This window comes from Marinifilum sp. D737 (genome assembly GCF_026672275.1).
GTDB lineage: Bacteria > Bacteroidota > Bacteroidia > Bacteroidales > Marinifilaceae > Marinifilum.
Map to the genome: position 1 here is coordinate 57,672 of NZ_JANQCD010000009.1, position 57,671 is coordinate 115,342.

The 57,671-nt window shown below is 35.2% G+C and carries 44 protein-coding genes (2 of these 44 cut by a window edge); 27 read left to right on the plus strand and 17 right to left on the minus strand.

What is annotated here, in order from left to right; translation table 11 throughout:
- The 11 genes from recG to proC form a co-directional block, all read left to right on the plus strand.
- Window positions 1-893 carry the 3' portion of an ATP-dependent DNA helicase RecG gene (recG, locus tag NQ163_RS07620; protein ID WP_268189709.1) on the plus strand. Its footprint begins 1,213 nt before the window's first position, so the window shows 893 of its 2,106 coding nt (coding positions 1,214-2,106); its start codon lies off the left edge, out of view; it ends in the stop codon at window positions 891-893.
- 135 nt (window positions 894-1,028) lie between these two features.
- Window positions 1,029-2,414, plus strand: coding sequence for a hypothetical protein (locus NQ163_RS07625; RefSeq protein ID WP_268189711.1), 1,386 nt, complete (start codon window positions 1,029-1,031; stop codon window positions 2,412-2,414).
- A gap of 655 nt (window positions 2,415-3,069) precedes the next feature.
- Window positions 3,070-3,498 (plus strand): SoxR reducing system RseC family protein, encoded by a 429-nt coding sequence (locus NQ163_RS07630; protein WP_120238821.1) that lies wholly within the window; start codon window positions 3,070-3,072, stop codon window positions 3,496-3,498.
- A 4-nt stretch (window positions 3,499-3,502) separates the two neighbouring features.
- Complete coding sequence (locus tag NQ163_RS07635) at window positions 3,503-4,453, plus strand: Fe-S cluster domain-containing protein (RefSeq protein WP_110361560.1); 951 nt, start codon at window positions 3,503-3,505, stop codon at window positions 4,451-4,453.
- A gap of 15 nt (window positions 4,454-4,468) precedes the next feature.
- A complete protein-coding gene (gene rsxC / locus NQ163_RS07640) occupies window positions 4,469-5,797 on the plus strand; it encodes an electron transport complex subunit RsxC (protein WP_268189713.1) in 1,329 nt (442 codons plus the stop codon).
- Window positions 5,798-5,885: 88 nt separating this feature from the next.
- Window positions 5,886-6,881, plus strand: a complete 996-nt coding sequence (locus NQ163_RS07645) for an RnfABCDGE type electron transport complex subunit D (RefSeq protein ID WP_268189714.1) — start codon at window positions 5,886-5,888, stop codon at window positions 6,879-6,881.
- 2 nt (window positions 6,882-6,883) lie between these two features.
- Window positions 6,884-7,492 carry an RnfABCDGE type electron transport complex subunit G gene (locus NQ163_RS07650; protein ID WP_268189715.1) on the plus strand — a complete coding sequence of 203 codons (609 nt, stop codon included), beginning with the start codon at window positions 6,884-6,886 and terminating at the stop codon, window positions 7,490-7,492.
- Window positions 7,492-8,076 (plus strand): RnfABCDGE type electron transport complex subunit E, encoded by a 585-nt coding sequence (locus NQ163_RS07655; RefSeq protein ID WP_268189716.1) that lies wholly within the window; start codon window positions 7,492-7,494, stop codon window positions 8,074-8,076. The genes NQ163_RS07650 and NQ163_RS07655 overlap by 1 nt, the downstream gene beginning before the upstream one ends.
- Before the next feature lie 11 nt (window positions 8,077-8,087).
- Window positions 8,088-8,660 (plus strand): electron transport complex subunit RsxA, encoded by a 573-nt coding sequence (gene rsxA, locus NQ163_RS07660; protein WP_268189717.1) that lies wholly within the window; start codon window positions 8,088-8,090, stop codon window positions 8,658-8,660.
- Between the two features lie 205 nt (window positions 8,661-8,865).
- Window positions 8,866-11,700: an ATP-binding protein gene (locus NQ163_RS07665; RefSeq protein WP_268189718.1), complete on the plus strand. Its 2,835-nt coding sequence runs from the start codon at window positions 8,866-8,868 to the stop codon at window positions 11,698-11,700.
- Between the two features lie 370 nt (window positions 11,701-12,070).
- Window positions 12,071-12,877: a pyrroline-5-carboxylate reductase gene (proC, locus tag NQ163_RS07670; RefSeq protein WP_268189719.1), complete on the plus strand. Its 807-nt coding sequence runs from the start codon at window positions 12,071-12,073 to the stop codon at window positions 12,875-12,877.
- Between the two features lie 25 nt (window positions 12,878-12,902).
- Here the strand turns inward: proC and NQ163_RS07675 are convergent, their stop codons facing one another.
- The 7 genes from NQ163_RS07675 to NQ163_RS07705 form a co-directional block, all read right to left on the minus strand.
- Entirely contained in the window at window positions 12,903-14,003 is a 1,101-nt protein-coding gene (locus NQ163_RS07675) for an adenylate/guanylate cyclase domain-containing protein (protein WP_268189720.1), read from the minus strand.
- 346 nt (window positions 14,004-14,349) lie between these two features.
- Window positions 14,350-15,726, minus strand: coding sequence for a TolC family protein (locus NQ163_RS07680; protein ID WP_268189721.1), 1,377 nt, complete (start codon window positions 15,724-15,726; stop codon window positions 14,350-14,352).
- A 10-nt stretch (window positions 15,727-15,736) separates the two neighbouring features.
- The gene (locus NQ163_RS07685) at window positions 15,737-18,799 is read right to left on the minus strand and encodes an efflux RND transporter permease subunit (RefSeq protein ID WP_268189722.1); all 3,063 of its coding nucleotides are present in this window, start codon (window positions 18,797-18,799) and stop codon (window positions 15,737-15,739) included.
- Entirely contained in the window at window positions 18,796-19,875 is a 1,080-nt protein-coding gene (locus tag NQ163_RS07690; RefSeq protein ID WP_268189724.1) for an efflux RND transporter periplasmic adaptor subunit, read from the minus strand. Before NQ163_RS07690 ends, NQ163_RS07685 begins: the two co-directional genes overlap by 4 nt.
- A gap of 183 nt (window positions 19,876-20,058) precedes the next feature.
- Window positions 20,059-20,634 carry a TetR/AcrR family transcriptional regulator gene (locus tag NQ163_RS07695; protein WP_268189725.1) on the minus strand — a complete coding sequence of 192 codons (576 nt, stop codon included), beginning with the start codon at window positions 20,632-20,634 and terminating at the stop codon, window positions 20,059-20,061.
- Window positions 20,635-20,716: 82 nt separating this feature from the next.
- The gene (locus NQ163_RS07700; protein WP_268189726.1) at window positions 20,717-22,060 is read right to left on the minus strand and encodes a sensor histidine kinase; all 1,344 of its coding nucleotides are present in this window, start codon (window positions 22,058-22,060) and stop codon (window positions 20,717-20,719) included.
- A 4-nt stretch (window positions 22,061-22,064) separates the two neighbouring features.
- Window positions 22,065-23,441, minus strand: coding sequence for a sigma-54-dependent transcriptional regulator (locus NQ163_RS07705; RefSeq protein ID WP_268189728.1), 1,377 nt, complete (start codon window positions 23,439-23,441; stop codon window positions 22,065-22,067).
- Between the two features lie 228 nt (window positions 23,442-23,669).
- Here NQ163_RS07705 and NQ163_RS07710 point away from each other — a divergent pair, with 228 nt between their 5' ends.
- Window positions 23,670-24,380 carry an ABC transporter ATP-binding protein gene (locus tag NQ163_RS07710; protein WP_268189729.1) on the plus strand — a complete coding sequence of 237 codons (711 nt, stop codon included), beginning with the start codon at window positions 23,670-23,672 and terminating at the stop codon, window positions 24,378-24,380.
- Window positions 24,381-24,391: 11 nt separating this feature from the next.
- Complete coding sequence (locus tag NQ163_RS07715) at window positions 24,392-26,740, plus strand: ABC transporter permease (protein ID WP_268189730.1); 2,349 nt, start codon at window positions 24,392-24,394, stop codon at window positions 26,738-26,740.
- Between the two features lie 299 nt (window positions 26,741-27,039).
- Here the strand turns inward: NQ163_RS07715 and NQ163_RS07720 are convergent, their stop codons facing one another.
- The 3 genes from NQ163_RS07720 to NQ163_RS07730 all read right to left on the minus strand — a co-directional run bounded on the left by NQ163_RS07720 (window position 27,040) and on the right by NQ163_RS07730 (window position 29,305).
- Window positions 27,040-28,086, minus strand: a complete 1,047-nt coding sequence (locus NQ163_RS07720; RefSeq protein ID WP_268189731.1) for a hypothetical protein — start codon at window positions 28,084-28,086, stop codon at window positions 27,040-27,042.
- A 165-nt stretch (window positions 28,087-28,251) separates the two neighbouring features.
- Entirely contained in the window at window positions 28,252-28,755 is a 504-nt protein-coding gene (locus NQ163_RS07725) for a PepSY-associated TM helix domain-containing protein (protein WP_268189732.1), read from the minus strand.
- A gap of 25 nt (window positions 28,756-28,780) precedes the next feature.
- Window positions 28,781-29,305 (minus strand): hypothetical protein, encoded by a 525-nt coding sequence (locus tag NQ163_RS07730; protein WP_268189734.1) that lies wholly within the window; start codon window positions 29,303-29,305, stop codon window positions 28,781-28,783.
- A 304-nt stretch (window positions 29,306-29,609) separates the two neighbouring features.
- On the opposite strand from NQ163_RS07730, the gene NQ163_RS07735 reads away from it, so the two are divergent.
- The 6 genes from NQ163_RS07735 to NQ163_RS07760 all read left to right on the plus strand — a co-directional run bounded on the left by NQ163_RS07735 (window position 29,610) and on the right by NQ163_RS07760 (window position 37,868).
- On the plus strand, window positions 29,610-33,359 hold the full coding sequence (locus NQ163_RS07735; RefSeq protein ID WP_268189735.1) for a response regulator: 3,750 nt from the start codon (window positions 29,610-29,612) through the stop codon (window positions 33,357-33,359).
- 17 nt (window positions 33,360-33,376) lie between these two features.
- The gene (locus NQ163_RS07740) at window positions 33,377-34,969 is read left to right on the plus strand and encodes a response regulator (protein WP_268189736.1); all 1,593 of its coding nucleotides are present in this window, start codon (window positions 33,377-33,379) and stop codon (window positions 34,967-34,969) included.
- A 3-nt stretch (window positions 34,970-34,972) separates the two neighbouring features.
- Window positions 34,973-35,815 (plus strand): CheR family methyltransferase, encoded by an 843-nt coding sequence (locus NQ163_RS07745; protein WP_268189737.1) that lies wholly within the window; start codon window positions 34,973-34,975, stop codon window positions 35,813-35,815.
- A complete protein-coding gene (locus NQ163_RS07750) occupies window positions 35,815-36,384 on the plus strand; it encodes a chemotaxis protein CheB (RefSeq protein ID WP_268189738.1) in 570 nt (189 codons plus the stop codon). The genes NQ163_RS07745 and NQ163_RS07750 overlap by 1 nt, the downstream gene beginning before the upstream one ends.
- A 434-nt stretch (window positions 36,385-36,818) precedes the next feature.
- On the plus strand, window positions 36,819-37,361 hold the full coding sequence (locus NQ163_RS07755) for a class IV adenylate cyclase (protein WP_268189739.1): 543 nt from the start codon (window positions 36,819-36,821) through the stop codon (window positions 37,359-37,361).
- 63 nt (window positions 37,362-37,424) lie between these two features.
- On the plus strand, window positions 37,425-37,868 hold the full coding sequence (locus NQ163_RS07760) for a hypothetical protein (protein WP_268189740.1): 444 nt from the start codon (window positions 37,425-37,427) through the stop codon (window positions 37,866-37,868).
- A 55-nt stretch (window positions 37,869-37,923) separates the two neighbouring features.
- Here NQ163_RS07760 and tsaD read toward each other — a convergent pair whose 3' ends face one another.
- Entirely contained in the window at window positions 37,924-38,946 is a 1,023-nt protein-coding gene (gene tsaD / locus NQ163_RS07765) for a tRNA (adenosine(37)-N6)-threonylcarbamoyltransferase complex transferase subunit TsaD (protein ID WP_268189742.1), read from the minus strand.
- Window positions 38,947-39,216: 270 nt separating this feature from the next.
- Between tsaD and NQ163_RS07770 the strand changes: the two genes are divergently transcribed.
- The 5 genes from NQ163_RS07770 to NQ163_RS07790 all read left to right on the plus strand — a co-directional run bounded on the left by NQ163_RS07770 (window position 39,217) and on the right by NQ163_RS07790 (window position 47,274).
- Window positions 39,217-43,551 (plus strand): translocation/assembly module TamB domain-containing protein, encoded by a 4,335-nt coding sequence (locus NQ163_RS07770; protein ID WP_268189743.1) that lies wholly within the window; start codon window positions 39,217-39,219, stop codon window positions 43,549-43,551.
- A gap of 151 nt (window positions 43,552-43,702) precedes the next feature.
- Window positions 43,703-45,091 (plus strand): sodium:proton antiporter NhaD, encoded by a 1,389-nt coding sequence (gene nhaD / locus NQ163_RS07775; RefSeq protein WP_268189744.1) that lies wholly within the window; start codon window positions 43,703-43,705, stop codon window positions 45,089-45,091.
- Window positions 45,092-45,218: 127 nt separating this feature from the next.
- A complete protein-coding gene (locus NQ163_RS07780) occupies window positions 45,219-45,929 on the plus strand; it encodes a MotA/TolQ/ExbB proton channel family protein (RefSeq protein WP_268189745.1) in 711 nt (236 codons plus the stop codon).
- Window positions 45,930-45,934: 5 nt separating this feature from the next.
- A complete protein-coding gene (locus tag NQ163_RS07785) occupies window positions 45,935-46,327 on the plus strand; it encodes an ExbD/TolR family protein (RefSeq protein ID WP_268189746.1) in 393 nt (130 codons plus the stop codon).
- A gap of 2 nt (window positions 46,328-46,329) precedes the next feature.
- Window positions 46,330-47,274, plus strand: a complete 945-nt coding sequence (locus NQ163_RS07790) for a cell envelope integrity protein TolA (RefSeq protein WP_268189747.1) — start codon at window positions 46,330-46,332, stop codon at window positions 47,272-47,274.
- A gap of 181 nt (window positions 47,275-47,455) precedes the next feature.
- Here the strand turns inward: NQ163_RS07790 and NQ163_RS07795 are convergent, their stop codons facing one another.
- Together NQ163_RS07795 and glyA are read right to left on the minus strand one after the other, a co-directional pair.
- A complete protein-coding gene (locus NQ163_RS07795) occupies window positions 47,456-48,226 on the minus strand; it encodes a sulfite exporter TauE/SafE family protein (RefSeq protein WP_110361527.1) in 771 nt (256 codons plus the stop codon).
- A gap of 155 nt (window positions 48,227-48,381) precedes the next feature.
- Window positions 48,382-49,662 (minus strand): serine hydroxymethyltransferase, encoded by a 1,281-nt coding sequence (glyA, locus tag NQ163_RS07800; protein WP_110361526.1) that lies wholly within the window; start codon window positions 49,660-49,662, stop codon window positions 48,382-48,384.
- A gap of 419 nt (window positions 49,663-50,081) precedes the next feature.
- Between glyA and NQ163_RS07805 the strand changes: the two genes are divergently transcribed.
- From NQ163_RS07805 to NQ163_RS07815, 3 genes are all read left to right on the plus strand, one after another.
- Window positions 50,082-50,564 carry a hypothetical protein gene (locus tag NQ163_RS07805; protein ID WP_268189749.1) on the plus strand — a complete coding sequence of 161 codons (483 nt, stop codon included), beginning with the start codon at window positions 50,082-50,084 and terminating at the stop codon, window positions 50,562-50,564.
- A gap of 34 nt (window positions 50,565-50,598) precedes the next feature.
- Entirely contained in the window at window positions 50,599-51,102 is a 504-nt protein-coding gene (locus NQ163_RS07810; RefSeq protein ID WP_268189750.1) for a hypothetical protein, read from the plus strand.
- A gap of 134 nt (window positions 51,103-51,236) precedes the next feature.
- Complete coding sequence (locus NQ163_RS07815; RefSeq protein ID WP_268189751.1) at window positions 51,237-51,848, plus strand: hypothetical protein; 612 nt, start codon at window positions 51,237-51,239, stop codon at window positions 51,846-51,848.
- 359 nt (window positions 51,849-52,207) lie between these two features.
- On the opposite strand, the gene NQ163_RS07820 is transcribed toward NQ163_RS07815, so the two are convergent.
- From NQ163_RS07820 to NQ163_RS07835, 4 genes are all read right to left on the minus strand, one after another.
- The gene (locus NQ163_RS07820; protein ID WP_120238786.1) at window positions 52,208-53,983 is read right to left on the minus strand and encodes a chloride channel protein; all 1,776 of its coding nucleotides are present in this window, start codon (window positions 53,981-53,983) and stop codon (window positions 52,208-52,210) included.
- 356 nt (window positions 53,984-54,339) lie between these two features.
- A complete protein-coding gene (hutG, locus tag NQ163_RS07825) occupies window positions 54,340-55,350 on the minus strand; it encodes a formimidoylglutamase (protein WP_268189752.1) in 1,011 nt (336 codons plus the stop codon).
- Between the two features lie 137 nt (window positions 55,351-55,487).
- A complete protein-coding gene (locus NQ163_RS07830; protein ID WP_268189753.1) occupies window positions 55,488-57,263 on the minus strand; it encodes a chloride channel protein in 1,776 nt (591 codons plus the stop codon).
- Between the two features lie 343 nt (window positions 57,264-57,606).
- On the minus strand, window positions 57,607-57,671 hold the final stretch of the coding sequence (locus NQ163_RS07835; protein WP_268189754.1) for a chloride channel protein. The gene runs 1,711 nt beyond the window's last position; only the last 65 of its 1,776 coding nucleotides appear in the window; the start codon falls outside the window, past its right edge; the stop codon is at window positions 57,607-57,609.

A 57,671-nucleotide genomic window follows, 5' to 3' on the forward strand; every position in this document is an offset into this window, starting at 1 on the left:
TAGCACAACGTGCCAGGTTATGGAAAAAAAATAACATTCCTCCTCACGTACTGGTAATGACTGCAACTCCAATTCCTAGAACTTTAGCAATGACTTTGTATGGTGATCTGGAAGTTTCAGTAATTGATGAATTGCCGCCAGGAAGAAAACCCATTCAAACGGTTCACTATTTCGAGAACAAAAGACGTCAGGTTTATCAATTCATGAAAAAGCAAGTTGATTTGGGAAGGCAAATCTATTTGGTATATCCGATGATTAAAGAATCGGAAAAAATGGATTATAAAAATCTGGAAGAAGGATATGAAAGTGTGGCCAGTGCTTTTCCTCCTGAAAAATACGGCATAAGCATGGTTCATGGTAAAATGAAACCTGCCGAAAAAGATGCTGAAATGCAAAGATTTGCGCAAGGTGAAACCAAAATCATGGTGGCAACTACCGTAATCGAGGTTGGTGTTAATGTACCCAATGCATCGGTAATGGTGATTGAAAGTACCGAAAGATTTGGTTTATCGCAGTTGCATCAATTGCGTGGTCGTGTTGGTCGTGGTGCCGAACAATCATACTGTATCCTAATGTCATCCTACAAGATTTCCAATGAATCCAGAAAAAGAATTGAAACCATGGTAAGAACCAACGATGGTTTCGAAATTGCCGAAGTAGATTTAAAACTAAGAGGTCCTGGAGATATTGAAGGAACACAACAAAGTGGTATTTCCTATGATCTAAAAATTGCTCATCTTGGTAAAGATGGTCAGTTACTACAATATGCAAGAGATGTTGCACAGGAAATTTTAGACGATGATCCACTTCTGGAAAAAGAAGAAAACTTCACTTTAGCCAAACAAGTAAAAAGACTTAGTAAGACAAAGGTAAATTGGAGTGTTATTAGCTAATTATTGAATAATAAATTTATACTTTTAAATTGTATTTTCAATATTATCCTTAATCCCAAAAGCATGCTCTTGATAATAAAATAGGGTTCATAATTCTTTGTTCGGTACACATATATCAATAACCAATATAACCATATGAAAAAACTATTACGACTCTCTATCTTGTCTATATTTCTGTGTGTAGGGAACCTGCATGCTCAAGAAGACAATTTATTTTACGGTTTCGATAATTCATTCGAAAACCTAAGCAATCCTGACTCCATCAGCCTTTTCACTGGTGCATTTGTCTTTGCCCGAATTGGTGGAGAAAACTATGCTGGTGCAAGATTTCAACCTGAATTGAACCTGGGAAAAGTAGGTGTAGGATTTGATCTTCCAATTTATTTCAACATAGAATCGGGAGAATTGTACAGCGACGAATTCAAAAATGGAGCTGGAATACTTCGTCTTATCAGCTATGTACGTTATGGTCGTAAGAAAAAAGATCCTGTTTTTATTAAAGTAGGGCAATTAAGAGGCGAATCTCTTGGCTATGGTAGCTTGTTAAATAACTACAACAACTCACCTAGTTTTGAAAAGCGAAAAGTAGGTGTTAGCTACGATTTTAGAATTAAAAAAGTTGTTGGTATCGAAGGTTTGTATAGCGATTTTAATCTTGAATCATTTAATCTGTTCGCCATTCGTCCTTATGTTCGTCCGTTTGGAGCTAGTGGAATTCCAGTTCTTAAAACATTAGATTTTGGATTCTCTTACATTAGCGATAAAGACAGAACCAATCGCTTTGGAGATGATACCGGGAAAAATGAATTCCTTTCTGATGGGATGAAAGCCTATGGTTTTGACATGGGAATCACTTTTATCAATTCCAATTTTATCAACCTTACCGGATATACCCACTTTAGCAAAATGGCAAAAATTAAATCAGATTCACTGGCCAGATATCATCAGGCAATCCCTCCTGCGCAAGGATATGGCGCAGGAAAAGGTATGGGAATTGGTGTTAATGCCAATATGAATGTCGTAGGCAATTTCTTTAGATTGAATTCGAGAATTGAACGCCTTTGGTATACCGACAATTACCTGCCGCAATTCTTCGATGCGCATTACGAAATCAATAAGGATGCAAAAATTGCTGCATTGGGCGATGCTAAAAATAAGCAGGGTATTTACGGATCCTTAACCGCTTCGTTAATGGATAAAGTTTTAGTTGGAGGTAATTTACTTCTGCCTGATAATGTAAGTAAAGAAACCCCTGCCACCATGCAGCTAAATCTTAAAACGAAAGATTTATTCGATAAGATTATTATTGAAGGATATTATACAAAAGCCAATTTGGTTGATTTTGGTGATGCTTTTGAATTCGATGAGAATTCATTGGCATTAATTCGTTTCGCATATAAAATAAGTCCTATTATAGCAACAGGAATAGACTACAAATGGACCTGGAACAAGCAAGATGATGGAAGTTTTAAAGCTGATAATTCGGTAATGCCTTATGTGGCATTGCGTTTTCAATTCTAAGCAAGATAAATATACACCTAAAATATTTGCCCAATGTATTTTAATGCGTTGGGCATTTTTTATAAAGCTACCTGAGCTGCAATAGCTATATTAATAAGCTACCCAAGTACCTTCAACAACCTACTTTACCTGTTTGCTAAACCAGGTAGATACTGTAAAATACAGGTTCTATACTCCAATTAATACAAGCTCCTTTACAATAATCACATGTAAAGTTTATTTTTTAACACTTTACAGGTAATACACTCTTATCAAAATTAGGAATTCAAAAAAGGGGAAAGTCTCTTTGTGGTTCAATTTAATTCTGCATGAAAATTCACATTCCTCGACTCCTGTTGTTCCAGAGACTTCAATCAAGCACCCATTATCTAAAAGCAATCTAAATTATCTCGTTTGCAGAAAATACAAAAATTAGCGATTTTTTTCTTGAATAGCCCAAACTAACTGTATTCAATATAGATACATGAAAAATTGTAATCTCTACATTACAAAAGCAAGGAAGTCCCTCTATTTAAACACGCTATAAATAGACTTTTTCAGGATGGAATGTGACCTAAAGTGTTAATTTTGTTGCCATGTGTTAAATAACATACCTATTTAAAGGCGCTGATAAACAGCGAACAAACACATACACTAAATAAAAAGGGGCTAAATCATGAGTACTCCCAAACAAATTGATCATGAGGGGACTATCCTGGAAATAAAGGATGGTAAGATTACAGTCGGAATTGTTAATGTTTCGGCTTGTGCAGGTTGTCACGCTAAAGGAGCATGTACAATGTCTGACATGAAGGAAAAATCAATTGATGTTATTGATTTTAGCAACAAGTATTCAGTAGGAGAAAAAGTCAAATTAACTTATCGCGAATCCTTAGGCTGGTTTGCATTAATGTTGGCATATGTACTCCCGTTTATTCTTGTGTTACTTGTTCTTTTTATAGCAACATCAATTACTAACAACGAACTAATAAGTGGTTTACTATCATTGGCAGTTTTACCACCTTATTATATCATATTGTCCTTTTTTAAAGGACGTTTAAAGAAAACGTTTTCATTTACAATAGAAAAAATCGTAAACATTTAATTCTATGAGCATTATAGCTATCACTATTCTGGCTTTGTGTGCGATTGGTGTTACAGCAGCAATTATCCTGTATTTTGTAGCCCAAAAATTCAAAGTGTACGAAGATCCTCGAATTGACGAGGTTGAAGAAGCATTGCCTGCAGCAAACTGCGGGGGTTGTGGTTATCCGGGTTGTAGGGGTTTTGCCGAAGCATTGGTAAAAGCCGACGACATCTCAAACTTCAACTGCCCTGTTGGTGGAGCTGCAGTAATGTCACATGTAGGTGCCCTTTTAGGACACGAAGTTAAAGCAGCAGACCCAACTGTTGCTGTTGTACGTTGTAACGGAACTTGCGAGAACCGTCCGAAAACAAATCAGTACGATGGAGCAGCTTCCTGTTCCATTGCTGCATCGCTTTACAGTGGTGAAACTGGTTGTCAGCACGGATGTTTAGGTCTTGGCGAATGTGTTGAAGCATGTAATTTCGATGCAATGTATATGGACGAAGAAACTGGTCTTCCTGTTATTATTGAAGACAAGTGTGTTTCTTGTGGCGCTTGTGTTAAAGCTTGTCCGAATAACATTATTGAGCTTCGCAAAAAAGGACCTAAGAGCCGTCGAATTTTTGTGTCTTGTGTAAACAAGGACAAAGGGGCAGTGGCGAAAAAAGCTTGTAATGTAGCATGTATTGGTTGTCGCAAATGTGAGAAAGAATGTCCTTTCGATGCAATTACAGTAGAAAACAACCTTGCTTACATCGACTACAACAAATGTAAATTGTGTAGAAAATGTGTGGTAGTTTGTCCTACCAATGCAATACATGAATTAAACTTCCCTCCTCGTAAAGAGAAGCCTGCTGCAAAACCTGATGCTAAAACAGTAAAACCTGCAGCTGCTAAAGCGGAAGTTAAAGATGCTCCTAAAGCTGAGCCAAAAGCAAACGATTCGAAAGAAGAAACATCTGATAACAAATAAATAGGAGGATAATCAGTGTTAAAAACATTTTCTATAGGAGGTATTCATCCAGCAGAAAACAAACTATCTGCTGAAAGCGCAATCCAGGCATTGCCAATACCCCAAATGGTTAGCATTCCAATTTCACAACATATTGGTGCTCCAGCTACACCAATCGTTAAAAAAGGCGACGAAGTAAAAGTAGGACAACTAATTGCTAAATCTTCAGGATTTGTATCTGCAAATATTCACTCTTCTGTTTCCGGAACAGTATTCAAAGTAGATGATATTTTGGATGCTAGTGGTTTCCGCAGAACCTCTATCATTATTAAAGTTGATGGAGATGAGTGGTTAGAGCATATCGACCGAAGCGAAGAATTGGTAAAAGATATCAAAGCAAGTAAAGAAGAAATCATCAAACAAGTTGGCGATGCTGGTATCGTTGGTTTGGGTGGTGCTACTTTCCCTGCTCATGTTAAACTTTCAGTTCCTCCAGGAAAAACTGCAGAGGTTTTAATCATTAATGCTGTTGAGTGTGAACCTTACTTAACCTCTGACCACAGAATCATGTTGGAAAAAGGTGATGAGGTATTGGTTGGTACTCAAATCTTAATGAAAGCTCTTGAGGTAAACAAAGCAATTATCGGTATTGAAAATAACAAACCAGATGCAATTGCTCACCTTACAAAACTTGCTGCAAACTATAATGGAATTGAGATTTGTCCATTAAAAACTCAATACCCTCAAGGTGGTGAAAAGCAATTAATTTCTGCTACCATTAAGCGTGAAGTTCCTTCAGGAGCTCTACCTATTGAAGTTGGTGCTGTTGTTCAGAATGTTGGTACTGCTTATGCAGTTTATGAGGCAGTTCAGAAAAACAAGCCATTAATTGAGCGTGTTGCAACTGTTACTGGTAAATCATTGAAGAATCCTTCAAACTGGATGTTCCGTATTGGTACCCCGGTTAAAGATATTATCGAAGCTGCAGGTGGAATGCCTGAAGATACTGGTAAAATTGTAGGCGGTGGTCCTATGATGGGAAAAGCATTATCAAGTGTTGATGTGCCATTGACAAAAGGTAGTTCAGGTTTATTGCTTCTTCCTAGAGAAGAAACTGCACGTAAAGCTACAAAAGCTTGTATCCGTTGCGGTAAGTGTGTTTCTGTTTGTCCAATGGGACTTGAACCATACTTGCTAATGGTATGTGCTGATAAGAAAGATTACGAGCGCTTAGAAAAAGATGCAGTAATGGATTGTATCGAATGTGGTTCTTGCAGTTTCACTTGCCCTGCTCACCGTCCTCTATTGGATTACATCCGATTAGGAAAAGGTAAAGTGGGCCAGATTATGAGGGCACGTAAATAATTAGGAATTATGAGTTACAAATGATGAATTACTATTCACTAATTAACTCATTCACACATTAACTCAATTACTAATAAAATTATAAAATATGAACACCAAAGTACTTGTCGCACCATCTCCGCATGTTCATAGTGGAGATTCCATACAGAAAAACATGTATGGGGTGGTATTTGCGATGCTTCCGGCGCTGCTATTTTCGTTCTTTTACTTTGGATTAGGTGCACTAGTTGTAACCCTAACCGCCGTAGCATCATGTTACTTATTCGAATTCTTAATTCAAAAATACATTTTAAAGACTGAAGTTACCATTAACGATGGTTCTGCCCTTATCACTGGTATTCTTTTGGCCTTTAACGTACCATCAAACCTTCCAATCTGGATCATCATGATTGGAGCCTTGGTTGCAATTGGTATTGGTAAAATGACATTTGGAGGATTAGGAAACAACGTATTCAACCCAGCATTGGTTGGTCGTGTATTCCTTTTAATCTCTTTCCCTGTACAGATGACCAGTTGGCCTGTGTCTAAAGGTTTAACCAGTGGATATATTGATGTGGAAACCGGAGCTACTCCTCTTGCCATCATTAAGGAAGGATTGAAAAGCGGTCAATCTCTTTCATCATTAATGGATAAAATACCTTCAAACATGGACATGTTCCTTGGGAATATGGGAGGTTCAATGGGTGAGATTGCAGGAGCTGCCTTAGTTCTTGGATTAATTTATATGTTGATCCGTAAGATCATTACCTGGCACATTCCTGTTGCTGTGATCGGTTCTGTTGCGATCTTAACTGGAATTCTTCACATGATAAGTCCAGAAGCATATGCAGGACCTGTATTCCATATTTTGACCGGAGGTTTGTTATTAGGCGCTATCTTCATGGCAACCGACTATGTTACTTCTCCAATGTCGAATAAAGGAATGATCATCTATGGTGTGGGAATCGGTGTCCTAACAGTAGTGATCCGTGTATTTGGAGCATATCCTGAAGGAGTTTCATTTGCCATTCTTATTATGAATGCATTTGTGCCACTAATTAACGTGTATGTTAAACCTAAGCGTTTCGGCGAAAAAAGGAAATAATCATGGCTGGTAAAAAAGAATCTACATTTATAAATATGGTTCTGGTGTTATTCATCGTAACACTAGTTGCCTCAGCTGCATTGGGTGGACTTTACGAGTTAACCAAAGAACCTATCGCTGCTGCTAAATTGGCTAAGAAATTAAAAGCCATTAAGGAAGTTGTTCCTGAATTTGATAATAATCCAAGTGAAGAAATGTATTCTGTTGAGATGCCTACGGGTGATCTTTTGGAATTCTACCCTGCTAAAAAAGGAAGTGAATTGGTTGGTACTGCAGTAAAAACATTTACTACCAATGGATTCTCCGGATACATTTGGATCATGGTTGGTTTTAAACCTGATGGAAGCATCAATAACTATTCAGTATTGGAACACAAAGAAACACCTGGTTTAGGTACCAAAATGGAACCTTGGTTTAAAACTACTGATCCAGCTAAAGCCAAGTGTAGCATTTTGGGTAAAAATCCAGGAACTGCTAATCTAACTGTTAGCAAAGATGGAGGTGAAGTTGATGCAATTACTGCTGCAACCATTAGCTCCAGAGCTTTCTTGGATGCTGTTCAGACTGCTTACAATGAGTACAACAAACAAATGGAAGGAGGAACCAAGTAATGACAAATAAAGACATCTTTTTAAGAGGATTTTTTAAAGAAAATGCGGTTTTCACATTACTTTTAGGTATGTGTCCTACTTTAGGGGTTACATCATCAGCAATTAATGGTTTAGGAATGGGCTTGGCTACCACTTTCGTATTAATCATGTCGAACTTGGTAATTTCATTAGTAAGTTCATTTATTCCAGACAAAGTAAAAATTCCATCTTTCATTGTAATCATTGCATCTTTCGTAACCATGGTGGATTTGTTAATGGCCGGATATGTACCTGCTTTACACGAACAATTGGGTGTATTTATTCCATTGATCGTAGTAAACTGTGTGGTATTAGGTCGTGCCGAAGCTTTCGCATCAAAGAATAAAATGGTTCCTTCAATTATCGATGGTATTAGTATGGGATTGGGTTTTGCTATGGCATTAACCATGCTAGGTGCAATTCGTGAATTTTTTGGTTCAGGAAAAATGTTTGGAGTAACATTATTCAACGAAACCTATGGTATGTTAGTATTCGTATTGGCCCCTGGTGCTTTTATCGCATTAGGATACTTAATTGCATTTATTAACCGAGTAAGAAAAGCATAAGGAGAATCATCATGGAATTTATTGTAATTATTATATCAGCAATATTCGTAAACAACGTAGTATTGATGCAATTCCTTGGAATTTGTCCTTTCCTTGGAGTGTCGAAGAAAGTTTCTACAGCGGTAGGTATGACCGGAGCAGTTACCTTCGTAATGATTCTGGCAACTATCGTAACTTATTTAATACAACACTATATCCTTAATCCATACGGCATTGGATTCATGCAAACCATTTCTTTTATTTTGGTTATTGCATCCCTTGTACAATTGGTAGAAATTATTTTGAAGAAAGTTAGTCCTGCATTATATCAGGCTTTGGGAGTATTCCTTCCATTAATCACAACTAACTGTGCCATTTTAGGTGTAGCAATCATGACCATTCAGAAAGATTACAATTTGCTAGAAGCAGTGGTTTTTTCCGGGGCATCAGCAATTGGTTTTGGTTTGGCCTTGGTATTATTTGCTGGATTAAGAGAACACTTAGACCTTATTGAACTACCAAAAGGCATAAAAGGAACTCCTGCTGCACTTATTGTTGCCGGATTACTTGCTATGGCCTTTATGGGATTCTCTGGAATCGTATAAATCAAAATACACTTGATTATATTTCATAGGCAGCTCATTTTGAGCTGCTTTTTTTGTTGTCTAAATTCTTCTCTACGTAAGCAATAATAGCACCTTTGTCAAAAATGTTGTGTAAATCCATAAGAATAACTAACTTAGGAATGAAAGTCGCTCAAATGTGACCATAATCAACCACTAATTACACACTAAATACAGGCGAAGCTAAATGCTTAATAAGTTAAAATTTCGTACGAGAGTGCTTGCCGGATTCGGACTTATTCTACTGTTTACGGTATCATTCTTCGTCCTCTCTATTTTCCAGGTAAAAAAACTACGATCAGAATCTGAATTCATTTATAATCACACCTATACAGTCAGCAATAGTGTTCGAGATATCAATACTCACATCCAGATCATGGAGAGTGCAATGAAAGATATCCTGCTGGCTAATACCCAGGAAGAATTCGATCAAGCCATTGATACCATTAACCTTTACCACCTTAAAGTAGAAGCTGAATTTGACATTGTCTACAATAATTTTTTAGGCAATGTCAGGGATGTGGGTGATGCACACCGTGCCTTTATGGATTGGGAAAAGATCAGAAATGAAATTATTGATCTAAAAGTTAGCGGCAGAGAACTAACTGCAAAAAAAATGGTTGATGGGGTCGCTGCCAATCACCTAAGAAAACTTAAAGAAAAAACCAAGGTGATGACAGATTTTGCTGCAAACAAGGCAAAATCAAGTTATCAGGAAGCTACCGAAATGCATAACACCACCCTGTTTTGGTTTACCATTATTTCTGTAATTATTGTTTTAATCTGTATCGCCATAACATATGTCATTTCAGATAGTATATCGCGACCTATAAAGAATTTCATTTACAAAGCCCAGGCCATTTACCAGGGGCAGGGACATGGTTCTATTAGTAGAATCAGTGAAGAGAGCCTCTTAGATCATTCTATTACGGAATTAACAGAAACCTATACCATGCTTCAAAGCGAGATTAAGGAGCGTGAGAAAGGTGAACAAACAATACGTGAACAATACCAGGAAATACATGATTACTCGGAACAGCTAAGATCTTTTAACGAAAAACTGGAAGGAAGAGTAAAAGAGAGAACAACTGCCCTGGCAACAAGCGAAGAGAAATACAGGAACCTGATAAACGGAAGTACCGATATCATATTGGTGAACGAATATTTAGGTGACGGTTCATCTAAATTAATTGAAGCGAATGATACTGCCTGTATTTTGTTGGGTTATTCTCGCGAAGAACTATTACAACTTACACTTCATGATTTTATTGAAAATTTAGACAATGATTACATTGTTGATTCGATAAAACGTTTAACTCGCGAAAAGCAGTTTACCAGCGAACAAATGTTTGTTTCCAAGTATGGTAAAAAAACCCCTATGGAAACCGTCAACCAGTTGGTAACCCTGCAAGGAAAGCATGTTATCCTTTCAACTGCGCGTGATATCACCGAAAGGAAGAATGCACAACAGGCAATTATTTCGAGCGAACGCAGGTTGAAAAAGATGATCCATAAATCACCTCTTCCTATTGTAATTACTGATGAGAATAAGGATATCGAATTCCTGAATGATAAGTTTATTGAGCAATTTGGCTATAACCTAAATGACATTCGAACCTCTGAAGATTGGTACACGAAATGTTATCCTGATGAAGAATACAGAAACACTGTGATAGATGCTTGGGAAAAAGCTACCGAGAAGGCAAAGCAGGATAATACGGATATCGAAAAACAAGAATTTCACATTAGCACCAAAAATGGAGAACAGAGGCATTGTGAATTCTTCATGGTTCCTTTCGATACCTCTTCCATGATCATTATTAATGATATTACTCCAATTATTAATTCGCAAAGTGAGTTGGTAAAAGCGAAGGAGAAAGCAGAAGAAAGTGATCGTTTAAAATCAGCATTCCTTGCCAACATGTCACACGAAATCAGAACGCCAATGAATGGAATTATTGGTTTTGCGGATATGCTTAGAAAACCTGGGAAAACAGATGAACAACAAAATGTATATGTCGATATCATTTACAAGAGTTCAAATCAGCTATTGAAAATTATCAATGATATTCTTGATATTTCAAAGCTAGATGCGGGACAAACCATTATAAAAGAAACCCAATGCTCGATTAATTCAATTTTAGACGATTTGCATATGCAATTCAGCAAGGAGAATATTGCTGATGATGAAATTGAATTTAGAGTTCTTAAATCCTTGCCAAACGAAAAAACTCTGGTCGTAACCGAGGAAAGAAAACTAAGACAGGTGCTTTCTAACCTTCTGAACAATGCATTTAAATTCACTTCATCAGGCTCCATTGAGTTTGGTTATAAACTCTTAACCGACGAACTTCTAGAGTTTTATGTAAAGGATACCGGTATTGGTATTCAGAAAGAGAAACAAGATATTATTTTTGAACGATTCCGTCAAGTTGAAGAATCCTTTACTCGCAAATATGGTGGAACTGGTCTTGGTTTGGCCATTTCGAAAGGTTTTGTAGAATTAATGGGAGGAAAAATAAGAATGGCAACTGTTGAAGACAAAGGAACAACATTCTTCTTTACCATCCCTTATAAGCCTGTAGATACCGATAATGTACCAGTTAAAAAAACACCCAAGAAAAAGGATTACAAATGGGATGATAAGCTGATTTTGGTAGTAGAAGATGATGAAACCAACTACAAATACATCGAAGCAGCTTTAAAGCCAACCAAGGTTAAAATCCTACATACCATATCAGGAAACAAAGCGATAGAACTAAGCTTAAGAAATCCTACAATTAACCTTGTTTTAATGGATCTGCGTTTGCCAGATATCAATGGCTTGGAAGCTACACAATCAATTAAGAAAATGCGCGATAATCTTCCGATTATTGCACAAACGGCAAATGCTTTCAGAGAAGATAAGAACAAGAGCATTGAAGCGGGTTGCGATGACTTTATTGCAAAGCCATTTGATGAAAAGAAACTGCTTGAAACCATTAACAAATACTTCAAAAAGAAAAAGAAGTTGAATGTGTGATGTATTAAATTCTTAAAATAATTGATCCTTCTTGGCAAGCAATTTCTATGTAATGATATTTTAACTACCATTACAAGGACGTTTTTATTCGTATTACAATACCGTCGTAAACACTATAGTTTACATAGTCAAATAGACTGTATACTCGAGTGTTAGGAATGCATATGCTTTGAGCCTTAATTATTATTCTACCTTCCTGAATATCTGATTGTCTCTCTTCCACTCCAAGATACTGGTCTGTTTTCGAAAACCAATTTCCAGACCAGTTGAATAACACAAAAATCACTACAAATAGTTAGTAATATAAATCGTAATCTTCATTAGTTTTGCTCCCGCAATTTTAAACGATATTTACAAACACACCTTAAAAATGAACTCAAAGAACATTACAATTATTGGAGGAGGAAATTTAGGATCCTCTATTGCAAAAGGATTAGTTCAAAGCGGTTTATTAAAACCTGAACAAATTACGGTTACCAACCTTGAATTGCACTTAATTCAGCACCTAAAAGATGAAATAGGTGTGAATATTACAACCAATAACCTTGAGGCAATTAATAATTCGCAAATTGTTATAGTTGCAGTAAAACCAACTGTGGCAAGAATACTTCTAAACGATATTAAAGAAGCTTTACAAAAAGGCAAACAAGTCTTAATTTCGGTTATCTCAGGAATTAAAATTCAAGATCTGGAAAATATTTTAGAAGATGTTCCTGTAATTAGAGCTATGCCAAATACAGCAATCGCCATTCAGGAATCAATGACTGCATTGTCTTTTAACGAAAAAGGTCTGGAGTACAAAGATGAAGTTGTTGAAATTTTCGATCAACTTGGAGCAACCATGATTATTCCTGAATCGCAAATGCCAGCTGCAACAGTTTTGGCTTCTTGTGGTATTGCCTTTGCGCTAAGATTTATGAGAGCTGCTTCACAAGGAGGAATCGAGATTGGTCTGTCTTCAAAGCAATCATTAGAAGTGGCAGCACAAATCATGAAAGGTGCTTCAAAATTGATTATTGAAAATGGAACTCACCCCGAACCAGAAATCGACAAGGTAACGACTCCACTTGGAGTAACCATTAAATCACTAAATAAAATGGAGCATGAAGGATTTAGTTCCTCTCTTGTTCAAGGAGTGGTTAGTGGTCACAAAAAGATCTTAGAAACAGAATCATAAAAACTCAATAATTACAGCTCATTACCTAGCATATTTTATAGAGCGCGGTAGTGAGCTGTTTCCCATTTAATAGTACTGTTCCCAAAGGCTCGTAATCAGTATCAAAATATTGGTTCTCTTTCAACTCTTTAATCAGGTTACCCGACACCAAAAGCTTTGATTGATAGGAATTGCATAAGCATTGAATACGCGATGCTGTATTAATGGCATCTCCATGATAGGCGATTTCTGACTTTAACTCCCCTACTTCTGCAACCATAACCTTACCTGAGTGCACTCCAGCTTTAAAGACTGGTATAATTCCATATTCCTTTTGATAATAGTCTCTTTTCTTATGCAGTTCTTCCATAAAATCAAAGAACACTTGCAGGCACCTGTTGTTTTTCAATCCATCCTTCAGTTTCCAGGTCAGTACCACTTCATCGCCAACAAACTGATAAATTTGAGCCTTATTTTTCTCAATGGCAGAAGAGATATCTTTAAAACAATCCTGAATCAACCTGCTGTACTTAAAGTGCCCCAATTGCTCAGCATAATAGGTTGATGATTTTAAATCCATAAACAAAAACACTCTGTCCTCTTCCTTTGGTTTATAATATCTCCCCAACAAGAACTTTAAAAGTACTCCTTTTCCTAAGCGCTTGTCTATTTCGTAAAAAATCTCGATTAAAGATCCCACAATAAAGAAATAAGCTAAAATGGAATAAAATATCTGTGAATTATAAAGATCTAATAGCTGTTGAAAACTATTTGGAAAATCTTCAAACATAAAAATATCACTTAAGTGATAGATCGAATAGATCAATAAATAGGCACTTAATACATTGACCGAAACGGAAAGTAAAATCGTTAATGAGAAACGAGAAAGAAATTTCCTAATATACTGTGATATCTTAAAAATGACTCCCCAAATAATACCGGCCAGCAAACCAGACCAAAATGAATTGTTTAAGTCAGCCATCCTCGAAATTGACATGGTATTGTTTTCATTAACCTGAAAAGTAGTTAAAAAGAAACACGCCAGAATCCAAGTAAGAATGATAGCTCCAAAATAAGTTATAGACTTATAAATATGTCGCGATAACTTATTTTCCATGATTGCAATTGATGAAAGATACCAAATCATTTATTTGTTCTTTGGTATTGATCACGTAATCGTTATTTACTTTTAAACAAAACAAGTGTGTTTTTATAATTTGCATATTGGTTTTTGAGGGATTTTTTAAACTTCTTATCGCCTCATCATAAAGCAAATCTCTATCTTTCATTCGTTTATATTTTTCTTTTAAATACCACCCGAAAGCCTTGATAAATTTTAATCAATCGCAATAATATATTTTAGATTATTCAAATTTAGGTTCGTTTAATATTTTTGTGATTTATTAAAGCAAGAGAGGATGAATTACAAAGTTGAAAGAACCACCAATCAACAACATCCCATTTGTAATTCATACCTCTCCCTTCCCACTATTTTAATCTGCTAATTCTCCTATTGCTTTTAGGAAACCCGATTCTTTTAGCTTAAAATTGATTTTTGCATCAATTAATTCGGTATGTGCCTGTTGCCAAAATGCTTGCGCATCGAGCATTTCAGTGGCATTGGCCAAACCTTCGTAAAAACTATTCCTGGTTATGAAAACATTCTCTTCGGCCTGATTCATTGATATTCGAGCCAATTTGTTTTGCTCGTATGCTTCTTGCAAGTTGAAATATGCCTGCTGCACTTCAAGGCTAACCAAATCCTTAGTTCTGTCTAATTGCAGCTCACGTTGTTTTGTCTGATATTTCTTTGCTGCAAGCCTATGCTTTCTTTCATTCCAGTGAAAAATAGGAACCTTTAAACTTGCCTGAACAGATAAGTTTTGGCGTGAATCCATCAAATTTTCAATTTTACTTGTATAACCATAAGAAGCTCCTACACCCAATTGTGGCAAATAATCGGCAAGTGTACTTTTTTCTTCTTGCCTATCTATTTCCACCTGCTTTCCAAGCATCAAAATTTCTGGTCTTTGTTGCATTGCCTTCTGAATAAAATTGGTTTCGACATGTTTATTCTCAACTAAAATAATTGTGTCAGAAGCTGATATTTCGCTTTTTAAATCTCTACCAATTACCTGGCACAATGCCATTTGAGAAAGTACATGAGCATTTTTAATTCTGAACAAATCAAGTTTGGCCTGATTTAACTGCACTTGGGCCTTTAGCAATTCATTTTTTGTAGTCAACTCCAGGTCAAAAGCATTCTTCAAATCAGTTACCAACTGATTCAACATTTCAACATACTTTTCAGCCACTTTAACTCTTTCTCTTACCGACACAAGATTCCAATATGCCTTATCGGTTTCAAGAATAACATCAGAAGCTTCCAGTTTTCGATTGAATACCGATAAATCGGCTCCTAACTTGGCCATATTGTAGTTGCTTCTAACTTTACCTCCTGCATATATAGGTTGACTTAAAATCAAGTTTGCAGAATAGTAATCAATATTTCCCATTTCAAGATTTAAACCGGGAAAGTAAACATCACTTGTACCTGTAAAGTTTCCCAATTTTGCTTCATCCAAACTACTGGCGGTTGGCAAAAAAAATCCCGGGAAAGAAATATCATCAATATCATGTAAATAACTATAGCTTCCTTCTGCGCTAAGATTAGGCAGGAAATGCGTATATGCAAACTTTACATTCGATTGACTTTCTGAAATTAACTCTTCGGCAATTTTTATTCTCTGGTTATATTCCAAAGCCAACTTTCTACTTTCCTGAAGAGATAATTTCTCCTGCCCAATTCCCTGATATGATATCAGGGAAACAGCAAGAATAGTATATATTTTGAATTTTAATAATTTCATGAAAAGTGTATTATAAATCCATAACTTCTTTAGTATTTACACGATAGAATACCGCATACAATACTGGAACAACAATTAATGTAATTATTGATCCTATTAACAATCCGAACATAATCGCAACAGCCATTCCTCCAAACAGTTCATCTGGAATTAAAGGAATCATACCTAAAATTGTTGTGAATGATGCCATAATTACCGGACGCATTCTGGATACTGCAGAGTCGATAATTGCCACTAAGACATCTTTCCCTTCACTTCTATCCAAATTTATCTGATCGAGCAGAACCACTGCATTTTTAATCATCATACCCATTAGTCCAAGGGTTCCCAATACAGCCATAAATCCAAATGGCTTGCCAGTTAACCACAAACCGTAACTAACGCCAATAAATGCCAGTGGTAGAATTGTTAAAATGATAATTGGCTGACGGAAGTTGTTAAACAACATCATGATAATGATGACCATTAATAAAAATGCCAATGGTAAAAACTTCGCTATATTTTCATTGGCATCAGCACTGTTTTTATGCTCTCCCAACCATTCTAAATCATAACCTTCAGGCAATGGTATTGCCTCAATTTTCTCTTGAACTTTATTAAAAACATCAGGAGCATTGTATCCTGGTGCCGGATCGCACTGGGCTTTTATAGCTCTACGTCGATCGTATCTTTTGATTACCGGATTTTCAAACTCAATTTCAATATCAGACACTACCTGGCGCAATGGAATACTTTGAGGTTTAGCTCCCCAAACTGGCGTATTTTCAAGAGATTCAACATACTTATCTTTTTCAACTGTTGTTTTTAAATAGATAGGTAAAATATCATCTGCTTTTCTGAATACTCCAATGGCCAACCCATCGGTAGCACAAGCCAAAGCATTAGAAACATCGGAACGGTTGATTCCGGTAATTCGTGATTGCGCCTGAGAAAAACGAGGATTCCAAACCTTAACCTGATTCTTCCAATTGTTGGTTACCTTCACCGCAATTGGTTCGTCCTTCATAATTCTCTCCGCCTTTTCGGACAATTCTCGTAGGACTTTTGGATCTGGTCCTGAAAATTTGGCCTCTATCATCGACTCTGTTGAAATCGGAGAATAATATCTTACCCTAGCTCTGGCCCAAGAATAATTCTCATCTAAAAACTCTTGTAACTCAGCTCCAAATCGAACTGTGGTTTCATAATCCTTAGTATCGATTATCAACTCCCCATAATTTGCATGACTATTATTGAACGGTCGAACCAAAGTGTAACGAGCAGGTGTTGAACCCAAACTGGTAGTAACATTAAGCACATCCTCCTGTTTTAACAAGTAAGTTTCCAGGTCATTTAGATCACTCTCTACTGTTTCAATATCCGAACCTTCGGGCAACCAATATTCAACGATAAATTGATTGTACTCAAGATTAGGCATAAACAATTGTTTCACATACTTAAATACAAACACAGCCGAAAAGAACATCAAGACTGTAACAGCCAAAATCATCGTTTTGTGTCGAAGAGAATATTTTACAAAGTGACGAAACTTCTGATAAAATTTCCCGGCATAAGGATCCGTTTGTGCTTCATCACCTTCTTGCTTCTCATATTTTTTGCCTCTTAAAAAAAGATCACAAAAATATGGGGTTTGTGTTAATGCTAAAATCCAACTTAGAAACAATGAGATGCCAACTACCTGAAACAAGCTTGCACAAAACTCTCCTGTGCTATCTGGTGAAAGGTAAATAGGCAAGAATGCAAGAATAGCAACAACCGTAGCCCCTAACAAAGGCATTGCAGTCTGTTTGGATGTTCTGCTCATAGCCTCATCTCGTTTCAAGCCTTTTTTCAGGTCCACCAAAATTCCATCGGCAATTACAATTGCATTATCTACCAGCATCCCCATAGCAATAATTATGGCTGCCAAACTTACACGTTGTAGTGTAATGTCGACGCTTAACATGATAATGAATGTTCCTAAAATGGTAAATATCAAACCACTTCCTATTAAAAGTCCGGTTCGAAATCCCATTGCCAATAACAAAACAAATACTACAATTAAAACTGATTCAATCAGATTTATCATGAATTGCTCAATGGCTACACTTACTCGCTCTGGCTGATAAAAAACACGATTGATGTTGATACCAACAGGAACGTTCGATTTTAATTCATCAATTCGTTGCTGAACTCTTTCACCTAATTCAATCACATTGCCACCTTTTTCCATGGCAATGGTAAGTCCGATGGCAGGAACTTGATTGTACTTCATTTTTCTTGTAAATGGTCGCACATAATCTTCTTTTACCTGGGCAATATCTTTTAAGAAAATTGGATTTTTATCGTTTGCCGAAATCAAAATATTCTTTAAATCATCCAATTCATGAAAGCTTCCATCTGATGCAATTCGAATTCTATCTCCACCAACTTTCAAGCTACCCGGATTTACCATACCATTCTGCTGATTCAAGATCTGAATAACATTAGCAGGATGTATTCCCAGGTATGCCATTTTCTCTTGTGAAAGCTCAATATTAATGCAGGTTTCCTGTTCCCCAAAAAGATTAATTCTTTTTACACCTTCAACCAAGAGCAATTCTCTTTTCATGTATCTGGCATAATCTTGCAACTCTTCTCCCGAATAACCATCACCACTTAATGCAAGGAATATCCCATATACATCACCAAAATCATCTACAACCATTGGCTTTGAAGCTCCCTGTGGTAAAGCAGGTGTGATATCATTAACCTTTCTTCTAAGTACATCCCACAATTGTGGTAACTCCTTACTTTTAACCGATTTTTTAATATTCACTGTAATTTCGGAATATCCTGCCATAGATCGTGATTCGATATCATCGATATTATCCATTGCCTGTATAGCGGTTTCCAAAACATCAGTTACTCGAAGTTCGACCTCATGCGGCGATGCACCCGGGTACTTAGTGATTACCAATGCAGATTTTACACTAATTTCAGCATCTTCAAGTTTTCCCATCTTAAAAAATGAAAAAACCCCACCTATAGTCAAAGCGATTAGTACAAACAGCAATACTTTTCGCTGTTTTAATACTGCTTCTGTAAAATTCATAATTGACCTCCTACATTGGTATTAGACTTCCTTACCAATATTTTCACTTTTTGACCTTCGCGTAAAGAATGAACCCCAGCTGCAACAATCATTTCGCCATTGGAAATTCCCCTGCTTAAATTCACCATTCCATTAGAATCAAAACCTAACATTTTAACTTCTCTTTGCTGTACACATTTTTTTGTGTTATCAAAAATCCAAACGTAAGATTTGCCTTCATCACTAAATACTGATTCTACCGGCACCTTATAATTTTCTTCTCCGTCAGCTTTCATAAAAACTGTCACACTAGCCACCATTCCCGGAACAACTTGCTTTTTATTAACATCAAGTTTTAATCTCATTTTAAAGAAGTTATCACCATTAGGCTTTCTTTCAATGTCAATTAAACTCAAATCAAAATCAGTATTCTTAAAGTTTTCAAACTTACAAGTGAAGGAATCAAATGAGTTACGCATCAAGAAATCATTCTCGCTCAAGGCAAGTGTAATTTCCAGATTATTTAAATCTAAAATTGAAACAATAGGCTGTCCTGCTCCTATTTTCTCAAAGTTTTCCACAAACATTCCTTGGATGTAACCTGTAAAAGGGGCATAAATTTTAGTATCTCTTAAAGCATTTTCTGCTGCCTCTTTTTGTGCTTTAGCTAACTTATAAGCTGCTTGCATCTGGTCATAAACACTTTTCGAAGTGCTCTTTTTTTCATACAAAGCAGCATAACGTTCTGCTTGTAGCTTAGCATTTTCATAATTTGCATTGGCAGATTCCAGCTTTACCATGAAATCTCTCTTATCAAGTTCTGCAATAACTTCTCCTTTTTTAACAAATTGGCCTTGATCAACATTCAATTTAACCAAAGGTCCCGGTACCTGAAAAGCCAATCGTACTTCTCTGGATTCCTTCACAAAACCCGTAAAAACTTTCTTATTCTGCTCATCTCCGGTTGCATTCACCTTGTAAATCTTCACAGGCTGAATAAGCTCTTTCTTACTCTCTTTTTTGTCTTTACACGAAAAAAGACCTGCCGAAATAACAAACAGCAGAATTAAGACATTAGAAATTTTTATTACTTTCATTTTTACCACCTTTTGAACTCACATTGTTCATAGAGTTCATTTTTATACAAAAAATATATGGAGCATGTTTACTCCAACATCATTCAAATTACTTTTTTGAACTTTTAAAGTTCACTTAGTTCATTTTTATCACAAAAATAAGAAGCATAAAACAATACTCCTTAAACTATAAATTAAATTTATCTAAATTTCGATACCCATGCCTCTTAAAACACATGTAAATGATGCTCGAAGCCTTGCAATTGTCTCTTCTTCCGAATAATTTTCTACTACATAAAACTCATTTAAATGTTGCAATGCATCAATACAATAATCAACATTAATATCTTGCCTTATTAGCCCTTCGCTCTGCCATTGTTTATAACGTTGAATCACAAACTCTGTCTCCACTTTAAATTCCTGATCCACCTCTTTTTCAATCAAAGGATATTCTCTATAAATCTGTTGAACTAAAATCTTCTGCGCCTGAATTGCATAATCAAAATAATTATCAAGAAATTCTTGGGTAGCCTTTGATGGATCATCAATTAATCTAAAAGGCTCAAGCATTTTAATAAAATTCACTTCGAATATTCGAAAAGCAATTTGCCTGATTAAATCCTCCTTAGTTCCAATGATTTTGTATAGTGTAGCTTTTGCCAAACCAGACTCCCTGGCCAGTTCAACCATATTTAAACCACGAAGTCCAAACTTCATTATCATCTCATAGGCAACATTTGTCACTCTCTCCTTAATTTCTATCTTATCTGTTTTTGCCATAATTGAACTCTTTTGGTATTCCCAGTACAAATATAGATGTTATTTTGATTTTCAAATTTATTTTTAGATTTTTTAACACTATTTATGAGTTAAATTGAATCTTAAATATTGTGGGACCTCCTTGCTGAGAAGTAAAGGTTAATGATCCTTTATGTAATTTCATTAATTGACGTGATAAACTTAAACCAACACCCGATCCATTCTCCTTGGTTGTAAAAAATGGCGTGAAAATTTCTTCTCTATTTTCTTCAGATATACCACATCCATTATCTTCTATATCTATACTTGGCTCTTTTGATTCACTTACCCGAATCTCAATTTGTTTGTTGTCACAAGCTCTTAATGCATGAATTGAGTTGTTGATGAGATTTAATAATATTTGATCGAGCATTGCAGGATCTGCATTAACTTCAACACCATTCTTTGGATGAACCAAATTTACTTGAATGTTCTCCAATTGTAAATTTTCCTTCAACAGTTTGAGTATTTGATTTACACGATCAACTAAATTAACCTGTTTAAATTTAGGTGATGGAAGAAGAGTTAAATCCCGAAAACGACTCACAAAATCAACCATACCAATGGTTCTCTCCTCTATTATTTCGAGCCCCGTTACAACATCTTCACTTTCTTCTTGCTTAATTTGTCCGCCCTCTTGTTTTCTATTCCTAAAAATCTCGGATATGGTTCCAATTGATGAATTTATTGGACTCAACGAATTCATAATTTCATGTGTAAGAACCCGTATCAGCTTCTGCCATGCATCCAATTCTTTTTCATCAAGTTCCTGCTGAATATTCTGAAAGGAAACGAGTTTTATCTCTTGTCCACTCAGTTTTAATTTGCTTGCTTTTATAGCAAGCTGAACCAATTCATTATTTCTGTGAAGAGAAATTAGTCTTTTTTGCGAAGGTTCAATTTCATGAATCACATCGCTTAATCCTTCTTGAATCCTATTCAAATCTTCAAGTCTGTACAAGTGAATTCGATTGAAAATATCTTGTGCTGCCTTATTAAAAAGCAACACTTTTCCATTGGAATCAATAGAAATTAATCCTATGGCAACATGTTCAACCAAAACCTTAAAGTACTGGTCTTGATTTTGATTTTTAATTTTAATCCCAAGTATATCTTTATTGATCAGATCAAATTGTTTGTATAAGTTCTGATATTCCTTTGTTCGATTCGAACTAAACTTCACACTTGTATCGCTATTTCGAACCGTACTAAAAAAATGTTCCAAGTCGCGATTAACTTTATTCAAGCGTCGAATAAATAATACAACCTGCACAATTAATAATGCTAGAAAATTAATCAACAATACAATATCACGATATTCATACCAGACAAATGCCAACACTAAACTATTTGCCAATATCCCTAATACTCTTACAATTACAACAATATAAAGTCGACGATAAATCATTTGGCTAGTGTAAAATGTTATACTTCTCAATTTTGCGATATAGGGTTTGGCGACCAACATTTAACTCCTTCGCTACTTGACTAATGTTACCACGATTTCTTTTTAATGAATTCTCGATAATAACTCGTTCTCCCTCTTCCAAACTCATCGGTTTTGAACCAAAACTAACTTGGGAATCCTTTTGTTCCAAATGAAAATCATTAGCTTGTAAAACTTCAGAATCAGTTAAAATAATGGCTCGTTCCATACAATGACGCAATTCTCGTATATTCCCAGGCCATGAGTAACTAACAAGCTTCTCCTTTGCCTCAGCATGAATTACAGGCAACTTTTTCCCATATTTTTGCGCAAATTGCTTCAAAAAATGCTCTCCAATTATCAATACATCATTGTCCCTTTCACGCAAAGGCGGTAACTCAATAGTGATGGTATTGATTCTATATAACAAATCTTCTCTAAAACGATCTGTCGATATCAATTTCTGAATATTTGCGTTTGTAGCACATATTAGTCTTACATCTATTTCATCTTGTTGATTTGAACCAATTGGTGTTACCACTCTATTCTGCAAAACCGATAAAAGCTTGGCTTGCATTGGCATGGATAAATTTCCAATTTCATCCAGGAAAATTGTTCCCTTATTGGCTGCCTGAAACCTTCCAATCCTATCCTCTTTCGCATCGGTAAACGATCCTTTAACATGTCCAAACAATTCACTTTCAAATAAATTATCGCTTAAAGCGCCTAAATCAACACCCAAAAAGATATTCTTTTTTCTGCTTGACAATTGGTGAATTTCCCTGGCGATTAACTCTTTTCCAGTTCCATTTTCACCAAGTATTAAAATATTTGCATCTGTAGCAGCAACTTTTTTAACCGTACTTAAAACCTTCTTAATGGCATCCGATTCTCCAATAATATTTACAAACTGTTGATTCAAATCTTTTTGCAGATAGTTTTTTTGTTGCTCTAATTTTTCTACTTGCACTCTAGTTCTGTGTAACTCAACACCACTTTGAAGTGTTGCCAACAATTTTTTATTATCCCAAGGTTTTAAGATAAAATCTGTTGCTCCTTCTTTCATGGCATTAACTGCTAAATTAACATCGCCATATGCTGTAAATAAGATTACTACCAACGAAGCATCGAGCTTTAAAACTTCACGAAGCCAATACAATCCTTCATTCCCAGAATTCACTCCTGCCGAAAAATTCATATCCAACAACACTACATCATACTTGTCTTTTGTAATCAGACCTGGTATCTGATTTGGATTAGAACAAATATCCAATAATTCAAAATGATGCTTTAAAAAGAGTTTTAAAGAGCTTAAAACACTTTTATTGTCATCAACTATTAGCAGTTTCCCATTTTTCTTCATTAGTAAATAATTATAATATGCGTATCATACGTATCGGATAAAAATAACACAAAACATTATATTCAGATAAAACATTGTTCCATTTTGGTACAATTAATGGATGATTTTGAAACAGTTTATATTCAACCCAAACACCACAAAACACCTTAATTACTAACCTACTGATAGTTATGGTTTTTGGCACAAGTATCGCATTAAACTCATCGAACCTAATAAAAACAGACAATCATGATACAAACATCCAATTTAAATAAAGTTTTTAGAACTGAAGAAGTAGAAACTTTAGCTTTATCAAATATTAATCTACACATAAAGAAAGGCGAATTTGTTGCCATTATGGGACCTTCGGGTTGTGGAAAATCTACTTTACTAAACATTATTGGTTTGCTCGATAATCCTTCAGCGGGCAATTTTAGATTTCTGGAAAATGAAGTTGCACATTATACGGAAAAGCAAAGAACTAAATTGAGAAAATCAAATATTGGTTTTGTTTTTCAAAGTTTTAATTTGATTGATGAACTTAGTGTTTACGAAAATGTTGAATTGCCTTTGGTATATCAAAAAGTACCAGTATCGGAGCGAAAAAGAAAAGTTGCAGAAGTATTAAAACGCGTACAACTTGATCATAGAAGTAAACATTTTCCACAACAATTATCGGGCGGACAACAACAAAGAGTGGCAATTGCAAGAGCGGTAGTTTCGAATCCTAATTTAATTTTAGCCGATGAGCCAACCGGAAATCTCGATTCTGCAAATGGTAGAGAAGTAATGGATTTGTTATCTGAATTAAATCAGGAAGGCACCACCATTGTAATGGTTACTCACTCGAGTAGCGATGCAGAAAGAGCAAACAGAACCATTCAACTATTCGATGGCCATATTGTTAGCGAAAATCACAAAAAACAAGTTAATAAAGCAGTTCAAACTGAAATCCTTTAAACCAATCAATCATGATTATTAACAATCTTAAAATTGCATATCGAAATCTGATCCGAAATAAAGGATACAGCTTTATCAACATTGTAGGTTTGGCAATTGGCATGGCATGTACCATATTGCTGCTGCTTTGGGTAAATCATGAAATGAGTTACGATACATTCCATAATGATGCTGAACGAGTGTATCAGGTAGGAAATTATCAGACCTGGAATGGCAAACGAAATGCAATGCCAAATTTGCCAACTCCACTAATTGATGCCCTGAAAGAAAAATATCCGGAAATAAAATATGCAACACATTTTAATGCCTGGGGAGAAAATTTACTTCTTGAATACAATGGCAAAAAGCAATATGAAAGCATTAAAGGTGCTGATCCCGATTTTTTCAGAATTTTCAACTTTCCTGTACTGCAAGGAAATATGGAAACCTGCTTGAATGATATTAATTCTTTGGTTCTAACTGAAAAATCAGCGAAACGAATATTTGGGAATGAAAACCCAATTGGTAAAACAGTAAACATTGATAACAGACAACCGCTTACGGTTACTGCAGTTGTGAAAGATATCCCTACTAATTCATCCATAAAGTTTGAATTATTAATGCCATTCGAGTTAATGAGAAAGGCAAATCCCTGGTCTGAAAATTGGGGGTCACACAATTATTTTGGATATGCAAAAATTGCCGAAGGAACGAATATTGACGTGCTAAACGAAAAATTAGATCAATTTTATATCGATCATGTTGATAAGGAAAGTGAAAAATACGCCTTTTTATATCCATTGCTAAAAAGGCACTTGTACTATCTTGATAATTCGCCTTCCAAAATCACCCAGGTTAAGATGTTTTTCATGATTGCAATTTTCATTCTAATTATTGCTTGTTTCAATTTTATGAATCTTTCTACTGCTCGTGCAGCTAAAAGAGCCAAAGAAATTGGTCTTAAGAAAGCAATTGGAGCTACTTATCCACAATTGATTAAGCAGTTTATTGGTGAGTCATTACTAATCACAATCATATCGGCGAACTTCGCAATCATTCTGGCACACCTTTTCTTACCACAATTCAATTCTTTAATGAACCGACACCTAATTTTGGATTATTCATCCCTGGAATTTTGGTTGATTATTGTGGGAGTTACCTTGGTAACGGGACTAGTTGCCGGAGCATATCCTGCCTTTTACCTATCTTCATTTAATCCTATCATGGTATTAAAAGGTACTTTCTCAGGAGGAAAAGGAAGTAATCGTTTTAGAAGAATTTTGGTCGTAATGCAATTTATATTGGCCTCTTCCTTGCTTATTTGCACATTAACGATTGTATTACAAACCAATTATCTTACCAATATGGACATTGGCTTAAATAAGGATAATGTAATCGCGATTAATATTAATCAACAGATGCAAAAAAAGATAGAGACCATAAAAGGTGAATTAATGAGAAGCTCATTTATTGAAAATGTATCCTATGGTTCACACAGGCCTTATTATGTATTTAGTAACGGTTGGGGCGAAAATTGGGAAGGTAAAGATCCTGAATTCAAACCTTTGATAACTTATCCTTATGTAGACCCGGAATTCTTTGATGTTTTTAAAGTAAAATTTCACTCAGGAAGACCATTTAATGCTAATAACCCTGCTGCAGATTCAAGTTGTGTAATTATCAACGAGACATTTGCAAAAATGATTTCTGATGAATCGGTAATTGATAAAATGATTCATACTGGCAATAACGAAGATTTAAGAATTATTGGTGTTGTTAAGGATTACCATTGTACACCAAACACTCGCAAACTACAACCTTTTTTACTTCGTTTATGCGACGAGCCTAGATTCTTATTTGTGCGATATGTTGAAGGAAATGCAACAAAAACAGTTCAGGAAATCCAGGAAATCTGTGGTAAATACAATCCGGAATTTCCATTGATTTATAACTTCCTTGATGATCATTACGACAATTTGTATGAAGGTCAAAGAGCCACAATAAGCACTTTATTGTACGCTTCAATATTGGCAATTATTGTTTCCTGTCTTGGATTGTTTGGTTTGGCCTCATTTAATGCGGAAGAACGCACCAAAGAAATTGGTGTTCGCAAGGTTCTGGGTGCATCAATGAATCAACTGATTCTTATTTTTAGTAAAGATTTTAGCAAATGGATTCTAATTGCCTCAATTATTTCCTGGCCAATAACTTATTTTGCGATGGAGGTTTGGTTCCAAAATTATCCTTTTAGAATTGATTTCCCATTCTGGTTGTTTATTGCTGTGTTTATACTGCTGCTATTCATATCCACTATAACAGTAGCATACCAGTCCTGGAAATCGGCAACAAAGAATCCCGTTGTAAGTTTAAAATACGAGTAAATTAACCCAATACCTATATACAAACACAAAAACCACCTTGAATATTATTTCCAAGGTGGTTTTTCTTTAGTACTTCTTTCTACTTTCACATTACTTCCTCTTACTTTCGCATTCCTTCTTGCTACTTACAGAATACTTCTTCTTACTTTCGCATTACTTCTTGCTACTTACAGAATACTTCTTCTTACTTTCACATTACTTCTTGCTACTTTCAGAGTACTTCTTCCTACTTTCACATTACTTCTTGCTACTTTAAGCTTCCTTAATGGTTATTCGTGGTGAAAAAAAGATCTGTAAGCTTATCTTCTAAGTAACATTGCTTCAAAAGTTTTTACCAACTTATCGAAATCAGGATAAACCTCTCTCCCATTCTTTATGGTTTGATTTTCCAAAAGTTTTTTCAGTTTGGTTTTTCCTCCTTTATTCAACAAAAACTCAATAAAAGCAGCTCCAACCGGATAACTTAAGTTGCGCTCGTACCTGGTAGGTTGCTCCCACAATTCAAGAAGAGAAAATTTCTCTTTTGGCACTCGTTTTCTAGCAATGGTAAAAAGATTTTTTTCCATGGTATCGAAATATACCGCCAAACCTTTATCCAATAACATACTTTTAGACCTTGGTTTTAATACCATCTTGGTTAGCATATGGCACAATTCATAATCCTTTTCCTGCTGATCCCAAACATTTACAGTACACAGATCTGAATTATAAAATCCCAAAGGTCGATTGAACTTACGAAAGGCCTCATTCCTATCATGCCAGACAAAAACATCTACTTTTTTAGGAGAATCAACTCCATAAAAAGATGTCATCCTATTATAATTAACTTTTAGGCGCTCCATATAAGCATCGGCATTTTGCAATTTTTGCTTGTCCTGAAAATGAAATCTTATTTTCTCTGATTCTATAACTTCCCAAGTTTGATAATAAACTCCTGTTTGAAACAAATTTAAATATCGGTATGCATATTTACTTGCCTCCTTGGAAGTTCTGCCATTCTGACACTCTTTTAGATAAGTAATCGCTTTTTGTTTATCGCCGGTTATAAAATAACATTTGGCCAAATAAGCCTTACTAAGAGCCTTAATTTCTTCGCTGGCAGAATCGCTTAACATCGATTTTTCGAGGTACGGAATGGCCTTGGTAAACTGCTTTGAATTGGTATAAGCTCTTCCTAATATCGAATTTAAATCAGGATCAGAATCATTTTCTATCAATAAAGTTTGAGCTTTCTCTATCAACTGATCGTATTTCCCTTTTGAATACAATTTTTTCAATTCTTTATTCTGACTCATTGAACTAAACTGCATCAGAACTAAAATTAGGGCTAGTAGAATTTTATTCATGGTACTAAGTTTTAAGGCTTGACAATTTAACGGATTATTTTGATTGATAAAATAGCCATTAATTGTTTTTCGCCTTCTTTGATCAATTATCGTTCCAAATGAAACTTCCTGACATTTTATGAAGTTGTATAAAAAAAGGTGCTGAAAAATCAGCACCTCATATTTTTATAGGAAAAATAAGAAAGGGAGGATAATACCTATGGCTATTAACCACTTTCCTCTTCCTGTAATGCCCTTTTTACCAGGAACCATAAACATGCCTGAGAGTGCAAATAAAAGCATGGCTACAGCAAAAATATCAGCCATAAGAGTCCAGCCTTTTTTGCTATTGTAATGAAGTTTATTCATAAAATAAACCCATTGTTTTCTCTCATACAATTCAAATTCCAGCTCTCCACTCATTGGATTATATTTACCTAAACCACCTTTTAAATAAACATCGTAGTTTTGCGAATTCGGAATAATTCTATTCAAATGATAATTCGAAAAATTACTTCCCCAATACGTTTTAAGTTGATCTGGACTTAAATTTGCTTCCAGTTTATAATTCTGTTTAACAGTTCGGTAAGCTGGATCTTCTCCATTTTTTTTATGATTCAAGATAATTCCAGAAACCGCATAAATAATTGTTATTCCTACGAAAAAATAGCCCAAATCTCTATGAATCAAACGGAGCCATTTTCTCCAAAATTTTTTACTCCACAATTTCATAAGCTGTTCCGTCTACATAGTAGATTGCATAATAATCTTTGTTATTTTCTTTCATCCAGTCACGCATTTCCTTAATGTTGGCCATTTCGGAGCTGCAATGTTCTCCTTTTTCCTCATCAACATGTTTTGCTTTCACATCAGCTTCCCATTTGTCGATATAGTCTGTATCCAATCTCTTTTCTCGTAAAGTTCCTGTTACAATCAGGTCGTTTCCTGCAAGTTCTTTGGTAAACCCTTCCAATTTACCAGTTGCTTCAACTCTAATCGATAATTTTCCATCAGCAGTTTTTAAAATACAACGTTTTCCTGAGTGGGCACAAACATGATTTACAGTGCCTTGAAAGTAAACTTCCTTGCCAACATTATCGGCAGCTGTTTGCATTACTTGCTCAATTGATAAAGCAGCATGTTTGATCTGAGCAACTTCTTTCTTTTCAGTCTTTTCCTTTTGAACTGAATTACATGACAACATCAAAATGCACATTGCCAATAAACTTAAGTATTTCATCTTTTTAGGATTTAGGATTAATTAGTTGTTTGATTTTGTTTATTTATAACAAACCTATTGCATATCTAAACATTATCCAAACCCTATAACATTTTATTAACAAAATAACAGTTGTTTCTCAACGTTTTTTTCCCAATCCAATCTAAAGAAGAAGACATTTTTTTAACTTGCACTAAAATTCACGGAAAAATATCATTTATTCACACATAAAAAGTAACCATTCACTAGAAAAACCGTAACATCACCGAGATTTAAAAAATAAAATCTCTTTTTAACACTTAAAACTCAAATACACAAAGATATTATGCATTTTATCATCAAAAAGTTTAGAGATTGGAGTATAAAATCCAAACTTCTACTTTTAACGATTTTAACTTTATTAAGTATTTTGGTACTAAGCTTAACATCAAGTTTCTTTTTTAGCACCAGTAGAACTCTAAGTATCATGATTAATGGCTTACGAGTACATGAAAGTCTATTGCAATCTGGTGTTGATAATTTCTACAATTACCAACTCACCAAAGAGCCTAAATATCGTGAACAATCAGCTTTTTATATTGATCGCTCTAACGAATTGGTTAATAATCTGCTAAAACTGCGAGAAGATTATAAAACAAAAAAAAATCATGAAATCGCAAACTATTTTTTTGATGGATTTCCGGAAGTTTTTAATCATGAATATGCAAATGCAGAGCTACTTGTATCAAGATTCAGATTATTGAATTCACTGAAAAGTGAAGAAATGGACAATTCCAGAACTCTTTCTCAAAAAGCTATGGAATTAACTGAACAAATTAAAAATCAACTCTTAAAAAACGACGTTGAAATTGATATAAATAGCTTACAAGCAAATATAGAGTTTATACAAAATCATTATGCAAATATTAGTCTTGAAGTAAATTCCCTATCTCATAAAATTAATTCTGCATTAATATGGGCAATTCTATTTATTTCCATTTCTATTAGTGTTTTATTCCTGATCCTATCGCGTTACATTTCCAGATCAATTTCAATGCCTGTCAAAGAAATGGTTGACAATTTCCAACAAATTGCTAAAGGAAACTATCGCCAACCTTTAAATATTAAAACTCAAGATGAAATCGGTTCCTTAGCAAAATCATTCAGAAGCATTCAGACTGATTTTCAGAATGTTGTTTCTTACACTAGAAAAGTAGCCAATGGAGACTTGGGCATCAGCTTAATTCCAAAATCAAAAGAGGATGAACTATCAGTTTCATTGAATCAGATGGTAAAAACTCTAAAACATTCCAAGGCACAAAACGATGAAACCTTATGGTTCAGATCTGGTGTGAACAACTTAAACGATGAGTTACAAGGTGATCATGAATTAAATGAAGTAGCAAGTAAAGCATTACAGTATATGACAGCTTTCTTAAGAGCTGAATTAGGTGCAATTTATATCTATAAGGAAGATCAAGAAAGTCTATGCCTAGCAGCTTCTGTTGGAATTCCTGATAAAAATCAATACAAAAACATTAGGATTGGACATGGTTTAATTGGACAAACTGCAGCAACACATAAATTTGGTCATATTAAAGATGTTCCCGCTGATTACTTTTCAATTTTCTCAGGAACCGGAGAAATGATGCCAAGCAATATTGTTCTAGTACCTTTGGTATATGATAATGCGTTGTGGGGCGTTATGGAGTTGGCAGCAAGTAAAACCATTACCGATCCGGAAATTGATTTTATAAAGGCGGTAAAAGATAGTATTACAGTTAAAATTGCTTCAACTCTTGCACGTATTAAGCTTGAAACATTATTAAAAACAACGCAAGAACAAGCTAGTGAACTTCAGGTTCAGCAAGAAGAACTTCGTGTTGCAAATGAAGAGCTTGCCGAACAAACAAGTATCTTAACCGAGAACGAGAAGAAATTACAAGTTCAACAAGAAGAATTAAGAGTTGCTAATGAAGAGTTGGAAGAAAGAACCAATCAACTTGAAATTCAAAAGGAAGAAATTGAACAAAAAAACACTGGACTTTCGCTTGCACACGAAAAACTGGAAACCAAAGCTCGAGAACTTGAACAGGCTAGTCAATACAAGTCAGATTTTCTGGCCAATATGTCACATGAATTGCGCACACCGCTTAATAGTTTGCTGATTTTATCGGGAATGTTGGTGAAAAACAAAAATGGAAATCTTACTCCTGAAGATATTGAATCAGCTAAAATTATCAATAAGAGTGGTAAAGATTTACTTCAATTGATCAATGAAATTCTAGACTTGTCAAAAATCGAAGCTGGGAAAATGACCATTGAGATGGAACAGGTTAGTCCTTTTGATATAAAAAGTGAAGTTTTAATGGATTTTAAACATCAGGCTGAAAAGAAAGGACTCGATTTTCATGTAAATGTTTCTGATGATTTTCCCAATACAATTGAAACCGATCAACTTCGATTGAGTCAAATTATCAAAAACCTGTTATCCAATGCCTTTAAATTCACTTCAAAAGGTTCTGTAAGTGTATCTATGCAACGTGTTAATGGTGATTCTAAATTGTGGAGAGATGACCTTAAATCGACCGAAACTTGTTCGATTTGCGTGATGGATACTGGCGTAGGTATTCCTCCTGAGAAAAAAGAAGCAATTTTTGAAGCATTCCAACAAGCTGATGGTAGCACCTCAAGAAAATATGGAGGAACAGGTTTAGGACTTTCTATCTCGAAAGAACTGGCCAGAATGCTTGGTGGTGAAATACACCTGGAAAGTGAAGTGAATAAAGGATCAAGCTTTACTCTTTTTGTTCCTGTAAAGCAATCCACTAAAACACCAAATATTACTAATCCAATAAAAAAGGAAGTAGAATTAAAAATAGATCACAGTAATGAAGCTGTTGTACTTCCCAAGTTTATTGACGATGATCGGGATGTGCCTCAAAATGGTGCAAGTGTTGTACTCATCCATCCGAACCAGGAAGAAGCTACAAATTTATATTATCAAATTCATAACAACAGTTTCCATGCTTTGGTAGCAGCAAATATTCCTGATGCAATACAGCTTATCGAATCACATCAACCGTCTGCAGTAATTGTTGGCTTAGATCTACTAATGGAAAAGGGAGAAGCTGTGCTCGATCCACTAAGATTACATGCCTATGCTTCAAAACTTCCAATGCATATTATTAATCCTGTTGAAGGAATTCTTGAAAGAAATATCAACGATTTGCCTACTGTTAATGCAACAAATATTACCCAGGTAATCGATAAAATGAAGACTCAATTATTTACCGAATCGCAAAAGATTCTGGTAATTGAGGATGATGATGTAACCCGACAATTAATCAAGAGTATTCTTACTCCAACCAATGTTCAAATTGAAGAAACCAATACAGGAAAAGAAGCTCTGGAATTAATTTCGACTAAAAAATACGATTGCATTGTTTTGGATTTAGGCTTACCAGATATTACCGGGAATGAATTATTAGCAAAACTTACAGAGAATAAAGTCAAAATTCCTAATACAATTATTTATACCGGAAAAGAGTTAAGTCGTAGCGAGCACCGTGAGTTAAGCAAATACACCAATTCTATAATATTAAAAGGATTAAAATCGGACGAACGCTTAATGGATGAAGTTAGTTTGTTCTTGTACCAAGTTGCAACAACAGCTCCTGAAAATCCACAAGTTAAAATTACCGAAATTGATGATTCCATATTTAAGGGAAAAAAGATACTCGTTGTTGATGACGAAATCAGAAATATTTTTGCCTTAGGCAAGATTCTTGAAGAAAAAGAAATGGATGTTCTTGAAGCTGAAAATGGTAAAATTGCAGTTGACGTTTTAAAAGAAAACCATAATATCGATTTAGTTTTAATGGATATCATGATGCCGGAAATGGACGGTTATGAAGCCATGAATATCATTAGGAAAACTCCCGAAATAAAAGATATACCAATCATTTGTTTAACGGCCAAGGCTATGAAAGAAGATTATCAGAAAGCCATTACCTCGGGAGCAAATGATTATTTATCAAAACCTATTGACGAAAACAAATTGTTCTCGATGTTGAAAATTTGGCTTTACAACTAGAAAGAATTAAAAAACAAATGAAAAAAGATAAAATATTAATCGTAGATGATAAAATTGAAAACCTGGTAAGTTTAGAAAGGGTTTTAAGCGATTTTGACGTTGAGTTTGTAAGAGCTGAATCGGGAGAAGCAGCCTTGAAACAAACACTCAAAGAAGAATTCGCCATGGCCATTCTCGATGTCCAAATGCCTGGTATGGATGGGTACGAAACACTTGAATTTATGCGTCAGCGTAAAAAAACGAAGTACCTTCCTGTTATTTTTGTTTCAGCCATTCATCAAAGCGATTTGCATATTATTAAAGGCATTGAAACTGGCGCTGTTGATTTTATTCCAAAACCCATTATTCCTGAAATTTTACAAGGAAAGGTGAAAGTATTTCTTGATCTGTACCGACAGAGAAAAGAGCTTGACACTTTATTGGAATACCTGGAAAGAAAGAATGAAGAATTAATTATTGAAAAACAAAAAGCAGAAGAAGCAACAAATGCCAAGTCGTTATTCTTAGCCAATATGTCTCACGAAATTCGCTCTCCAATGAATGGTATGTTGGGCTTATCGAGACTCTTATTGGATTCTGAGTTGAACGACGAACAAAAAGACATGTTGAAAGTAATGACAACATCGGGAGAAAATCTTTTGCAAATTATTAATGACATTCTGGATTACTCGAAAATTGAAGCCGGACAAATCGAAATTGAAAATATTGCATTCGATATTAAACAACTAACTGACACCATCTATCACCTACTTAACTTTAAGGCGATTGAAAAGGGCATAACATTTAATATTGAAATCGATAAAGACATACCAGAAAATTTATTAGGAGATTCATTTAGACTCAATCAAATATTAATGAACCTTGCAAATAATGCAATCAAATTTACACATAAAGGTTCAGTTCTATTATCAATAAAGTGTCTTGAGAAAAACAATCAATACGTATCTTTGTTTTTTACTATAAAAGATACTGGAATAGGTATTTCAAAAGACGCACAGAAAAAACTATTTAAAGAATTTACTCAATCTGACAGTTCAACAACCAGACAGTATGGAGGCACCGGACTAGGCTTAGCAATTTCGAAAAATTTAACCAACCTTATGGGGGGTAAAATCAATTTGGAAAGTGAGCCAGGTGTTGGATCGGAGTTTATGTTTGAACTAAAATTTGGATATAAAGAGAAGGAGGCGGATATGTTTAATAATGAAAACGTGGAAATTCCAAGACAATTATCAATTCTTGTAGCAGAAGACAACCCTATTAACCAAAAAGTAGCTGTTCTTACTTTGCGTCATATGGGCCTACAGTGTGATGTAGCAAAAAATGGCTTGGAAGCATTTGAGATGCAAAAAGAAAACAACTACCAGGTAATTTTAATGGATATGCAAATGCCTGTTTTAGATGGCCTAAATGCTACTCAAAAAATTCGAAGCTATGAAGCAGATCATCCAGAAGTTGATAAGGCTTTTATTATTGCATTAACAGCAAATGCTTTTGTGGAAGACAAACAAACCTGTATGGATGCTGGAATGAATGATTTTATTAGTAAACCATTCAAAGAGGAAGCTTTAAGAAAAATTCTAAGCCAAATTACCAAAAGTATAGCCTAGAAAATGGAACAAAACAAGTCTTCGGTAATTGATAATATCGATATAGAAATTCCCTTGTTTCTCGAAGCTGTGTTTCAAAAATACAGCTACGACTTCAGGGATTATTCTAAAGCTCATGTAAAGCGCAGATTATTGCACAGAATGTCTGTTGGTCGCTTTACATCCATTTCGCAAATGCAAGAAAAAGTGCTTCGTGATAAAGCTTTTTTTATTGATTTATTGGAAGATTTGTCGATTAATGTAACTGAAATGTTTCGCGATCCGGATTTTTACAAATCCTTTCGCGAAAATGTTGTGCCAACTCTTAAAACCTATCCTTTTATTAAAATATGGCATGCTGGCTGCTCAACAGGCGAAGAAGTATACTCGCTTGCCATTCTGTTAAAAGAAGAGGGTTTATTGGACAGATGCCAGGTTTATGCTACTGACTTCAATCGTAAAGTGCTTGAAATCGCCAAACATGGAATCTATAAAACCCAGGAATTGGATAAATTTCAGCGCAACTATATTAAATCTGGTGGTAAAGAAAAACTATCCAGTTACTACACCTTAAAATATGGTTCCATAAAGTTTGACCAGGCACTTTCGAAACATGTGGTTTTTGCAGATCACAATCTGGTTACAGATCATGTATTTGCCGAGGTAAATTTAATTTTATGCCGTAATGTTTTGATTTACTTCAACCGGGAGTTACAAAACAAAGTCATAAACCTTTTTCATGAAAGTTTGATTCATAGCGGTCACCTTTGTTTGGGATCGAAAGAATCGCTTCGTTTTACACAACACGAGCACAGCTTTGTAGATATTGATTCCAAGCAAAAAATCTTTAAAAAGAAAATTGGTTGATGAATAAAGCATTGGTCATTGGAACATCATTTGGAGGGCTGGAAGCTTTAAAAACAATTATTCCTGCCTTGCCTGCCGATTTTAAACTCCCAATTCTTGTGGTACTGCATATTGGCGACAATAATAATGATTCGTTTGTTCAATATTTAAACGGCATAAGCAAACTCAGTATTAAAGAAGCCGAGGAAAAAGATGAAATCAAGAAGGGATATGTATATTTTGCCCCTCCCAATTACCATATGATGGTTGAGAATGATGAAACGATATCATTTTCGGCCGATCTAAAAGTACACCACTCTCGTCCTTCAATCGACGTGCTTTTTGAATCAGCAGCCTGGACCTATAAAAACAGGTTGGTTGGTGTAATATTAACCGGGCTTAATCAAGATGGAGCCTATGGCCTTAAAATCATTAAAGATTACGGAGGAACTACCCTAGTTGAAAATCCTGAAAAAGCAGTTGCATCAATCATGCCCAAAGCGGCTCTAACAGAATCAGATGTTGATTTTGTTCTTGACTTGAATGAAATCAGTAACAAGCTTATTGAGTTATCGGTACAAGACCAATAAGCTGAAAACTCATACTGCTTTCCACCAAAGTAAATGAATCCAAATACTTTATAAAAACTCATTCTACTGAAAAAGATAGACACTACTGAAACATTTTACCCTTCTCAACTGGAGTAGATTAATATATAAACATTATAAAACTTGTTTCGAAAAAAAACAATTGGTTCAACCAAAACATTTTATTTCTTTCCTTCCTAGTAGAGTGATATAAAAACTTTTTGAAAGGCAATTCTTTAAAGAACAATGGCCCTAACTAAAACATTCTACGCCATTCCACTCAAGTAGAACGATGTAAAATCATCATAAAAGCCATTTCGTATAAAAACAATCGCGTTACCGATTTATTTTCATTCTCTTTTACCTGGATAAATTCTTCAATTAAGATCATTTTTTTACGATATTTCGGACATATTTTAAAAGCAAAATACAAAAAGATGCCTGTAACTGTAGAAATTAAAGCTCACTGCAAAAATCAAGATAGAATTCGTGAAATTTTAAAATCGAATAATGCCGACTTTAAAGGAGTTGATCATCAAATTGACACCTATTTTCATGCCAAATCGGGACGTTTAAAATTGCGTGAAGGAAAAATTGAAAACAACCTGATTCACTATTTTCGTGAAGATACAAAAGATTCAAGAGAAAGTAAGGTGAACTTGTACCAAACCAAAACTGATTCTACTTTAAAAGAGATACTTGAAAAAGCGATGGGAAGTAGATGTGTAGTAGATAAAAAAAGAGAAATCTATTTTATCGAGAATGTAAAATTTCATATTGATGATGTAAAAGGACTTGGTAAATTTATAGAAATTGAAGCCATTGATATGGATGGAGATATACCGAAAGAAAAGCTACAGGAACAATGCAATTTCTATATCAAATTACTGGAAATAAATGCCAAGGATTTAATTTCTCAATCGTATAGCGATTTATTGGAACAGAATAGTTTATTCAATCAGATTTTAATAGAGGAATAAATTTTTATTTACTAAAACTTGGTTATTTAGTAACTTTAGGGAAGACTCTAAAGAAATTAAAAAATGCTTCAGTTCGAATTCGACATCAGAGATCACAAAATTAACAACAACGAAACCAAAGCAAAACAGTTGGCATTGGCCATTGCTTTTTTGGTTTCGGCAGTTTTGCTGTATATTTTCAACCGGTATTTTAATTTTTTACCACATGGTAACTATCTGATCTTTGTACTTGCTACTTTAGCGGTTTATTTTATTGGCTTGCTTCTGGGATGTAAAATTTTATATCCCAAAGAGTACCTTATTATCAATTCAAGAAAGTTAAAATACAAAACGGGTTGGAAATCGAAAGAAATAAAAGTTTACCTGAAAGACATCAATGAAATTAAGATAGAAAATCACAAAATGAGCTTAAAACTTAAAAACAAAGAAGTTTTAATTCTTGATTTGACTCATTTTAATGATCATTCAATATCTGTTCTGAAAAACTATTTAAATATTACAGAATAAAAAAACGGAAGCGATGGGCTTCCGTTTTTTTTATATTATTTAATAATCTGCACAATTATTTAATTGTCATTCTGGCAAATGGAGCCGTATCCTGCCCCACAAATTCTTTCTTTAAATATTTAAAGTAACCAGTTATCGCAATCATTGCTGCATTATCCAAAGAATACCCCAACTGAGGAACATAAACCTGCCAGTTAAATTTTTCAGCAGCTTCGTGTAGTGCATTTTGTAATCCTGAGTTCGCAGAAACCCCACCAGCAATGGCAACCTGCTTAATTCCGGTTTCGCGAGCAGCCCGTTTCACCTTATTCATTAAAATATCAACAATTGTGTATTGTAAAGATGCACACAAATCATTCATATTTTCCTGTATAAAATTTGGGTTTTCTTTCACTTTATCGCGAATAAAGTATAGGAAAGAAGTTTTCAAACCACTAAAACTATAATTCAATCCCTGAATTTTTGGTCTACTAAATTCAAATGCATGTGGATTTCCTTGTTTCGCATTTCTATCAATAATCGGCCCTCCGGGATAAGGCAATCCCATCACCTTGGCACACTTATCAAAAGCTTCACCTGCGGCATCATCAATGGTTTCGCCAATTACTTCCATTTCCAAATGATCCTTTACAACAATTATTTGCGAATTACCCCCGGAAACCAGCAACGCCAAAAATGGAAACTCCGGATGATCGTAAGTATTCTTTAAATCATCGATAAAATGAGCCAAAATATGAGCTTGCAAGTGATTGACCTCAATCAAAGGAATGTTTTTTGCCATTGCAAACCCTTTTGCAAATGATGTACCTACCATTAAAGATCCCAACAAACCCGGACCTCTTGTAAAAGCTACAGCATCAATTTCATCGGCAGTAACCCCTGCTTTCTCCATGGCTTGATGCACAACAGGAATAATGTTCTGCTGATGAGCACGCGAAGCCAATTCAGGCACTACCCCACCATAATCCATATGTACGGTTTGGTTGGCAATAATATTGGAATAAATGATTCCATCTTTTAATATCGATGCGGAAGTATCATCGCATGATGATTCAATTCCAAGAATAGTTATACTCATCTTTTTATTTATTATGTCGGGCAATTAAATTGATTTATCCTACCAATCGTTAAAAAAATCAAAAAAGCTCCCAATCACCCTTTATTGTTGTTACTTTCTTCTTCTTTTTACCTAATTTTGTGCAACTCACAAAACGGCAAAATTATTAAAAAATTTTTCAAAATATCAATTTGGACTGCAGCAGTTATCATTATGATTCCCTGCATCATGTATTTGCTTTTCCTAAGTAGTACAGTTCAAACTCACATAAGTAGGAAAATTGCCAATTATTTGTCGGAACAAACTAACACTCCAATTGGGATTGAAGGAGTAAATATTTCCCCCTTTAAAAGTATTACTTTAAAAGGCTTATATGTTGAGGATTACCGACAAGACACCTTGGTTTACATTGATAATCTAAAAGTCAATATTGATTCTTTTAATATCAGTAAAAAAGAATTTTACATTAATAAACTTACTCTTTCGAATACATTCTTCAACCTGTACGAAGATGAAGAACGTATTTTAAACATCGAGGTATTTCTTGATTCCTTGTCAAACAGCAACTCTTCAAGTCCTGTGGATACAACACAAAAATCATGGAACATTACTGTTGCAAATGTTGATATGGAAAATTCTAGTTTTGGATACAAAACCGCAGACTACATTCCACAAGACTTTGGAATGAACTACGATGATATTTTTGTAACTGATTTAAATATTCAGGCCAGAAACATAAAGGTAGTGGGTGATTCGGTTGGTTTTTACCTGCAGCATCTCAGCTGTAAAGAAAAATCAGGATTTGTATTAAAAGATTTTAAAGCCAACAATTGGTTTACCAGTAATCAATGGGGTTTGTCTGATGTGAACATTATTTCAAAACACAGTAAAGTAGTAGCAAAGCATCTTTATTTCAATTATGAACCCAACCAAGGCTATTGGGCAAAGTTCACTAAAAAAATGCAACTCGATTTCCTGCTAAAATCATCAAGATTAAGCTTTTTGGATTTGGCTTATTTCAATGAAAAACTGCTGGGATTCAGAGAAACAGGTTATTTGTCGGGAAAAATTTATGGTACCATATACGATTTAAGAGGACGGGATATTGACATTGTATATGGCGATAACACTGCTTTGAAGGGAAGATTTTATATGAATGGCTTGCCTTACCTTAGTGATGCATACCTTCAAGCCGATTTTAAAGAGTTAACCACAAGCATTTCAGATATCGAAAAAGTATATATTCCCGGTTACTCCAAAGAACATTTTAAACTACCTGAATATTTTAACAATCTTGGATTGATTCAATACAAAGGGAAATTTAATGGTTTTATCAATGATTTTGTTTTCTATGGTAAGTTCAAAACTGAATTGGGAGATTTGAAAACCGATATCCTGTTTAAACCAAATCAGGGAAATAACAAACTCGATTTTAATGGTGATCTAAGAACAAATAATTTTAATCTTGGTGGTTTAATTGAACAAGAAAAGGTTGGTGAGATCTCATTAAATGTTTCGGTTAGTGGTTACACATCTCCTGAAACCACCCAAGGAATCATGAAAGGAAACATTAGTGAAGTTGACTTTTACGATTACAAATACAAAAATTTAACACTTAACGGGTTCTTCTCAGAATCCCAATTTGATGGTAAAGTCTCTATTGAAGACCCTAACATAGGTTTTGATTTTGCTGGTAAGGTGGATTTCTCACAAGAGGTTCCAACAATGAACTTTAGTTCACACCTAAATCATGCAAAATTATTTCCTCTGCATTTAAACACTACCGATCAGAAGGCAGAACTTAGCTTGTCTGTTAATGCCAACTTTACTGGTAGTAGTTTTGATAATGCCAATGGTGTAATAGAGATTAACAAAACCAATTATAAAAATAGCTTAGGCGAATTTCTTTTGAATAAATTTACCATTAACTCTTTTACATCTCCTGAGTTCAAAAAAATGATTTTAAATTCTGATGTTTCAGATGTAAAAGTCGAAGGTAATTATGAAGTTAGCAAATTGATATCCTCCATTGCAAACCTAGCCTTTTACTATTTGCCTGCATATGCACCAAACAAAGAATACGCAAAAATAGATAGTACCAATAATTTTAAATTTCAATTAAAGCTCAAGGATACTGAACCGATTACTTCGGTGTTGTTCCCGGATTTTAGCATTGCTCCAGAAACCAGTTTAGAAGGTGAAATAATTGCTGTTGATCGTAAATTAAACCTGCATTTTGAAACTCCAAAGCTTGTTGTAGAAGGAAAATCTTTGGATGAATTAAAGATTGATTTAAATACAGATAGGGAAAAACTTACCCTAAAAGGAAGAACCAACAAGTTTAAGTTCTCTGATAATTTTGGTTTGTATAACCTTTCACAAAAACTAATTGCTGAAAAAAACAAAATCAAACTCGATGTACTATGGAACAATTGGGATAAAATTACTTATAGTGGATTTTTATCAGCTGAAGGTGAAGTAGAGAAATCAAAAACATCAGAAAATGTGAAGTGGGACATTAACCTGTTGCCAAGTACTATTATTATGGCCGACAGCATTTGGTCCATTCCCGAATCGCGTATTGTAATTGATAGTACCAGTTATGAAATAGATAATTTTAAAATTGCTCGCGAAAATCAATTCTTTGGTCTGGATGGTAAGATTTCAAACAATCCAAATGACAGTATAAACTTTAGAATTCAAAACATCAGCCTGAAGAATTTAAACGATTTAACGCGTGAACAAAATATAGGTATCAATGGTACTGTAAAAGGGTATGTTCAGATTTCGGACTTCTATGGCGATAGATTATCCAACTCAAACGTAATGATTGAAGATTTAATCCTTAATCAGGATACCCTGGGTAATTTATTTCTTATTAGTGATTGGGACAAATATCAAAAAAAATTAAGCTTTTCGTCGTTTACAGATTTCTCATCGCGTAAAGAGCTAGAGGTAACGGGAGATTATTTCCCAGATTCTGATTCTTTATATATGGATATTAATATCGATAAAATGCGAATGGAATTATTAAACCCTTATCTGCAAGAAAATATATCTGATATCAAAGGTAATACTTCGGGAAGTATTCATATCGAAGGTCATACAGATGATTTAAAATCAGTTGGTAAATTAAAATTCGAACAAGCAGAATTTACTGTAAATACACTTAAAACAACATATTACTGTAATGATAGCATTAGCATCATGCCCGGCGAACTCCGATTCGACAATTTTACCATAAAGGATCAAAATGACCAGTCCGCAATGCTGTTTGGTGCAATCACACATGAACAATTCAATGATTTGCAACTAGATCTTTCAGTAAACACCTTAAACTTCAACGTTCTTGACACAAAGGAATCCGACAATGAAATGTTCTATGGAGAAGCATACGTAACAGGTATAACTCATCTGTTTGGACCAGTTAATGATCTGGAAATAGAAATTAGAGCAAAAACGGATAAAAACACAAGAGTATATGTTCCCATTAATAATAGTGGTGACATTCAGGAAAGTAATTTCATTACATTCGTTAATACAAATAGAGCTGGTCAGAGCGAAGAAGAAGAGGAATACAAAATTGATTTATCAGGAATTCGCATGAATTGCGACCTTGAAATTACTCCTGAAACTGATATTCAAATTATTTTTGACTCGCAAATTGGTGATGTTCTAAAAGCAAAAGGAAGTGGAAATCTAAAACTAGAAATTGATACCAAAGGAGAATTTAAGATATTTGGTGATTACACAATCCAAAAAGGTAGTTACCTTTTTACTTTGCAGAATGTAATCAATAAAAAATTCGACCTTTCAAATGGTGGAAATATAAAATGGGCTGGTGATCCTTATAATGCAACAGTAAATATTGATGCAGTATACAATGTTAAAACAACCTTATACGATTTGTTGTTGAATACGCCATACATTGATATCAACAGAAAGATTCCGGTTCAATGTAATATGAACCTAAGCCAAAACCTTGAGAATCCAATCATCAAGTTTAATATCGAATTTCCTACATTAGATCAGCAAACGCAAAGTATTCTGGAAGGTTTATTTTCTACAGAAGATGAAACCAATAAGCAAATTCTATCCCTTTTGGTTTTAAATAGATTTTACACACCTGAGTACCTTCGATCTACTGATCCTGATTTCGAAAACAAAAACTCGAGTTATGCAGTTGGTGTAACTACCAGCGAGTTATTATCCAATCAACTTTCCAATTGGTTAAGCCAAATTAGCAACGATTTTGATATTGGGGTTAGTTATCGCCCAGGCGATAATCTTACCAGCGACGAAATTCAAGTCGCTCTATCAACTCAGGTCTTCGATGATAAAGTAACCATCAACGGTAATGTTGGTACCAGTAACAGCCAGGAAAGAGCCAATGATATTGTTGGGGATGTGGATGTGAATATTAAACTGGATAAAAAGGGTAAATTACAACTAAAAGCTTTTACTCGCTCCAATGAATATTTGGTCTACGAGGAATCAAGAAACACACAGGGAATAGGTATTTTTTACAAAGAGGATTTTAATACTTTCTCTGGCCTATTCAAAAAATACATGAGCTTTTTACGAGGCAATAAAAACAAGGACAATAAAAAGGATAAAGCAGAATAGAACTGCTTTATATTCGCTACCTCAATGTTCTGCAGCATTAATAATTCTCGATTTTTTTCTTTAATTGCTAACTGATTTTGAAAAACAAATATTAGTATATTAGCAGTTTAAGTATCTAAAAAATTTAAATCACCTAAAATAATCAATTATTATGTTTGCATTAATGGTTGTGGTATTTGTTCTTGGCTATACAGCAATAGCCCTTGAACATCCACTAAAAATTGACAAAGCAGCATCAGCACTTTTAATCGGTGTGCTGACCTGGACTATTTACGTATTTGGCGGAGTTGATATCCTTTCATCGGGAGTGAGTAGAGCCTGGAATGAATACGTAGCGCATAATCCTGGAATGGATAATGCCCATGGTATGCTGGACTTCATTACCCATCATGAAGTACTTCATCACCTGTCTGAAATTTCTACAATTCTATTCTTCCTTTTGGGAGCTATGACTATTGTTGAAATTGTAGACCAACACCAAGGGTTTAAAATCATTACCGACAAGATTAAAACTACTAACAAAGTAAAATTACTTTGGGTATTAAGTGTTTTAACTTTCTTCATGTCTGCTGCTCTTGATAACTTAACTACTACAATTGTTATTGTAGCATTGATCCGTAAATTAATTGACGACCAAAAAGATCGTTGGTTCTTTGCATCGATGGTTGTATTGGCTGCAAATGCCGGTGGTGCCTGGTCTCCAATTGGTGACGTAACTACCATTATGCTTTGGATTGGTGGTCAGGTTACAACAATCAATATCATCACTCGAGTTATCGTTCCAAGTTTATTTACAATGATTGTTCCATTGATCATCGTAAGTACTTACCTAAAAGGACACATTACACGCCCTGCTCTAACCGAAGGTGAGGACAAGGAATATACAACCCACAAAGAAAGAGTATTCATCCTTTGTTTGGGTGTAGCTTCTCTACTATTTGTTCCTGTATTTAAAACTACAACACACTTGCCTCCATACTTGGGTATGTTATTCGGACTTGGTGTTATGTGGGTTGTTACTGAAATTATGCACCGTAACAAAGATCACGAATTTAAGAGTCGTTTGAATGTAACTGGTGTATTGAAAAAAGTTGACGTTCCTACAGTACTATTTTTCTTAGGTATTCTTTCTGCTGTAGCAAGTATGCAATCTGCAGGTCATCTAGATATTTTAGCATCATGGTTGGATAAGAATGTTCATGATATTTATATCATTAACTTGATTATTGGTGTACTTTCATCAATTGTTGATAATGTACCATTGGTTGCTGCTGCAATGGGTATGTATCCTATCGAAGGTGCTGAAGCTGTTGGTTATGCTGCAAACTTTGTTCAAGATGGTTTGTTCTGGGAATTCCTTGCATATTGTGCTGGTACAGGTGGATCTATGTTGATCATTGGTTCTGCTGCCGGTGTTGCTGCAATGGGTATGGAAAAAATCGATTTCATTTGGTACTTAAAAAAGATTACTCTTCTTGCATTCATCGGGTATTTAGCCGGTGCCGGAGTATACTATTTACAAGCAATCCTATTGCATTAGAATAAAGATTCATTTTCCCTTAATTTCTATAGGGGAATAAAATCAATAATATTAATTTAGCGAGATATAATATTCCGTATTATATCTCGTTTTTTTATGTATTAGATCAAACTAGAAAAAATTGTATATGAATTATCTATCGCTTATTGCAGGTGTACAAGAAATGGCTCAAAATGAATTGCCTATAGAGGAACAAGGAGCTGAAGCAACAGAACTGACTTTAAATTTTGTTGATTTGGCCTTTAAGGGAGGCTGGATCATGATTCCTATTTTTGCTCTTTCGGTAATTGCGATGTACATTTTTTTAGAAAGATATTTTGCTATCCGTAAAGCAACAAAAGAAGATTCAAACTTTATGAATCGCATACGAGATTACATTCATGAAGGTAAAATTGATTCTGCTTTGGCTTTGTGTCAATCAAAAGATACTCCAGTATCCAGAATGATTTCCAAAGGGATTAAACGTATTGGTCGTCCACTAAACGATGTAAACGCTGCTATTGAAAATATCGGTAATCTTGAAGTATCAAAACTAGAGAAAAACCTGCCTACTTTGGCAACCGTTGCCGGTGCTGCACCTATGATTGGATTCCTTGGAACGGTAATGGGAATGATTCAGGCTTTTTACGACATGTCAAATGCAGGAAACAATATTGATGTTGGTTTACTATCGAGCGGTATTTACCAAGCAATGGTAACCACCGTTGCAGGTCTTACAGTTGGTATTATTGCCTACTTCGCCTACAATATTTTAGTGGCTAAAGTTGAAAAAGTGGTTTTCAATATGGAAGCTACAACTACAGAATTCATGGATTTGTTGAATGAACCAATCAAGTAAAAAACATGGCTCTAAAAACAAGAAATAAAGTAAGTGCAGCTTTCAGTATGTCTTCTATGACTGATATTGTGTTTTTGTTGCTAATTTTCTTCATGGTAACATCAACCTTAATTAGTCCGAACGCATTAAAATTGCTATTGCCAAAAAGCAGTAACCAAACTGCTGCTAAGCCAATAACTACAGTTTCGATCGATAAGAATTTCAATTTTTATCTTGAAACAACTCCTGTTCCTTTTTCACAATTGGAATACAAATTGCAAAGAAAACTGGCAAGGGAAGAAGATCCTACAATATCGCTTCACGTTGATAAATCGGTTCCTATGGAGCAGGTGGTAAAAGTGATGAATATTGCGAAGGATAACAAGTACAAATTGATATTGGCAACACGAGCAAAGTAGATATGGAAGAATCCAAAAACAAGAGAATAGGATTTGCTGGCACACTGTTTTTCCACATTGGATTAATCGTGCTATTGTATTTTCTGGGGTTTAGAACTCCCCTCCCACTTCCTGAAGAAGAAGGGATTCTTGTGAATTTTGGAAACTCCAACCAAGGTGTAGGAAGTAGAGCTCTTGCACCTTCTAAAGCTCAGAGGAAAGTTGCTGCTGCCAATCCTGTTTCAGTCCCTAAATCAGCACCTGCCAAAACAGAACCAAAGCCAAGCTCTGCTCAAGAAAAAGTATTGACTCAGGATACCGAGGATGCTCCGGACTTGCCATCTGCTGAAGAAATTGCAAAGAAAAAAGCGGCTGACGAAAAAGCAAGAAAAGCCAGAGCTGAAAGAGATAGATTGGCTAAAATAGAAGCCGATAAAAAAAGACAAGAGGAGATCCGAAAACAGCAAGAAGCCGAAGCTGAAAGAAAACGACTGGAAGAAATTGAACGAAAAAAACGTGAAGCTGCAGAACGACAAGCAAAAATTGATGCCATTAACAATCGGGCTAAAAATGTTTTTGGACAGGGAACTTCATCTAATTCCTCCCAAGGCGTAAGTACTGGAAGCGGAAACCAGGGCAAACCAACCGGTTCGCCAAATTCTGACAATTACAGTGGAACAGGATTAGGAAGTAAAGGCGTTTCATACGATTTACAGGGACGTAACTCCCTATCGATACCTAAGCCCCATTACAACCTTCAGGAAGGCGGAAAAGTTGTTGTAGAGATTACTGTTGACAAGAATGGGAAAGTTGTGAATGCACGCCCGGGAATGCCTGGTTCGACTACAAGCAACTCTACCCTATTTGAGGCTGCAAAAAAAGCCGCTCTAAAGGCCAAATTCAATTCCGATAGCGGTGCTCCTGCATATCAGAAGGGAACCATAACTTATCATTTCCAGTTGAATTAGCTGTTAGCTGTTAGCTGTTAGCTGTTACAAAGATCGGAAATCCATTGGCAATTACACAATTCGAAATTATGAATTCGTAATTCTTTCTATATCAAATTCAGACACTGACAGATTTATAAACGCTATTAAGTCGCTCAACTTGATACTTGATACTTGATACTTGATACTTGATACTTGATAGTTAAATCAATCCAATCATCTCGTACACACCAAGAAACTTAAGGGAAGCAAAGATGATAACAGCTAATAAGATATAACGAACAAATTTGGCTCCCCAACTTACAGCAAAATTAGCTGCTATGTATGCTCCAATCATATTACCTGCAGCTAAGATAAAGCCAATCTTATAATCGATTTGTCCATTCATAATAAACACACCTATAGCAAAAGGAGTATAAAGAAGAACAATAAATACTTTAATGGCATTGGCTTTAACCAAATCGAAACCTGCTCCCAATACCAAACCTGCCAATAAGAAAAAGCCTACTCCTGCTTGAATAAACCCACCATACAATCCAATAAAAAAGAAGATTATAATTTGCCAGACACTTGGCTTAGAACGAACCAATCCAGCCTGACCTTTTACCCAGGCATCAGGTTTATAAAGGACAATAAAAAAGAGAAATACCAGAAGTCCTCCAATGGTTTTCTCCATCATTTCCTCGTTGATTTCAACGGCCAAGCTTGCACCTATTACCGAACCAACAATTGCAGGGACAGCCAACCATATTCCTTCCTTAAAAGTAAATACCTTCTGCTTCTTGAAACTACTTACCCCAACAATATTCTGCATCAGAATGGCAATTCTATTGGTACCATTGGCAACATTTGCCGGCAAGCCCATAAACATCAACATTGCCAAACTTATAATCGATCCGCTTCCAGCCAAAGTATTTAAAAATCCTGCAAAAACTCCTACAAGAACAACCAATAAATAATAATACCACTCCATAACAACAAATTTTGCACTAAACTACAGTTAATTATCGAGATAGGATATGCTCTAAAACAAAACACCATACTATTGATATAATTCTACAGCCGTGTAGAATACAAAAAAGGGAAGAACCTTAGTCCTTCCCTCCATATATTTTTGGTAAAATCTTACTACCATGCAAACATTGGACGCTCACACATCATTTCATTAACGCGAGTACGTACTGAAGCAATTACCTCTTCGTTATCGATGTTAGAGATTACCTCATCAATCATCTGAACGATTACTGGCATGTGCTCCTCTTTTAAACCACGAGTTGTAATTGCCGGAGTACCAACACGTAAACCAGAAGTTGAGAATGGAGAACGTGAATCGAATGGAACCATGTTCTTGTTGATAGTGATATCAGCCTGAACCAAAATGTTTTCAACTTTCTTACCTGTAATTTCAGGGAACTTAGAACGAAGATCAATCAACATTGAGTGGTTATCAGTACCACCAGAGATTACCTTGTATCCTAATTTCACGAATTCCTCAGCCATTACCTTAGCATTCTTCTGCATTTGGATAGCATACTCTTTGTAAGAATCAGTTAAAGCTTCACCGAAAGCTACAGCTTTAGCAGCAATTACGTGCTCCAATGGACCACCTTGCTGTCCTGGGAATACTGCAAAATCTAATACTGCAGACATCATCTTAGTCTCGCCTTTTGGAGTTTTAGCTCCGAATGGATTTGGAAAATCTTTTCCAACGATGATCAAACCACCACGAGGACCACGAAGAGTTTTGTGCGTAGTTGTAGTACAAACGTGACAATGAGGAACCGGGTTGCTCAATAATCCTTTTGCAATTAAACCTGCAGGGTGAGCAATATCAGCCATCAAAATTGCACCTACTTTATCAGCAATTTCTCTTAAACGTGGGAAATCCCAGTCACGAGAATAAGCAGAAGCACCAGCAACAATCATTTTAGGATTGTGCTCTAAAGCCAATTTTTCTACCTCGTCGTAATCAACCATTCCGGTATCTTCTTTTACGTGGTAAGCAATTGGGTTGTATAGGTTACCTGATAAGTTTACAGGAGAACCGTGAGATAAGTGACCTCCGTGAGCCAAATCTAAACCTAGAAATGTATCACCTGGTTTCATACATGCATAAAATACAGCAGCATTTGCTTGTGCACCTGAGTGAGGCTGTACATTAGCGTACTCAGCACCGAAAAGCTCACATGCTCTGTCGATTGCTAATTGTTCAGTTTGATCTACAACCTGGCAACCACCATAGTAACGCTTTCCTGGATAACCTTCAGCGTATTTGTTAGTAAGGCACGATCCCATTGCGTCCATTACTTGCTGGCTCACAAAGTTTTCAGAAGCAATCAACTCAATACCATTTTTCTGACGTAGGTATTCCTGATCAATTAGGTCGAAAATTTGTCTATCTCTTTCCATTGTTGTTTGTCTTTTCCCCGATTTTAATCGGATTAATTTAATGTTTTGTTAGTGTTTTAAAGGGTCAAAAATCCCATGTTTACTAAATTTTATTCCCCCTTGAAAAGATGATGCACCGCAAGATTAATATCATTTATCCTCTCCTTAAAGTGCAGGTTCAAAATTAGACAAATCGGTATATTAAAAAAATTATTTTGTGCTTATTTAAATCCTAAATAAACTTTTCTAGAACATACACTTAAAAGCTGTTAGTTATTATATCCATCATTCCTGGTTATCAAATATCAGGTAAAACCAATTACTCAACCAGAAAGAAACCTACAAAATCTAATAAAAGCACTATATTTTTTTTACTATTCAGCTTTATTGTAAATTTATGATTGTGAATTTTTATACCCTAACACATAAATACAACGCAAATGGAAATTGTTGAAACCAACCCAAAACAAAGACCTGGACTATTAACCGCCTTGTGCATCCTCACATTCATAGGGAGTGGTTTTGGCGTATTAAATAATATCATGGGAATGATAATGTCGCCAATAAAGAACTTTTTCGATCCAGATTTTTTTGAAATGGCATTAGAAGAAGTACAGGAAGAACCAGCACGCAAGTTTATTGAACAGGCTTTAGAAATTGGTCAAAGAGCTTTGGAGAACATTTTCGAGATTTCTCTCACACAATTTATACTGTATGCTGCTAGTTTAACAGGTGCTATTTTAATGTTCCAACTTAAAAAAGCAGGATTCTATATTTATACAATTGCCCAGGTTCTGCTTTTATTTGTTCCTGCGATATTCGTTGGCTTTAATTTATTTATAAACATCGGTATTTTATTCTCAAGTGTTTTTACCATTCTTTTTATTGCTCTTTACGCAATTAACCTAAAAAAAATGAACTAAATAATATTACTCATCCTACAAAAACCTTTTAATTATGGAAGAAAATGTAACAACTATCGAAATGCCTAAAAAACGACCTACATTCTTAACTGTATTGTGTATTCTATCGTTTATTGGTAGTGGATTCCTATTAGGAAGCAACATTTATCAGTATTTCATGTTCGATTCAACATATGCTAAACAAATGGAGATGTTGGAAACGCAACAAGAGGCATTATCGGATGCTGGTGTTGAGTCTGGATTTGCATACAATAGTATTCAAAATGGAATTGTAACTCTTGAAAAAACATCACAAAACCTTGGTTTAATTTCAGGTGCCAATATTCTATTTGCTTTACTAAGTTTACTAGGTGTATTCTTAATGTTTAAAATGAGCAAAAATGGTTTTTACTTGTATACTTTTGCAAATTTATTCTGGCTGCTTGTTCCTCTTGCCTTAATTGATTTTGAAGCTACCATGATGAATACCGCGGTATTAGGTTTCTTTACCATTGTGTTTATTATCATGTACGCAGTCAATTTAAAACACATGAAATAAATTATAGTTTCATATAAACTTCTTAAGCTGCTTCATTTTGGAGCAGCTTTTTTAATACTTTTTAAAATATTTTAACTCTCAGCAAACACAGATGTTTTGTAATTTTATGGGGCGAAACCATTAGTCCTTTTATCATGAAGAGCATAAACAAAATTTTATTTTCAATTGGTATTTTGCTACTTACTTGTAATGCCTTTGGACAAAATACCGAAAACGAAAACTTACCTAAAAAAGACATTAAAGTAAACAAAGAATACGACGAAGATGGAAATCTAATTCGCTATGATTCAAGCTATGTTTATTCCTGGTCATCAGATAGCACGAAGCAGTTTTTTAATGATTCGGCATTTTTTAACAAAATGGACATGAATAGAATGCACAAACAAATGCAGGAACAACTGAGTCGTTTCTTTGGTCCGGATAGCTTGAGACTAAAAAATAACAAACATCCATTCTTTTCTGATGATTTTTTTAATGATGATTTCTTTGGTGATGATTTTTTCGATTCAAAGATGTTTCGCAGAAACTTTCATCAGGCTGATTCGAGTCGAAATGATTTTTTTAAAGAACTGGAAGAGATGATGAAAAACAGAAGACAATTCAGACAGGAATACAATAGCAAAATGCAAAGAGAACTGGATTCGTTAAGAAATGATTTCCTGGAGCAAAGACGAGAATACTATCAGAAAAGAGATTCAATATATCGCAAACACAATGGAATGCATAACAATCCAATAGATTTGTAATGCTATCCGTATTTATTATACCCTTTAGATAGCAATCTATCGGTATTAATACCTTTCAAACACAGCCTGGCAATTCATTTTGTCAGGCATTTTTAATTGATATTCACAATCCAAGTGAGATTATCAATATTATAATGATTCCACATGATGCATACTGATAATTCCACTCAAAGTGGGAACATCAGGAAACTGAATTCTCCTAAAAACATGAAGAATAAAATATCTAATTGACGCTGATCTTTACGATTTTATATGATTGATTATGATCTGGTTCATTAAATACATTCAAAGTCACCAAAAGTTTACTATTCCCAAATCATAAATAATCATGATAATCTGCGTCTTATTGTTAGTTTGATTTAATCCGCAGTAATCTTCACCAAATGCTGACGATAAGCCGAGAACAACTTCGACTTGGAAACAAAACCTATGTACTTTCCTTCATCAATCACAGGTAAATTCCAAGCACCGGTTTCCGTAAATTTCTTTAATACCACCTCCATAGGATCTTTATAGGAAATAGAAGCTGGTGGCATAATCATCACATTACTTATTGGTGTATTGTACATCTCTTTGTCAAACATGATCTCCCGAACATCATCCAGTAACACAACACCAATAAGGTAGCCCTCTTCGGTTAGCACCGGATAGATATTCCTTTTCGATTTCGAAATTACTTGAATTAAATCCTCAAGGGTAGCATTCTCGTTAATACTCTTTAAGTCCTTCTCAATTACCTTTGACAGCTGCATGAAGGTAAGTACTGCCCTATCCTTATTGTGAGTGATCAACTCCCCTTTCCTGGCCAACTGAGTTGTCACAATCGACTCTTTTTGCAAACTCTTTACCGTGATAAATGATATGGTAGTTGACAGCATCAAAGGAACAATTAATTCGTAACCACTGGTAATTTCGGCAATCAGGAAAATCCCCGTTAAGGGTGCTTGTAATACCCCACCCAAAACACTTGCCATTCCAACTAAAGTAAAATTGTTGGCATCCAATGGTTCGCCCAGCTGAAAATGATTGTATAAATAAACAAATACAAAGCCCAACATGGCACCGGTAAATACCGAAGGAGCAAAAATTCCTCCAATACCACCAGCCCCCAAAGTAATTGAGGTAGCAATTACTTTTAGAAACACCATGGCTCCAACAAAAATTACCACCATATACCAAACATCGGTGTAATTCTCGAATAAACTCGAACGAAACACTTCATCTAACCTGCCTCCAATAAGCGCTTTTACCGTATTGTAACCCTCACCATAAAGAGCAGGAAAATAGAAAATTAAAACTCCCAATGCCAATCCGCCAATTAGCATTCGGTGGCGCAACAACTTTATGGCTTCAAATTTATTTTCGATCCACAGAAACATACGCGTAAAATAAACCGATACAAAACCCGACAAGATCCCCAATAAAATGAAAAATGGAATATCTCTTGCCGCAAATGGTGTATTAATGGCAAATTCAATCAGAATCTCCTCATCTAAAAACAACTTTGTAGTAATTGCACCACTTACCGATGCCATTAAAAGTGGTATTAACGAAAAGCGTGAAAGATCGATTAATAAAACTTCAAGGGCAAAAACAATGGCTGCAATGGGTGTATTAAAAATTGCAGCAATGGCACCCGAAGCACCACATGCCAACATTACCGTTATTTCTTTATAATTCAGATGAAAATTACGAGCCATATTGGAACCTATGGCTGCTCCCGAAGAAATGATAGGTGACTCCAGTCCGATACTCCCACCAAAACCTGCAGTAATAATGGAACCAATTACCGAAGAATAGGTTTTATGGAACTTTACAATGCTATTTCGCTTGGATATGGCCTGTAGAATGGCCGTAATATTGTGCTTGATAAAATCACGAATAATGAATTTTTTAAACAACAATGTCAAGCCCACTCCTATCATGGGATACAAGAAAAACAAGTAATTCTGATAAGCCCAATCAATCCCCTCCAATAAAAACTCTCTTCCACGATAAACTGCCGTTTTCAATATCAAAGCGGTCATGCCAGAGGCAACTCCAACAAATACACTTAATATTAACATGAAGTTTTGATTGTTGATATGTTTTAATCGCCAAATTAAAAATCGGCGCCAGCGGGTTGTTCTTGCCATAGGGTTAAATTGGGTTATAGCTCCTAATTTAACCATTTGAGTGGTAATATGAAAGAGAGATAAGAAATCCTCCTAAAATTTTGAACTGTTACATTTTTACTAGTAACTACAGTGATTCTATATCAGGTTTACTTATTTCAAAGTTGCCCCTTACAATAACATTTCCTTCATTAAATGATGAAAGAACAAAAGGACAATCTTTCGAGCTTCCATTAAATGATGAAAGAGTAAAAGGACAACCTTTTAAGCTTTCATTAAATGATAATGCATCAAAATATCATTTTGCTTTTATCAAATGATAATTACTTAATATTAAAAAATAAGAGGCTATTTTAAAAACTAGCCTCTTCTAATTCCTAACAAACACAATCCGAAGCAGAGCCAAACTCAACTACCGAGTTGATGACAGCAAAAATGATAATTGCAGCCAATTTTGAGGTACGATTGTCTTCATCAAATCGAGGCGAAACTTCGGCAATATCGAAACTAATCACTTTGCCCGATTGAATTACAGTTTTTATCAGTTTCACTATAATTTCGGGATGCAAACCAAAGGGCTGAGGTGCACTTACCCCTGGTGCATAGGCCGATGATATTACATCCGAACAAAGAGTCATATATATCTTTCTTTGCTTCTTGGTAAATCGAACAATGTCCTGTCCCACGGCAAACATGCTGTCATTGGAGATGTCCTTCGCCATTAGGTATTTTACGCCCAAATCATCAGCTTTTTTAAACAAACTCACCGTATTGCCATATTGTTGGATACCAGCAACCATATATCGAAAATCTTTTCCATTCTCACTACAGCGATCAGCAATCTGTGCAAACATGGTTCCCGAACTTGCACCCTTTTGATACGGACGCATATCGAAATGAGCATCCAAATTAAATATTCCCAGCTCCTGATTCTCTTGCTCTGCCAAATATCTTTCAATTCCCAAATAATGTCCATAGGCTATTTCGTGTCCTCCACCTAAAATCAATGGAAACAGTCCCATTTTTAGCATTTTGTACACAGCTTCGGATAATATACTTTGTACCTCTTCCAATTCTACTCCATTGCTAACGATATTACCGCAATCGTAAATACTAGTGCCTTGCGGAAATGAGCAAGGCAGGTTTGCCATTTCTTTTCGGATACTGTTGGGAGCCTTTGAGGTTCCTTTTCTTCCAAGGTTTCTTTGCACTCCTTTATCGCAACAAAAACCCAATAAACCAAAGCCTTTTAAAGTTCTATCCTGCGAATCAAGTAAATCTATGGGTTTTACAATCTGATGCCAACGAAAGGCATCGTAATCCTCCTCATCATCAATCCTTCCTTTCCAGATTTCAGGATCGATTGTTTTGTAATGTTTGTTGTTCATGATTAATAGTTTATTGCTGCAAAGATAAGTAATATCAAAGTCCAAAAATCAAATTCCAAACTCCAAATCATAAGAAAAAAGCTCACTCGTAACCGAGCAAGCTTTTATCTAACCTAAACTAATCTAAAATAAAACTATTATTCATCTGAAAAGTGCACCAAAACCCTTCGGTAAACGTTGAAGATCTTGGCTTTGGATACAAATCCCAAATATTTTTCGTCCTGCGTAACCGGAAGATTCCAGGCTCCTGTTTCTTCAAATCTCCTCATCACTTTTTCCATAGGAGCATTGGCATCTAAAATTGCAGGTGGCATGATCATTAAATTTCTTACATACGTTTCATCGTACATCTCTGGATTAAACATGATATGTCGAATATCATCCAAAAGAACAATTCCCAATAGCTTATCATCCTCATCAACCACAGGGAAAATATTTCTTTGTGAGTGCGAAATAATTTTCACCAACTCCCCTAATGTGGCATCAGGACTTACCTTTTTCAAGTCAGTCTCGATTACCTTGCCCAACTTCATTAAAGTAAGAACAGCTTTATCCTTATTGTGAGTAATCAGCTCCCCACGTTTGGCCAAACGTTTGGTGTAGATTGAATGTGGTTCAAAATACATGATGGTTAAATAAGCAATTGTTGCGGTAACCATGATAGGAATGAACAATTCGTATCCTCCGGTAATTTCAACAATCAGGAATATTGCAGTTAATGGAGCATGCATTACACCAGCCATCATTCCTGCCATCCCTATTAAGGTAAAATTGCTTTCGGACAATTTCACAAAATTAAAGCCGTTAATAAATCGGGCTACAAAAAAACCTGAAACTCCACCAAGAAATAGCGAAGGTGCAAATATACCTCCAACACCACCACTACCTGTGGTAACCGTTGATGCAATTACTTTAAATCCTAAAATCAGCACAACATATCCCAACAACAACCAATAGTTATCTTTTAAAAAATAGAAGATACCGTTGTTTACCAAATGGGTGTGATTTCCATCTAACAAAGCTTGAATTGTAGTATAACCTTCACCATATAAAGGAGGAAATAAAAAGATCAGAATGCCCAATAGGATTCCTCCTACCATCATTTTTCGATAGCAATTGGTAATTCGATCAAACTGCCCTTCCAAATACATTGAAAATCGAGTAAAATAAAGCGAAACCAATCCGGCAAACACGCCCAAAAGAATGTAATATGGAAAGTTACCAATTACGAAAGGCTCTGTTACATCATAGGAAAGCAAAACACCTTTTCCCATAAAGAAATAAGCAATACTAGCTCCTGTAATTGATGAAATCAATAGTGGAATTAAGGAAGCCATGGTCAAATCCAACATCAATACCTCCAAGGTGAATACCATTCCGGCCATTGGTGCTTTAAAGATTCCTCCGATTGCTCCTGCTGCTCCACACCCAACCATTAGCGTAATGATTTTCTGATTCATGTGGAACATTCTTCCAAGATTGGAACCAATTGATGCACCAGTTAATACTACCGGAGCCTCTGCTCCTACCGATCCACCAAAACCAATGGTTAAAGTACTTGCCAGTACCGAGGAATAGTTATTATGTGATTTTATGAGTGAATTCTTTTTCGAAATGGCATATAATATTCTTGATACCCCATGACCAATGTTATCCTTTACAAAGAATTTTACGAACAGTACAGTTAGTAATATACCCACGGCAGGATATGCCAAATACAACAAGTTGGCAGACTCCACATGCAATCGATGAGTTAGAAAATGGTGTGTAAAATGGATTGTATTTTTGAGTACAAGCGCAGCCAAACCACTCACTACTCCCACCAAAAAACTCAAAATTAAAACAAACTGTCTTTCCTTAATGTTTTTTACTCTCCAAATTAAAAATCGAGAAAGCAAACTTTTATTCTTCATTGCTCCGAATCAAGATTATCTTATTCAACTTACATAAATTAAAAAAGGTCGGATGGCTGCAGAAGTCAGGCGGCCTTTGAGATGAATACATAAAAAAGTTTAGCAACTTACAAAAAAAGATGTACTCATCTGATTCTCTTATCTGTTATACAAATCTTTTGCATTAACAAATCTGAAAAAGTGACTGCAAAAGTAATAGATAATTGGTAAGGATACCCCCTTTTCTCAAGATTTTTTAAAAAGTTTTCAAATAGACAAATAACACACTGAAATAGAGCTAGAATCAATAAAACGATTGCGTATTTGATAATAAATTTTGAATCATTTTACCTTTCTTTATTATCTAATCTTCCGAGAAGTGCTTCAGCATTCGGCGATAAGTTGAGAATATTTGAGCACGAGAAACAC

Excerpts from the sequence above, each read along its gene's own strand:
- NQ163_RS07625 (WP_268189711.1), top strand. The coding sequence starts at position 1,029 with ATGAAAAAACTATTACGACTCTCTATCTTGTCTATATTTCTGTGTGTA.
- NQ163_RS07630 (WP_120238821.1), top strand. The coding sequence starts at position 3,070 with ATGAGTACTCCCAAACAAATTGATCATGAGGGGACTATCCTGGAAATA.
- NQ163_RS07635 (WP_110361560.1), top strand. The coding sequence starts at position 3,503 with ATGAGCATTATAGCTATCACTATTCTGGCTTTGTGTGCGATTGGTGTT.
- NQ163_RS07645 (WP_268189714.1), top strand. The coding sequence starts at position 5,886 with ATGAACACCAAAGTACTTGTCGCACCATCTCCGCATGTTCATAGTGGA.
- NQ163_RS07650 (WP_268189715.1), top strand. The coding sequence starts at position 6,884 with ATGGCTGGTAAAAAAGAATCTACATTTATAAATATGGTTCTGGTGTTA.
- NQ163_RS07655 (WP_268189716.1), top strand. The coding sequence starts at position 7,492 with ATGACAAATAAAGACATCTTTTTAAGAGGATTTTTTAAAGAAAATGCG.
- rsxA (WP_268189717.1), top strand. The coding sequence starts at position 8,088 with ATGGAATTTATTGTAATTATTATATCAGCAATATTCGTAAACAACGTA.
- NQ163_RS07665 (WP_268189718.1), top strand. The coding sequence starts at position 8,866 with ATGCTTAATAAGTTAAAATTTCGTACGAGAGTGCTTGCCGGATTCGGA.
- proC (WP_268189719.1), top strand. The coding sequence starts at position 12,071 with ATGAACTCAAAGAACATTACAATTATTGGAGGAGGAAATTTAGGATCC.
- NQ163_RS07675 (WP_268189720.1), bottom strand. The coding sequence starts at position 14,003 with ATGATTTGGTATCTTTCATCAATTGCAATCATGGAAAATAAGTTATCG.
- NQ163_RS07680 (WP_268189721.1), bottom strand. The coding sequence starts at position 15,726 with ATGAAATTATTAAAATTCAAAATATATACTATTCTTGCTGTTTCCCTG.
- NQ163_RS07685 (WP_268189722.1), bottom strand. The coding sequence starts at position 18,799 with ATGAATTTTACAGAAGCAGTATTAAAACAGCGAAAAGTATTGCTGTTT.
- NQ163_RS07690 (WP_268189724.1), bottom strand. The coding sequence starts at position 19,875 with ATGAAAGTAATAAAAATTTCTAATGTCTTAATTCTGCTGTTTGTTATT.
- NQ163_RS07695 (WP_268189725.1), bottom strand. The coding sequence starts at position 20,634 with ATGGCAAAAACAGATAAGATAGAAATTAAGGAGAGAGTGACAAATGTT.
- NQ163_RS07700 (WP_268189726.1), bottom strand. The coding sequence starts at position 22,060 with ATGATTTATCGTCGACTTTATATTGTTGTAATTGTAAGAGTATTAGGG.
- NQ163_RS07705 (WP_268189728.1), bottom strand. The coding sequence starts at position 23,441 with ATGAAGAAAAATGGGAAACTGCTAATAGTTGATGACAATAAAAGTGTT.
- NQ163_RS07710 (WP_268189729.1), top strand. The coding sequence starts at position 23,670 with ATGATACAAACATCCAATTTAAATAAAGTTTTTAGAACTGAAGAAGTA.
- NQ163_RS07715 (WP_268189730.1), top strand. The coding sequence starts at position 24,392 with ATGATTATTAACAATCTTAAAATTGCATATCGAAATCTGATCCGAAAT.
- NQ163_RS07720 (WP_268189731.1), bottom strand. The coding sequence starts at position 28,086 with ATGAATAAAATTCTACTAGCCCTAATTTTAGTTCTGATGCAGTTTAGT.
- NQ163_RS07730 (WP_268189734.1), bottom strand. The coding sequence starts at position 29,305 with ATGAAATACTTAAGTTTATTGGCAATGTGCATTTTGATGTTGTCATGT.
- NQ163_RS07735 (WP_268189735.1), top strand. The coding sequence starts at position 29,610 with ATGCATTTTATCATCAAAAAGTTTAGAGATTGGAGTATAAAATCCAAA.
- NQ163_RS07740 (WP_268189736.1), top strand. The coding sequence starts at position 33,377 with ATGAAAAAAGATAAAATATTAATCGTAGATGATAAAATTGAAAACCTG.
- NQ163_RS07745 (WP_268189737.1), top strand. The coding sequence starts at position 34,973 with ATGGAACAAAACAAGTCTTCGGTAATTGATAATATCGATATAGAAATT.
- NQ163_RS07750 (WP_268189738.1), top strand. The coding sequence starts at position 35,815 with ATGAATAAAGCATTGGTCATTGGAACATCATTTGGAGGGCTGGAAGCT.
- NQ163_RS07755 (WP_268189739.1), top strand. The coding sequence starts at position 36,819 with ATGCCTGTAACTGTAGAAATTAAAGCTCACTGCAAAAATCAAGATAGA.
- NQ163_RS07760 (WP_268189740.1), top strand. The coding sequence starts at position 37,425 with ATGCTTCAGTTCGAATTCGACATCAGAGATCACAAAATTAACAACAAC.
- tsaD (WP_268189742.1), bottom strand. The coding sequence starts at position 38,946 with ATGAGTATAACTATTCTTGGAATTGAATCATCATGCGATGATACTTCC.
- nhaD (WP_268189744.1), top strand. The coding sequence starts at position 43,703 with ATGTTTGCATTAATGGTTGTGGTATTTGTTCTTGGCTATACAGCAATA.
- NQ163_RS07780 (WP_268189745.1), top strand. The coding sequence starts at position 45,219 with ATGAATTATCTATCGCTTATTGCAGGTGTACAAGAAATGGCTCAAAAT.
- NQ163_RS07785 (WP_268189746.1), top strand. The coding sequence starts at position 45,935 with ATGGCTCTAAAAACAAGAAATAAAGTAAGTGCAGCTTTCAGTATGTCT.
- NQ163_RS07790 (WP_268189747.1), top strand. The coding sequence starts at position 46,330 with ATGGAAGAATCCAAAAACAAGAGAATAGGATTTGCTGGCACACTGTTT.
- NQ163_RS07795 (WP_110361527.1), bottom strand. The coding sequence starts at position 48,226 with ATGGAGTGGTATTATTATTTATTGGTTGTTCTTGTAGGAGTTTTTGCA.
- glyA (WP_110361526.1), bottom strand. The coding sequence starts at position 49,662 with ATGGAAAGAGATAGACAAATTTTCGACCTAATTGATCAGGAATACCTA.
- NQ163_RS07805 (WP_268189749.1), top strand. The coding sequence starts at position 50,082 with ATGGAAATTGTTGAAACCAACCCAAAACAAAGACCTGGACTATTAACC.
- NQ163_RS07810 (WP_268189750.1), top strand. The coding sequence starts at position 50,599 with ATGGAAGAAAATGTAACAACTATCGAAATGCCTAAAAAACGACCTACA.
- NQ163_RS07815 (WP_268189751.1), top strand. The coding sequence starts at position 51,237 with ATGAAGAGCATAAACAAAATTTTATTTTCAATTGGTATTTTGCTACTT.
- NQ163_RS07820 (WP_120238786.1), bottom strand. The coding sequence starts at position 53,983 with ATGGCAAGAACAACCCGCTGGCGCCGATTTTTAATTTGGCGATTAAAA.
- hutG (WP_268189752.1), bottom strand. The coding sequence starts at position 55,350 with ATGAACAACAAACATTACAAAACAATCGATCCTGAAATCTGGAAAGGA.
- NQ163_RS07830 (WP_268189753.1), bottom strand. The coding sequence starts at position 57,263 with ATGAAGAATAAAAGTTTGCTTTCTCGATTTTTAATTTGGAGAGTAAAA.